53 protein-coding genes, 1 tRNA gene and 1 pseudogene (2 of these 55 running past the window's edge) are annotated in these 55,536 nt (G+C 71.5%); 20 read left to right on the top strand and 35 right to left on the bottom strand.

Annotated elements, in window-relative coordinates:
* From OHV05_RS05315 to OHV05_RS05390, 16 genes and pseudogenes are all read right to left on the bottom strand, one after another.
* Nucleotides 1-896: the 5' portion of an aspartate aminotransferase family protein gene (locus OHV05_RS05315; RefSeq protein WP_405016581.1), read on the bottom strand. 493 nt of this gene lie to the left of the window's left edge; only the first 896 of its 1,389 coding nucleotides appear in the window; the start codon lies at nt 894-896; its stop codon lies off the left edge, out of view.
* A complete protein-coding gene (gene dxs / locus OHV05_RS05320) occupies nt 886-2,796 on the bottom strand; it encodes a 1-deoxy-D-xylulose-5-phosphate synthase (protein ID WP_405016582.1) in 1,911 nt (636 codons plus the stop codon). Before dxs ends, OHV05_RS05315 begins: the two co-directional genes overlap by 11 nt.
* A 107-nt stretch (nt 2,797-2,903) precedes the next feature.
* The gene (gene hpnH, locus OHV05_RS05325; protein ID WP_403042268.1) at nt 2,904-3,926 is read right to left on the bottom strand and encodes an adenosyl-hopene transferase HpnH; all 1,023 of its coding nucleotides are present in this window, start codon (nt 3,924-3,926) and stop codon (nt 2,904-2,906) included.
* Nucleotides 3,927-3,928: 2 nt separating this feature from the next.
* Nucleotides 3,929-4,651: a 1-hydroxy-2-methyl-2-butenyl 4-diphosphate reductase gene (locus OHV05_RS05330; RefSeq protein WP_405016583.1), complete on the bottom strand. Its 723-nt coding sequence runs from the start codon at nt 4,649-4,651 to the stop codon at nt 3,929-3,931.
* A gap of 113 nt (nt 4,652-4,764) precedes the next feature.
* The gene (shc, locus tag OHV05_RS05335; RefSeq protein WP_405021394.1) at nt 4,765-6,687 is read right to left on the bottom strand and encodes a squalene--hopene cyclase; all 1,923 of its coding nucleotides are present in this window, start codon (nt 6,685-6,687) and stop codon (nt 4,765-4,767) included.
* A 175-nt stretch (nt 6,688-6,862) separates the two neighbouring features.
* Entirely contained in the window at nt 6,863-7,957 is a 1,095-nt protein-coding gene (locus tag OHV05_RS05340; protein WP_405016584.1) for a polyprenyl synthetase family protein, read from the bottom strand.
* An 83-nt stretch (nt 7,958-8,040) separates the two neighbouring features.
* On the bottom strand, nt 8,041-9,435 hold the full coding sequence (gene hpnE / locus OHV05_RS05345) for a hydroxysqualene dehydroxylase HpnE (protein WP_405016585.1): 1,395 nt from the start codon (nt 9,433-9,435) through the stop codon (nt 8,041-8,043).
* 103 nt (nt 9,436-9,538) lie between these two features.
* On the bottom strand, nt 9,539-10,396 hold the full coding sequence (hpnD, locus tag OHV05_RS05350; protein ID WP_405021395.1) for a presqualene diphosphate synthase HpnD: 858 nt from the start codon (nt 10,394-10,396) through the stop codon (nt 9,539-9,541).
* A 41-nt stretch (nt 10,397-10,437) separates the two neighbouring features.
* Nucleotides 10,438-11,373, bottom strand: coding sequence for a squalene synthase HpnC (gene hpnC, locus OHV05_RS05355; protein WP_405016586.1), 936 nt, complete (start codon nt 11,371-11,373; stop codon nt 10,438-10,440).
* Between the two features lie 114 nt (nt 11,374-11,487).
* Complete coding sequence (locus OHV05_RS05360) at nt 11,488-12,261, bottom strand: ABC transporter ATP-binding protein (RefSeq protein WP_405021396.1); 774 nt, start codon at nt 12,259-12,261, stop codon at nt 11,488-11,490.
* A gap of 31 nt (nt 12,262-12,292) precedes the next feature.
* Nucleotides 12,293-13,210, bottom strand: a complete 918-nt coding sequence (locus OHV05_RS05365) for an ABC transporter permease (RefSeq protein ID WP_405016587.1) — start codon at nt 13,208-13,210, stop codon at nt 12,293-12,295.
* Between the two features lie 132 nt (nt 13,211-13,342).
* Nucleotides 13,343-14,227, bottom strand: a complete 885-nt coding sequence (locus tag OHV05_RS05370) for a glycosyltransferase family 2 protein (RefSeq protein WP_405016588.1) — start codon at nt 14,225-14,227, stop codon at nt 13,343-13,345.
* Nucleotides 14,224-14,961 carry a CDP-alcohol phosphatidyltransferase family protein gene (locus OHV05_RS05375; protein ID WP_403042316.1) on the bottom strand — a complete coding sequence of 246 codons (738 nt, stop codon included), beginning with the start codon at nt 14,959-14,961 and terminating at the stop codon, nt 14,224-14,226. Before OHV05_RS05375 ends, OHV05_RS05370 begins: the two co-directional genes overlap by 4 nt.
* 70 nt (nt 14,962-15,031) lie before the next feature.
* Entirely contained in the window at nt 15,032-16,093 is a 1,062-nt protein-coding gene (locus OHV05_RS05380; protein WP_403042284.1) for an iron-containing alcohol dehydrogenase family protein, read from the bottom strand.
* On the bottom strand, nt 16,081-16,836 hold the full coding sequence (locus OHV05_RS05385; protein ID WP_405016589.1) for a sugar phosphate nucleotidyltransferase: 756 nt from the start codon (nt 16,834-16,836) through the stop codon (nt 16,081-16,083). Before OHV05_RS05385 ends, OHV05_RS05380 begins: the two co-directional genes overlap by 13 nt.
* Before the next feature lie 71 nt (nt 16,837-16,907).
* Nucleotides 16,908-17,039 (bottom strand): annotated as a pseudogene (locus OHV05_RS05390) (DUF5941 domain-containing protein); the annotation flags it as partial.
* A gap of 282 nt (nt 17,040-17,321) precedes the next feature.
* Between OHV05_RS05390 and idi the strand changes: the two are divergent.
* Nucleotides 17,322-17,933 carry an isopentenyl-diphosphate Delta-isomerase gene (gene idi / locus OHV05_RS05395; protein ID WP_405016590.1) on the top strand — a complete coding sequence of 204 codons (612 nt, stop codon included), beginning with the start codon at nt 17,322-17,324 and terminating at the stop codon, nt 17,931-17,933.
* Between the two features lie 85 nt (nt 17,934-18,018).
* Here idi and OHV05_RS05400 read toward each other — a convergent pair whose 3' ends face one another.
* Nucleotides 18,019-18,537, bottom strand: coding sequence for an ATP-binding protein (locus OHV05_RS05400; RefSeq protein ID WP_405016591.1), 519 nt, complete (start codon nt 18,535-18,537; stop codon nt 18,019-18,021).
* Nucleotides 18,538-18,956: 419 nt separating this feature from the next.
* Here OHV05_RS05400 and OHV05_RS05405 point away from each other — a divergent pair.
* Nucleotides 18,957-19,044, top strand: a tRNA-Leu gene (locus OHV05_RS05405).
* Nucleotides 19,045-19,232: 188 nt separating this feature from the next.
* Here the strand turns inward: OHV05_RS05405 and OHV05_RS05410 are convergent.
* Nucleotides 19,233-20,417, bottom strand: coding sequence for a protein-L-isoaspartate(D-aspartate) O-methyltransferase (locus OHV05_RS05410; protein WP_405016592.1), 1,185 nt, complete (start codon nt 20,415-20,417; stop codon nt 19,233-19,235).
* A 987-nt stretch (nt 20,418-21,404) separates the two neighbouring features.
* Between OHV05_RS05410 and OHV05_RS05415 the strand changes: the two genes are divergently transcribed.
* The 3 genes from OHV05_RS05415 to OHV05_RS05425 all read left to right on the top strand — a co-directional run bounded on the left by OHV05_RS05415 (nt 21,405) and on the right by OHV05_RS05425 (nt 23,894).
* Nucleotides 21,405-22,250, top strand: coding sequence for a Scr1 family TA system antitoxin-like transcriptional regulator (locus tag OHV05_RS05415; protein WP_405016593.1), 846 nt, complete (start codon nt 21,405-21,407; stop codon nt 22,248-22,250).
* Complete coding sequence (locus OHV05_RS05420; protein WP_405016594.1) at nt 22,237-22,443, top strand: DUF397 domain-containing protein; 207 nt, start codon at nt 22,237-22,239, stop codon at nt 22,441-22,443. Before OHV05_RS05415 ends, OHV05_RS05420 begins: the two co-directional genes overlap by 14 nt.
* A gap of 1,040 nt (nt 22,444-23,483) precedes the next feature.
* Nucleotides 23,484-23,894 carry a hypothetical protein gene (locus tag OHV05_RS05425; protein WP_405016595.1) on the top strand — a complete coding sequence of 137 codons (411 nt, stop codon included), beginning with the start codon at nt 23,484-23,486 and terminating at the stop codon, nt 23,892-23,894.
* A 351-nt stretch (nt 23,895-24,245) separates the two neighbouring features.
* Here OHV05_RS05425 and OHV05_RS05430 read toward each other — a convergent pair whose 3' ends face one another.
* Nucleotides 24,246-25,937, bottom strand: coding sequence for an amidohydrolase (locus OHV05_RS05430; RefSeq protein ID WP_405016596.1), 1,692 nt, complete (start codon nt 25,935-25,937; stop codon nt 24,246-24,248).
* Between the two features lie 16 nt (nt 25,938-25,953).
* Nucleotides 25,954-26,388, bottom strand: coding sequence for a RidA family protein (locus OHV05_RS05435; protein ID WP_405016597.1), 435 nt, complete (start codon nt 26,386-26,388; stop codon nt 25,954-25,956).
* Between the two features lie 120 nt (nt 26,389-26,508).
* Between OHV05_RS05435 and OHV05_RS05440 the strand changes: the two genes are divergently transcribed.
* The 7 genes from OHV05_RS05440 to OHV05_RS05470 all read left to right on the top strand — a co-directional run bounded on the left by OHV05_RS05440 (nt 26,509) and on the right by OHV05_RS05470 (nt 34,236).
* Nucleotides 26,509-27,324 (top strand): fumarylacetoacetate hydrolase family protein, encoded by an 816-nt coding sequence (locus OHV05_RS05440; protein ID WP_405016598.1) that lies wholly within the window; start codon nt 26,509-26,511, stop codon nt 27,322-27,324.
* A 100-nt stretch (nt 27,325-27,424) separates the two neighbouring features.
* Nucleotides 27,425-27,910: a cupin domain-containing protein gene (locus OHV05_RS05445; protein WP_405016599.1), complete on the top strand. Its 486-nt coding sequence runs from the start codon at nt 27,425-27,427 to the stop codon at nt 27,908-27,910.
* A complete protein-coding gene (locus OHV05_RS05450) occupies nt 27,910-28,851 on the top strand; it encodes an acyl-CoA thioesterase (protein WP_405016600.1) in 942 nt (313 codons plus the stop codon). The genes OHV05_RS05445 and OHV05_RS05450 overlap by 1 nt, the downstream gene beginning before the upstream one ends.
* Nucleotides 28,848-30,515, top strand: a complete 1,668-nt coding sequence (locus tag OHV05_RS05455; RefSeq protein ID WP_405016601.1) for an AMP-binding protein — start codon at nt 28,848-28,850, stop codon at nt 30,513-30,515. Before OHV05_RS05450 ends, OHV05_RS05455 begins: the two co-directional genes overlap by 4 nt.
* Entirely contained in the window at nt 30,512-32,881 is a 2,370-nt protein-coding gene (locus tag OHV05_RS05460; RefSeq protein WP_405016602.1) for a bifunctional salicylyl-CoA 5-hydroxylase/oxidoreductase, read from the top strand. Before OHV05_RS05455 ends, OHV05_RS05460 begins: the two co-directional genes overlap by 4 nt.
* The gene (locus OHV05_RS05465; RefSeq protein ID WP_405016603.1) at nt 32,878-33,318 is read left to right on the top strand and encodes an acyl-CoA thioesterase; all 441 of its coding nucleotides are present in this window, start codon (nt 32,878-32,880) and stop codon (nt 33,316-33,318) included. The genes OHV05_RS05460 and OHV05_RS05465 overlap by 4 nt, the downstream gene beginning before the upstream one ends.
* Before the next feature lie 27 nt (nt 33,319-33,345).
* Nucleotides 33,346-34,236, top strand: coding sequence for a PaaX family transcriptional regulator C-terminal domain-containing protein (locus OHV05_RS05470; protein WP_405016604.1), 891 nt, complete (start codon nt 33,346-33,348; stop codon nt 34,234-34,236).
* 17 nt (nt 34,237-34,253) lie between these two features.
* Here OHV05_RS05470 and OHV05_RS05475 read toward each other — a convergent pair whose 3' ends face one another.
* Together OHV05_RS05475 and OHV05_RS05480 are read right to left on the bottom strand one after the other, a co-directional pair.
* Complete coding sequence (locus tag OHV05_RS05475; RefSeq protein WP_405016605.1) at nt 34,254-34,871, bottom strand: HAD family hydrolase; 618 nt, start codon at nt 34,869-34,871, stop codon at nt 34,254-34,256.
* Between the two features lie 28 nt (nt 34,872-34,899).
* Nucleotides 34,900-36,135: an MFS transporter gene (locus OHV05_RS05480; protein WP_405016606.1), complete on the bottom strand. Its 1,236-nt coding sequence runs from the start codon at nt 36,133-36,135 to the stop codon at nt 34,900-34,902.
* A 90-nt stretch (nt 36,136-36,225) separates the two neighbouring features.
* Between OHV05_RS05480 and OHV05_RS05485 the strand changes: the two genes are divergently transcribed.
* Nucleotides 36,226-36,987: a DeoR/GlpR family DNA-binding transcription regulator gene (locus tag OHV05_RS05485; protein ID WP_405016607.1), complete on the top strand. Its 762-nt coding sequence runs from the start codon at nt 36,226-36,228 to the stop codon at nt 36,985-36,987.
* An 11-nt stretch (nt 36,988-36,998) separates the two neighbouring features.
* On the opposite strand, the gene OHV05_RS05490 is transcribed toward OHV05_RS05485, so the two are convergent.
* The 3 genes from OHV05_RS05490 to OHV05_RS05500 all read right to left on the bottom strand — a co-directional run bounded on the left by OHV05_RS05490 (nt 36,999) and on the right by OHV05_RS05500 (nt 38,929).
* Entirely contained in the window at nt 36,999-37,397 is a 399-nt protein-coding gene (locus tag OHV05_RS05490) for an ATP-binding protein (RefSeq protein WP_405016608.1), read from the bottom strand.
* Nucleotides 37,398-37,433: 36 nt separating this feature from the next.
* Complete coding sequence (locus OHV05_RS05495) at nt 37,434-38,300, bottom strand: SigB/SigF/SigG family RNA polymerase sigma factor (RefSeq protein ID WP_405016609.1); 867 nt, start codon at nt 38,298-38,300, stop codon at nt 37,434-37,436.
* Between the two features lie 299 nt (nt 38,301-38,599).
* Nucleotides 38,600-38,929 (bottom strand): hypothetical protein, encoded by a 330-nt coding sequence (locus tag OHV05_RS05500; protein WP_405016610.1) that lies wholly within the window; start codon nt 38,927-38,929, stop codon nt 38,600-38,602.
* Nucleotides 38,930-39,111: 182 nt separating this feature from the next.
* Here OHV05_RS05500 and OHV05_RS05505 point away from each other — a divergent pair, with 182 nt between their 5' ends.
* Nucleotides 39,112-39,618: a DUF6328 family protein gene (locus OHV05_RS05505; protein ID WP_405016611.1), complete on the top strand. Its 507-nt coding sequence runs from the start codon at nt 39,112-39,114 to the stop codon at nt 39,616-39,618.
* A 38-nt stretch (nt 39,619-39,656) separates the two neighbouring features.
* Here OHV05_RS05505 and OHV05_RS05510 read toward each other — a convergent pair whose 3' ends face one another.
* The 4 genes from OHV05_RS05510 to OHV05_RS05525 all read right to left on the bottom strand — a co-directional run bounded on the left by OHV05_RS05510 (nt 39,657) and on the right by OHV05_RS05525 (nt 41,466).
* A complete protein-coding gene (locus tag OHV05_RS05510) occupies nt 39,657-39,830 on the bottom strand; it encodes a DUF6479 family protein (protein ID WP_405016612.1) in 174 nt (57 codons plus the stop codon).
* Between the two features lie 37 nt (nt 39,831-39,867).
* Nucleotides 39,868-40,098 carry a hypothetical protein gene (locus OHV05_RS05515; RefSeq protein ID WP_405016613.1) on the bottom strand — a complete coding sequence of 77 codons (231 nt, stop codon included), beginning with the start codon at nt 40,096-40,098 and terminating at the stop codon, nt 39,868-39,870.
* Nucleotides 40,099-40,169: 71 nt separating this feature from the next.
* Nucleotides 40,170-41,039 (bottom strand): SDR family NAD(P)-dependent oxidoreductase, encoded by an 870-nt coding sequence (locus OHV05_RS05520; protein WP_405016614.1) that lies wholly within the window; start codon nt 41,037-41,039, stop codon nt 40,170-40,172.
* A 112-nt stretch (nt 41,040-41,151) separates the two neighbouring features.
* A complete protein-coding gene (locus OHV05_RS05525; RefSeq protein ID WP_405016615.1) occupies nt 41,152-41,466 on the bottom strand; it encodes a hypothetical protein in 315 nt (104 codons plus the stop codon).
* 181 nt (nt 41,467-41,647) lie between these two features.
* On the opposite strand from OHV05_RS05525, the gene OHV05_RS05530 reads away from it, so the two are divergent.
* From OHV05_RS05530 to OHV05_RS05540, 3 genes are all read left to right on the top strand, one after another.
* Nucleotides 41,648-43,249: an alpha/beta fold hydrolase gene (locus OHV05_RS05530; RefSeq protein ID WP_405016616.1), complete on the top strand. Its 1,602-nt coding sequence runs from the start codon at nt 41,648-41,650 to the stop codon at nt 43,247-43,249.
* Between the two features lie 191 nt (nt 43,250-43,440).
* The gene (locus OHV05_RS05535; protein ID WP_405016617.1) at nt 43,441-44,973 is read left to right on the top strand and encodes a CehA/McbA family metallohydrolase; all 1,533 of its coding nucleotides are present in this window, start codon (nt 43,441-43,443) and stop codon (nt 44,971-44,973) included.
* 67 nt (nt 44,974-45,040) lie between these two features.
* Nucleotides 45,041-45,883: a hypothetical protein gene (locus OHV05_RS05540; RefSeq protein ID WP_405016618.1), complete on the top strand. Its 843-nt coding sequence runs from the start codon at nt 45,041-45,043 to the stop codon at nt 45,881-45,883.
* Between the two features lie 13 nt (nt 45,884-45,896).
* Here OHV05_RS05540 and OHV05_RS05545 read toward each other — a convergent pair whose 3' ends face one another.
* Both OHV05_RS05545 and OHV05_RS05550 read right to left on the bottom strand, forming a co-directional pair.
* Nucleotides 45,897-46,754: an immunity 49 family protein gene (locus OHV05_RS05545; RefSeq protein WP_405016619.1), complete on the bottom strand. Its 858-nt coding sequence runs from the start codon at nt 46,752-46,754 to the stop codon at nt 45,897-45,899.
* A gap of 13 nt (nt 46,755-46,767) precedes the next feature.
* Nucleotides 46,768-49,386 (bottom strand): toxin glutamine deamidase domain-containing protein, encoded by a 2,619-nt coding sequence (locus OHV05_RS05550; protein ID WP_405016620.1) that lies wholly within the window; start codon nt 49,384-49,386, stop codon nt 46,768-46,770.
* A 118-nt stretch (nt 49,387-49,504) separates the two neighbouring features.
* Here OHV05_RS05550 and OHV05_RS05555 point away from each other — a divergent pair, with 118 nt between their 5' ends.
* Complete coding sequence (locus OHV05_RS05555; protein WP_405016621.1) at nt 49,505-50,335, top strand: hypothetical protein; 831 nt, start codon at nt 49,505-49,507, stop codon at nt 50,333-50,335.
* Between the two features lie 345 nt (nt 50,336-50,680).
* Nucleotides 50,681-50,914, top strand: coding sequence for a hypothetical protein (locus OHV05_RS05560; protein WP_405016622.1), 234 nt, complete (start codon nt 50,681-50,683; stop codon nt 50,912-50,914).
* Between the two features lie 233 nt (nt 50,915-51,147).
* On the opposite strand, the gene OHV05_RS05565 is transcribed toward OHV05_RS05560, so the two are convergent.
* From OHV05_RS05565 to OHV05_RS05580, 4 genes are all read right to left on the bottom strand, one after another.
* Nucleotides 51,148-51,531, bottom strand: a complete 384-nt coding sequence (locus OHV05_RS05565; protein ID WP_405016623.1) for a hypothetical protein — start codon at nt 51,529-51,531, stop codon at nt 51,148-51,150.
* 66 nt (nt 51,532-51,597) lie between these two features.
* Nucleotides 51,598-52,414, bottom strand: a protein-coding gene (locus tag OHV05_RS05570; protein WP_405016624.1) for an IS5 family transposase whose coding sequence is annotated in 2 segments (ribosomal slippage) — nt 51,598-52,059 and nt 52,061-52,414 — 816 coding nt in all. Because the reading frame shifts where the segments join, the coding sequence is not laid out codon by codon here.
* A 150-nt stretch (nt 52,415-52,564) separates the two neighbouring features.
* Nucleotides 52,565-53,221 carry a dienelactone hydrolase family protein gene (locus tag OHV05_RS05575; protein WP_405021397.1) on the bottom strand — a complete coding sequence of 219 codons (657 nt, stop codon included), beginning with the start codon at nt 53,219-53,221 and terminating at the stop codon, nt 52,565-52,567.
* 360 nt (nt 53,222-53,581) lie between these two features.
* On the bottom strand, nt 53,582-54,925 hold the full coding sequence (locus OHV05_RS05580) for a glycosyltransferase family 39 protein (RefSeq protein WP_405016625.1): 1,344 nt from the start codon (nt 54,923-54,925) through the stop codon (nt 53,582-53,584).
* Between the two features lie 173 nt (nt 54,926-55,098).
* On the opposite strand from OHV05_RS05580, the gene OHV05_RS05585 reads away from it, so the two are divergent.
* Nucleotides 55,099-55,536, top strand: the 5' portion of a protein-coding gene (locus OHV05_RS05585) for a glycosyltransferase family 2 protein (RefSeq protein WP_405016626.1). It continues 552 nt past the right edge of the window; the window shows 438 of its 990 coding nt (coding positions 1-438); its start codon is at nt 55,099-55,101; its stop codon lies off the right edge, out of view.

Here is a 55,536-nt window from a genome sequence, read left to right on the forward strand (position 1 = left end):
TGCACCAGCACCCGGTCCATCGAGGAGTACACCTTCTCGAAGATCCAGCCCTTGCCGAGGGTGGCCCCGACCGGGACGTACCCGCCGGAGAGCGCCTTCGCCGCGCAGACCAGGTCGGGCCGGACGCCCTCCTCCTGCTGGTAGGCGAAGAACGAACCGGTCCGGCCGATACCGGTCTGCACCTCGTCGCAGATCAGCAGCGCCTTGTGCTCGTGCAGCAGTTGCTGCGCTGCCAGCAGCCAGCCCGGCGGCGGGGCGTGCACGCCCTTGCCCTGGATCGGCTCCACGATCAGGGCCGCCACGTCGCCCTTCCGCAGCTCCCTGGCCAGCGCACCGAGGTCACCGAGCGGGACCGCGGTGTCCGGCAGCAGCGGGTCGAAGCCCTTCCGGAAGCCGTTCTCGCCGTTCACCGAGAGCGCGCCGGTGGTCAGGCCGTGGAAGGCGTGGTCGCAGTACAGCACCCGCTTGCGCCCGGTGGCGTACCGGGCGAACTTCAGCGCCGTCTCGACCGCCTCGGTACCGCTGTTGCCGAAGAAGACCCGGTCCAACCCCGGTGTGTACGACAGCAGTTGCTCGGCGAGCAGGCCGGGTAGCGGGGCGCAGTCGAACCGGGTCAGGTCCGGCAGCCCGAGATCCAGCACCTGGTGCAGGGCGTCCCGGACCACCGGGTGGTGCCGCCCCAGCGCGAAGATGCCGAACCCGGCCAGCATGTCCAGGTAGTCGTTACCCTCGGCGTCGAAGAAGTGGGCCCCCTCCGCGCGCTCGTAGAACTTGTCGAACCCGATGGTGTGCAGCATCCGGGCCAGCTGCGGGTTCAGGTACTTGGCCTGCAACTCGTAGCGCTCGGCGCCGCGTTCGGCGAGCAGTGCGGAGAGGTCGAGACGGTCAGCCGGCATGGTGCTGGTTCGCTCCTCGGGTCGGTAGCAGGTGCTTGGCGAAGACGGCGGTCTGGGCGGCCACACCGGTGCCGGTGAGGCCGATCTCCTCCATCAGCTCTCCCCGGCCGGCGTGGTCGAGGAACTCCTGCGGGATGCCGAGATCGCGCAGCGGCACGTCCACTCCGGCGTCCCGCATCGCCTGGGCGATCGCCGAACCGACGCCGCCGGCCCGGCCGTTGTCCTCGACGGTGACCACCAGGCGGTGGGCGGCGGCCAGTTCGGGCAGGGCGGGGTCGACCGGCTTGACCCAGCGCGGGTCGACCACGGTGCAGCTGAACCCCTCGGCGAGCAGCAGGGCGGCGGCGTCCAGGCAGGCGGGGGCCATCGCGCCGACCGCGACCAGCAGGATCTCCGGGGTCGGGCCGGTCCGCTGCAGCACGTCCACGCCGCCGATCCGCTCCAGCGCGGGGACGGCGGGGCCCAGGTCGCCCTTGGGGAACCGGACCACGGTCGGGCCGTCGGCGACCTCCACCGCCTCCCGGAGCTGGGCGCGGAGCTGGTCGGCGTCGCGCGGGGCGGCCAGCCGCAGGCCGGGCACCACCTGGAGGATCGACATGTCCCACATGCCGTTGTGCGAGGCGCCGTCGTTGCCGGTGACGCCCGCGCGGTCGAGCACGAAGGTGACGCCCAGCCTGTGCAGCGCGACGTCCATCAGGACCTGGTCGAAGGCCCGGTTGAGGAAGGTCGCGTAGACCGCCACCACCGGGTGCAGCCCGCCGGTGGCCAGGCCGGCCGCGCTGGCCACCGCGTGCTGCTCGGCGATGCCGACGTCGAAGGTCCGCTCGGGGTACGCGGCGGCGAACTCGGCGAGGCCGACCGGCTGGAGCATCGCGGCGGTGATCGCCACCAGGTCGGGCCGCTCGGCGCCCAGGGCCCGCAGCTCACCGCCGAACACCGAGGTCCAGGACACCCCGGCGGAGGGCGAGACCGGCAGGCAGGTGTACGGGTCCATCGCGCCGACCGCGTGGAACCGGTCCGCCTCGTCCTGCTCGGCCGGCCGGTAGCCGCGGCCCTTGACGGTCAGGCAGTGCACGATCACCGGGCCGCCGAAACCCCGGGCCTGCCGGAGCGCCTGCTCCATCGCGCCGAGGTCGTGGCCGTCGATCGGGCCGAGGTACTTGAGGCCGAGGTCCTCGAACATGCCCTGCGGGGTGAACGCGTCCTTGAAGCCCTTCTTCGCCCCGTGCAGCGCGTCGAACAGCGGCTGGCCGACCAGCGGGGTGCGCTGCAGCGCCTCCTTGCCGAGCGCCAGGAAGCGTTCGTAGCCCTGGGTGGTGCGCAGGGTGGCGAGGTGGTGGGCCAGGCCGCCGATGGTTCTCGCGTAGGAGCGCTCGTTGTCGTTCACCACGATCACCAGCGGGCGGTCGCTCGCCTCGGCGATGTTGTTCAGCGCCTCCCAGGCCATCCCGCCGGTGAGCGCCCCGTCGCCGATCACCGCGACGGTGTGCCGGCCGGGGGTGCCGAGCAGCTGGTGCGCCTTGGCCAGGCCGTCGGCGTAGCCCAGGGCGGTGGAGGCGTGCGAGTTCTCGATCACGTCGTGCTCGGACTCGGCGCGGGACGGGTAGCCGGACAGGCCGCCCTGCATCCGCAGCCGGGAGAAGTCCTGACGGCCCGTGAGCAGCTTGTGCACGTAGCTCTGGTGCCCGGTGTCCCAGAGGATCCGGTCGTACGGGGAGTCGAAGACCCGGTGCAGCGCGATGGTCAGCTCGACCACCCCGAGGTTGGGGCCGAGGTGGCCACCGGTCCGGGTCACCGCGTCCACCAGGAACTCGCGGATCTCGTCGGCCAGCTGCCCGAGCTCGGCCGGCGAGAGGCGGCGGAGATCGGCGGGCCCCTGGACGGTGGACAGAAGTGACATGGCTTCACCTCGTGGCTCGGGTCTGGATGATGACGGTCTGTACCAGCCTGCGGTCATCACCGGTGGCGCGCCTGTTGTGGGGCCCGCCGGAGCGGGCCCCACGGGGGTCAGGACCTGCTGCCGAGGGTCTCCTTGGCGGCCCGGATGGTCTCCTTGAGCGAGCCCATGGTGGCCAGTACGGCGGTTGGTTCGTACCCGCAGTGCGCCATGCAGTTCTCGCAGCGCGGGTCCTTGCCGCGGCCGTACTTGGCCCAGTCGGTCTTCTCGATCAGCTCCCGGTAGGTCGGCACGTAGCCGTCCGACATCAGGTAGCAGGGGCGCTGCCAGCCGAACAGCGAGTAGTTCGGGATGCCCCAGGCGGTGCACTCGAAGTCCACCTTGCCCTCCAGGAAGTCCAGGAAGAGCGGGCTGTGGTTGAGGCGCCAGCGGCGCCGGTTGCCACCGGCGAAGGTCTTCCGGAACAGCTCCCTGGTCTGCTCGACGCCGAGGAAGTGCTCCTGGTCCGGGGCCTTCTCGTAGGCGAACGCCGGGGAGATCATCATCTCGTCGACGTGCAGCTCGTCGTTCAGGTAGTCGAGCACCTCGATGATGGTCTGCGGGGTGTCGGTGTTGAAGAAGGTCGAGTTGGTGGTGACCCGGAAGCCCTGCCGCTTGGCCTCCTTGATCGCCGCCACCGCCTCGTCGAAGGTGCCCTCCTTGGCCACCGAGGCGTCGTGCCGCTCGCGCAGCCCGTCGATGTGCACGGTGAAGGTGAGGTACGGCGAGGGGGTGAACTTCTCCAGCTTCTTGCGCAGCAGCAGCGCGTTGGTGCAGAGGAAGACGTACTTGCGGCGGGCCACCAGCTGGCGGACGATCTCGTCGATCTGCGGGTGCATCAGCGGTTCGCCGCCCGCGATCGACACCATCGGGGCACCGGACTCCAGGACCGCGCCGACCGCCTGGGCGACCGGCATCCGCTGCTTGAGCACCCCGGCCGGGTGCTGGATCTTCCCGCAGCCCTCACAGGCGAGGTTGCAGGCGAACAGCGGCTCGAGCTCCACGATCAGCGGGAACTTGTCCCGCCGCTTGATCAGTTTCTGCTGCATGAGATAGGTGCTGACCCGCACGGTCTGGCGCAGCGGCATTGCCATGACTAGCTCGCCTCCTGAGGGAGCGTCGAGGACTGTGGAGCATGGATCGGGTCGGTGACGGCCTGTCGGTACCAGGCGGTGAGCGCCGGGACGGCGTCCCGCAGGGTGCGCCAGGCGTGCAGTCCGGCCGGCAGGGTGCCGGGGCGGAGCAGTTCGCGGGTGGGGGTGTCGACCACCACCCGCAGCACGGCGGTGGGGAGGGCGGGCCGCAGCCTGGTCCGGGCCGCCAGGACGGCGGCTGCCTCCATGTCGACGGCCAGCGCACCGGTGGCGTACAGGGCGCGGCGCTCCGCACCCCGCACCACGCGGTCGGCGGTGTGGTGCGTGCCGATGTGGACGGTCAGGCCCCGGGCGACCAGTTCGGCGGCCATCGCCTCGGCGGAGGTCAGTGGCCACTCCTCGCCCTCGCCGCTGCGGACGGCGTCGGCCACGATGACGTCGCCGGGCTGGACGCCCGGCCCCACCGCCGCACCGAAGCCGGCCACCACCAGCGCCCCGTAGCCGTCCCGGGAGAGCAGGTTGCCGACCACCCGCCGGGCCCTGACCCGCCCGACCCCGGTCCGGACCAGCACGGGGGGCGCGGCCCAGTCGCCCCCGCGCAGCGCCCAGACCTCGGGGCCGAGCGCGCAGACCACCAGCAGGGGAGCGGCCGCGCCTGCGGCGGGCTCGGGGGTACGGAAGGAGAGTTCGCCTGCGGCGGGCTTCCGGGGGTCGACAGCGGCCATGCCTTCGGTGGGCTGCTTCGACGCGACGGGCCCTTCGTCCACGGGGTGTTCCGATGAGCCGGAACGTGACCCGCCCGCGGCGGGCTCCGGCCCCTGGCCGTGCGGAGCTGCGGTCACTTGCGGCCTCCGGTCAGCGGGCTGCCGTGCAGGTAGCGGCCGAGGGCGGTGACCGGGAAGACCAGGCGGTACAGGTGGTAGTTGATCGAGAAGTCCCACGGGAAGCCCGTCCCGGTGAACTGCGGCTCGTCCCAGCTGCCGCTGGGCAGCTGGGTGCGGCAGAGCCACCGTACGCCGCGCTCGACCGCCTCGCCGCCCGCCCCGTCCGGGCCCTCGCCCGCCGCCAGCAGGGCCATCAGGGCCCAGGCGGTCTGCGAGGCGGTGGAGTCGCCGCGCCCGGACCACCGCTCCGGGTCCTCGTACGAGCGCATGTCCTCGCCCCAGCCGCCGTCCGGGTTCTGCCGGTCCTCCAGCCAGCTGACGGCGCGTCGGATCGCCGGGTGCCCGGTCGGCAGGCCGGCGGCGACCAGGGCGGGCAGCACCGAGCCGGTGCCGTAGATGTAGTTGGTGCCCCAGCGGCCGAACCAGGAGCCGTCCGCCTCCTGGTTCTTCAGCAGCCAGTCGACCCCGCGCCTGGTCCGCCGGTCGTCGGCCCGGCCGGTCTCCGCGAGCATCTCCACCACGTGCGCGGTGACGTCGGCCGACGGCGGGTCGACCACCTCGCCGAAGTCGCAGAACGGCAGCTTGTTCGGCAGCGTGCTGGTGTTGTCGACGTCGAAGGCGCCCCAGGCGCCGTTCTTGGACTGCATGCCGAGGTTCCACTCGACGCCGCGCTCGACCGCGCCCGCGAGCTTCTCCCGGTCCGGGTGGTCGACCCGCTGGAGCGCGAGCACCACCTCGGCGGTGTCGTCGATGTCGGGGTAGTTGTCGTTCTCGAACTCGAACGCCCAGCCGCCGGGCGCCAGCCGGGGCCGCTGGACGGACCAGTCACCGGGCCTGGTGATCTCCTCGGCGAGCATCCAGTCCACCGCCGAGACCAGCGCGGGGTGGTCGGCGGGCAGGCCCGCGTCGCGCAGCGCGATGGTGGCCAGGCAGGTGTCCCAGACCGGGGACTGACAGGCCTCCAGCCAGCGCGCGCCGTCCTCGGTGTGCACGGTGAAGCGGTCGAAGGCGGCCAGCCCGGCCCGCATCACCGGGTGGTCGAGGTCGTAACCGAGCAGGTGCAGGGCGATCAGCGAGTAGACCGCGGGGGGCTGGATGCCGCCCCAGCAGCCGTCCGCCTCCTGGCGTTCGACGATCCACCGGCCTGCCTGGGCGAGCGCCACCCGGCGGAGCGGTTTGACCGCGTGCCGGTGGTAGGCGTGCAGGGCCAGGTCGAGCCGCTCGAAGACGCCGTCCCAGCCGTTCAGCGGCGGCAGCGGGCGGGCCGGGTACGGGTCCGCCGGGTCGGTGTGCAGCTCGTCCAGGTCGAACGGCGCGGGGCGGACCGGGCGGTGGGCCGAGACCACGGTGAGCGGGACGATGGTCTGCCGGGCCCAGCAGCCGAAGGCGTAGATGTTCAGCGGCACCCAGCGCGGCAGGAAGATGATCTCCGGCGGCATCTCCGGCAGCCGGTCCCAGGGCCACCAGCCGAACAGCGCCAGCCAGATCCGGGTGAACACCCGGCTGGCCGCGATGCCGCCCGCCGCCCGGACGTGCCGGGCCGCCGCCTGCATGTGCGGGGCGGCCGGGTCGTCGCCCGCGAGCTTGAGCGCGACGTACGCCTCGACCGTGGTGGAGAGCTCGGCGGGGCCGCCGTAGAAGGTGGACCAGGTGCCGTCCTCGCGCTGCTGGGAGCGGATCCAGACGGCGGTGGCCTCGGTGTGCTCGGCCGTCCTGATGCCGAGGAACTGACGCAGTAACAAGTCCTCGGCGTCCATGGTGACGTTGGTCTCCAGGTCGCCCTTCCACCAGCCGTCCGGGCTCTGGCGTGACAACAGCTCGGCGGTGGCGCGGGCCAGCGCCTCCGTCGCAGTGGGATCGTCGGACGGTACTACCACCACCGGTCCGTCGGGTTCCCACCGTCTCGACCCGAGCGGCACCGCTGCCGCCTGGGCCACCGTCACCTGACGGCCGTTCAGCCGTTCGGGCACCGGCGGGCGTTCGCCCACCGCGGCCGGCTCGGGATCGTACTCAGGGTCGAGCCGGCCGTCCGCGGTTGCTGTCACCTCAACGTCACCTCTCTCGTACCACCACGAATTCGGCGAGTGCGACGAAGCGCTGGCGCACCTCGTCGGCCATCGGCACCTCGTCCAGAGCGGCGAGGGCGGTCTTGTGCTGGCGGCGGGCCTCGTCCTGGGTCCAGGACCGGCCGCCGGCCTGCTCGATCAGCGCGGCGCGGGCGGCGAGCTGCTGCTCGCTCTCCTCGCCCCGGCCGGCCGGGTCGGCCAGCTCGGCGGCCAGCCGACGGGAGGCCGGGCCGCCCTCGGCCAGCGCGGCGGCCACCGGCAGCGACTTCTTGCGCTGCCGCAGGTCGCCCCAGTGCGGCTTGCCGGTCACCTCGGTGGCGCCCCAGATGCCGAGCAGGTCGTCGACGGCCTGGAAGGCCAGGCCGAGGTGGTGGCCGTAGCGCTGGAGCGCGTCGGAGGTGCGGTCGTCCGCCCCGGCCAGCACCGCGCCGATCGCGGCGGCGGCGGCCAGCAGGGCGCCGGTCTTGCCGCCCTCCATCTCCAGGCACTCCTCGACCGTGACCAGGTCGCGGTGCTCGAACGAGAGGTCCTGGGCCTGACCGTCGATCAGCTTGCGGGTCGCGGTGGTGATCAACCGGACGGCGCGGGCCGCGTCGACGGCGGAGGCGCCACCGGTCAGCCCGGCGTCGAGCAGCACCTCGGTACCCAGGGCGGCCAGGCCGTCGCCGACCAGGATCGCCTGGGCCGGGCCGAAGACCGTCCAGGCCGTGGCCCGGTGCCGACGCGTCTCGTCACCGTCCATCAGATCATCATGGAGGAGCGAGAAGTTGTGCACCAGTTCTACCGAGACCCCGCCGGGCACGCCCACCGAGGCGGGCGCGCCGACCGCCTCGGCCGACAGCAGCGCCAGGGCGGGACGGACGGCCTTGCCGCCGTCCCCCGCCGTCGGCGTGCCGTCCCGGTCGATCCAGCCGAAGTGGTACGCGGCCACCGTGTCCATCGGCGCGGCCAGCCGGGCCACCGCCGCCCGGAGCGGCGGGGTGCAGAGCGTCCGGCCGCGGGCCAGCAGCTCCGGCACCGAGAGCGCGTCCGGCACAGGTGCCTCCTGGACGGAGGCGGCGGCTCCGGTGCGATGCTCCACGTACGTTCCCTCTCCGTGCTGGGGTGATGAGGCCGCGGCGGGCGGCCCGTCTGATGCGCTGTCGGTTCTGGCGGGGGCCGAGGTCATCGGGGCCACCGTCCGTCGCCCCGGTCCACCGGGCGGCGGCCGGCCCCGAGGGCGGCGTCGGCGGCCGCGTGGCCGCTGCGCACGGCGCTCTCCATGGTCGCGGGCCAGCCGGTGGCGGTCCACGAACCGGCCAGCAGCAGGCCGGGCAGGTGCGTCCGGGCGGCCGGGCGGAGCGGGGCGGTGCCGGGGGCGGGCGCGAAGGTCGCGGTCCGCTCCCGGGTGACGAAGAAGTCCAGCACCTCGGCGCCCCGGGCGGCCGGCAGCAGCCGCTCCAGCTCGGGCAGGTAACGCGCCCTCAGCTCGGCCACCGGCAGCTCGATCTCGTCCTGCACGGCGGACTGCGACAGCGCCAGGTACTGCGCGCCGGGCACCGCCAGGCCGGAATGCGGGGTGCGGTCGAAGACCCACTGCACCGGCGAGCCGAGCGCGGCGAAGAACGGCCGGCGCAGCAGCTTGCGGTCGTAGACCACGTGCACGTTCAGGATCGGCGCGTGGCCGAGCTCGGCCAGCCGCTCCTGCCGGTCGATCGCCCCGGCCGGCAGCAGCGCGGCGGCGGACTCCTGGGCCCCGGCCAGCACCACGGTGTCGGCGGTCAGCAGCTCGTCGCCGTCCAGCCGGACGGCGTGCTGCTCGGCGCTCTTCAGCTCCACCGCGCGGGCCCGCAGCAGCACCCGCACCCCGGCCCGCTCCAGCTCGGCGCGGGCCGCGTCGTGGTGGATCGCGCCGAGCGGGACGTTGGCCATCCCGATGTCGGAGGCACCGGGCTCGGAGAGCAGACCGGTCTTGAAGACCATCGCGGCCAGCGCCAGCGAGGTCTGGTCGGCGGTGGCGTTCAGGGTGGCCACCCCGACCAGGTCCCACATCGCGGCCAGGGTGGCCGCGTTCTGGCCCTGGCGGCGCAGCCAGTCGCCGAACGAGATCTCGTCCAGCGCCGGGTCGTCCAGGTCCAGCAGCTTGAGCGCCAGCGCGGCCCGGACCACCCGGAGCCGGTCGACGGCGGACAGGTGCGGGTAGGTCGCCAGGCTGCCGGCCAGGTGCAGCGGGACGGGCAGCCCGGCCCGGCGCAGCCGGCCCAGGGTGCGCCGACCGTCGGCCGAGACGCCCAGCACCGGGACGTCCAGCCGGGGTTGCAGATCCACCAGACGGCCCGCGCCCAACCGGTCGATCAGACCCCGGTACGCGGTGCAGCAGCGGAGGAAGACGTGCTGGCCGTTGTCGACCGTCAGCTCCCCGCGCTTGAACGAGAAGGCCAGCCCGCCGAGCCGGGGGCGGGACTCCACCAGGGTGACCCGGTGGTCCGCCTCGGCCAGCCGCAGCGCGGCCGTGATCCCGGCCAGGCCACCGCCGACCACCACCGCGGCGGGGCGCTTCGAGTCGTGCCGTACCGTCATCTGCCCCTCCCCCTGATGTGATGGTCCGTGCGGTCACCGGGGAACGGCGAACCGGCACCCGGTGATTCCGCGCTGACACAGCGTGACATAAACGCCGAGAGAATCAAGAACGCCCTCCGGCGAGCCCGGAGAGAGCCACGTACGCCTTCTCCCAGCCCGGCAGCGAGACCCGGCCCTGCAGCACCGACTCCGGCTCGGCCGCGATCCGGCCGAGCAGCCGGTGGTAGATCCCGGCCATCGCGGCGGTGCAGGCGCGGCTCCGGCGGTCCAGCAGCGGCAGCAGCCGCAGGCCGTCCGCGAACGCCTCCTGGGCACGCTCGGCCTGGAAGGCGACCAGCCCGGAGAAGTCCGCCCCGACCGGCGGCCGGTCCAGTGCGAACCCCTGTTCGCAGCCGAATCGCACCAGGTCCTCGGCGGGGAGGTAGACCCGGCCGTTCAGCGCGTCCTCGCGCAGGTCGCGCAGGATGTTGGTGAGCTGCAGGGCCAGTCCGAGGGTGTCCGCGTACTCGGCGCCGAGCTTCGGGTTCTCGCAGCCGTACACCCCGAGCGAGAGCCGGCCGATGGATCCGGCCACGCAGCGGCAGTAGACCTTGAGGTCCTCGAAGGTCCGGTACTCGACCTCCTTGAGGTCCATCTCGACGCCGTCGATCAGCTCGTCGAAACCGCCCAGGTCGATCGGGAAACGCCGGGCGGTGTCCGCCAGCGCGACCTTGATCGGGTCGGTGTCCTCCTCACTGACCGTGCCGAGCCGGACCTCGTCCAGCAGCTCGCGGGTCTGCCGGAGCAGCTCGCCCTTCCGGTCGGCGGACAGCTCGCCGTCGCCGATGTCGTCCACCCGGCGGGCCAGGGCGTAGAGCGCGGACATGCCGAGCCGCTTGGGCTCGGGCAGCAGCCGGATGCCGTAGCTGAAGTTCCGGGCCTGCAGGGCGGTGACCGCCTCGCAGTACCGGTAGGCCGCCATGACCGGGGCCGAGGCCAGTGGTGATGCCGCCACGCGGGCGTTCACCTTCCCTTCGCGAAGATTGCCGCCGCCTTCACCGCGAGGCGGCGCTTGTCCGGCTTCGCCTGCACGGCGAGCACGTCGTACCCGGCGGCCTCGATGGCCGACAGGGCCGCGTACCCGCCCGCGGTGAATCCCGCGAGCAGCAGACGGAGCCTTCCCCGAACCGTACCCACCAGCGGGGCACCGTGGTCGAGCAGGGTGCGTGCCCGGTCCGCCTCGAAGGCGATCAGCTCCCGGACCCGGGCGTCGGCGCTGGGTGCGGCCAGGTCGGCCTCGGTCACGCCGAAGCGCTCCAGGTCCTCGGTGGGGAGGTAGATCCGGCCCCGGGCCAGGTCCTCGGCCACGTCCTGGAGGTGCTCGACGATCTGCAGCGCGGTGCAGACCGCGTCCGAGTAGGCGATCCGCTCCGGGGTGCCGTGGCCGGCCACCGCCAGCACCAGCCGGCCGACCGGGTCGGCGGAGAGCGTGCAGTAGTCCAGCAGGTCCTGGTAGGTCGGGTAGCGGGTGGCGGTCTGGTCCACCCGGTTGGCCTCGATCAGCCGGCGGAACGGCTCCGGCGTGACCGGGTGACGGTCGATCAGCGGGACCAGGGCCCGCATCAGCGGGTGCCGGGGGCTGTCGGCCTTCGGGTCCAGCGCGGCACCGAAGGCCCGGTCGAGGTCCGCCTCCAGACCGTCCAGCAGCGCGAGCCGGAAGCCCTGCTCCGCCGGCGCGCCGGCCACTCCCAGCAGCGCGGCCACCTGCTCCGGCTCGGCCAGGTCACCGTCCCCGGCGTCGTCCACCAACCGGGCGAACCCGTAGATCGCCATCAGGTCGGCCCGCCAGGCCGCCGGCAGGAACCCGGGGGCGACCGGGAAGTTCTCCAGGTCCGCCTTGCCGAGCGTGCCACCGTCCGTCGGACTGTCAGATTGCCTTGAAGTCACCACTGCCGTCACTCCCCCGTTCTACACCGCACTCGGGCACCCGGCCCACCCGGACACGGCCAAGGGGCCGGTTCCGGGTTCGCCCCGGGCACCGGCCCCCGCCGTTCGGCCCACCACTTCGTAGCCTCAGTGGTTGAACTTCTCGTACTCCTTCATGACGTCGTCGGTCGAGCCGTCCATCACCAGCTCGCCCTTCTCGATCCAGATGGTCCGCTCGCAGGTGTCCCGGATCGAGTTGTTGTTGTGGCTCACCAGGAAGACCGTGCCGGCCTCCTTGCGCAGCTCACGGATCCGGTCCTCGGAGCGGCGCTGGAACTTCTGGTCGCCGGTGGCCAGGGCCTCGTCGATCAGCAGCACGTCGTGGGTCTTGGCCGCCGCGATCGAGAACCGCAGGCGGGCGGCCATGCCCGAGGAGTAGGTGCGCATCGGGAGCGAGATGAAGTCGCCCTTCTCGTTGATCCCCGAGAAGTCCACGATGTCCTGGTAGCGGCTCTTCACCTCGGCCGGGGACATGCCCATCGCCAGGCAGCCCAGGATGACGTTGCGGTCACCGGTCAGGTCGTTCATCAGCGCGGCGTTCACGCCCAGCAGCGAGGGCTGGCCGTTGGTGTAGATGGCGCCGCGCTCGGTCGGCAGCAGACCGGCGATGGCCGCCAGCATGGTCGACTTGCCGGAGCCGTTCGAGCCGATCAGGCCGACCGCCTCGCCCCGGTACGAGGTGAAGCTGATCCCCCGGACGGCGTGCACCTCGCGGATCGCGGGCGAGCGCTTCTTGGAGATGATCCGGCTGAGCGCCGAGGTGGCGCTGCCCCTTCCGGAGCCGGCCCCGTGCACCTTGTAGACGATGTGCACGTCGTCCACGACCACGGTGGGGACGCGGGCGTCCTGGGCGTTCGTCATGGCGGCCTCTCGGGTCTCGGTGGTAGCGGTGTCAGCCACGGCCGTACTCCTCCTCTGCCTTCCAGAAGAAGATGAAGCCGGCCACACCGGCGACCAGGGCCCAGGCCAACGCGATCAGCCAGACGTGGTCCGGCAGCGCGTGCTTGTTGTACTCGTTCGGCATGAAGGCGTACCGGATCAGGTCCATGTAGATCGAGGCCGGGTTCATCCGGAACAGCACCCGGAAAACCGCGGGGAACTTGTCCACCGCGCCCTGCACGCTGTACATCACGCCGGAGGTGTACATCCAGGTGCGCAGCAGGAACGGCATCAACTGGGCCATGTCACTGGTCTTGGCACCGATCCGGGCCATCGCCAGCGCGAGGCCGGTGTTGAAGACGCACTGCAGCAGCAGCGCCGGGACGACCAACAGCCAGGTGATCGTGGGCAGCTGGAAGAACAGCACGATGAAGACGAGCACGACCATCGAGATCAGCAGCTGCTGGAGCTGGATGATCGTGAAGGCGATCGGCAGTGCCGCCCGGGGGAAGTGCAGTGCCCGGATCAGCCCGAGGTTGTCGGAGATCGCCCGGGTGCCGGAGAGCACCGCGCTCTGGCTGAACTGGAAGACGAAGACCCCGATGCACAGCCAGGCGATGTAGTCCGGGATGCCCTTGTTGCCCTCCATCATCACGCCGAACACCAGGTAGAACACCACGCAGTTGAGCAACGGTGTCAGTACCTGCCACACCTGGCCGAGCTTGGCCGTGGTGTACTGCGCGACCAGTCGCGCGGTGGCGAACGCGACGATGAAATGTCGCCTGGCCCACAACTCCCGCACGTACTGGGAGAAGCCGGGCCGCTTGCCGCTCACCGAAAGGCCGTACTTGGCCGCGAGCTGCTTCGGGGTCAGACCCGCGTCAGCGCCGCTGGGTGCGGAAAAGCTGAGCGAGTCACTCACTGTCGACACATTCGTCCTTCACGGGATCGGATGACCAGGCTTCCGCCGAGGGGGAGACGGCGGAGGTCCGGGCTGATCCACCGGGATCACGGGTGGATGTTCCGGTCCGGTGGCACGGGGGGCCACCGGAAGATTCTGCGATCAGATGATTGGTGGTCGGCCCATCCTGGTCAACCGCCACACCGTACGCCATTGCATCGGCTTGCGCGGACCACACTGTTCGCGCCAGCCGGCCCGGAATCCGCCCAGCCAGGCCCTGAGTGCGGCGCCCGAAGGACGCCGGGCCACGGTGAGCAGGAACCAGACTCCGAGGTATAGAGGCACCAAGGGGGCCGGAAGGTTCCGTCGGGCCAGCCACACCCGGTTCCGGGCCACGTTGTGGAAGTACGTGGCGTGCCGGGCCGGCGAGGTGGTGGGGTGGAACAGCACCACGTCCGCGCGGTAGTCGATCAGCCAGCCGGCGTCCAGGGCGCGCCAGGCGAGGTCGGTCTCCTCGTGCGCGTAGAAGAACTCCCCGGGCAGCTGGCCGGCCTCGGTGAAGACCTTGCTCCGGACGGCACTGGCGCCGCCCAGGAAGGTGGTCACCCGGGACGAGCGCAGCGGGTCGCTGGCCCGCAGCCGGGGAACGTGCCGCCGGGCCGTCACCCCGGTCTCCGGGTCGGCGATCCGGAACGAGACGATGCCCAGCCGCGGGTCCTCCTCGAAGGCCCGGCGGAGCAGCTCGGCCGAGTCGGTGTTCGGCAGCAGGCCGTCGTCGTCCAGGAAGAGCACCGCGTCGACCTCGCAGCCGTCCTTGCCGAACAGCTCGATGCCGACGTTGCGCCCGCCGGGGATGCCGAGGTTCTCCGGCAGCTCGACGGAGCGGACGTCCGCCGGGAGCACCGGCAGCGGGGCGCCGTTGCCGACCACGGCCAGCTCGACGGCCGGGCCGCGCTGGTTGCGGACCGACTCGATCAGCGCGTTCAGCTCGTCCGGGCGGTTGCCCATCGTGATGATGACGGCACCGAGCCGGACGCCGTCGCTCATCGCAGCCTGCTGGAGAGCACGATGCTCAGCAGGTGCAGCACGGTCTGCAGCATCGCGATCGCGGCCAGCACCACCACCGCGAGCCGGGTGAAGAACAGCTCGCCCGCGACCGCGTCGGCGATCCCGGCGGCCAGGATCAGCAGCGAGGCCTCCACCGCGCCGACCAGGCGGTGGAACTTCAGGAAGGCGGCGGCCTTGCGGGCCTTGGCCACCCCGGCGGAGCGCGGCACGGCGGCCGCGTCCTCGACGGCGGTCAGGCCGCTGCGGGCCCGGGCCACGTCCACCAGGTCGGTCTCCGACTTGATCAGGATGGCGCCGAGCGCGGCCAGCGTGCCGAGGAAGGCCCACTCCCAGTGCGAGGCGCCGCCCTGACGGTGGAACAGGTCGGTGGCCCGCAGGCCGAGGCCGGTGAGCAGCGCCGCCTCGGACATGTAGTGGCCGACCCGGTCCAGGTAGACCCCGGTCAGCGAGGTCTGCCGGCGCCAGCGCGCCACCTCGCCGTCGACGCAGTCGAGGAGCAGGTAGACCTGGATCAGGACCGCGCCGAGGATCGCACCGGCGAGGCCGGGGATCACCAGCGCGGCACCGGCGAGGATGCCGGTGAACATCATCAGGTAGGTCAGGCCGTTGGGCGTGATCGCCGTGACGGTGGAGAGCACCCGGGTGATCCGCAGTGAGATCTTCCGCATGTAGAGGCGCCCGGCCCAGTGCTCCGCGCTACGGCGCTGGAGCATGCCCTCGGGGTGGATGACGGCGCGCAGCTCCTCGATCGAGGGGCGGCGGGTCAGGTCGACCTCGGGGCGGTCAGCTGTTGACGGCTTGGACATAGTCGGCGTACGAGTCCCTGATGTCAGAGGGGGGGAGGTCCAGGTGTTCCAGGATGGTGAACCGTCCTGGACGGGTGTTCGGAGCGTAGTGCACCGCCTCGGTGAACTCCTCCTCGGTGAAGCCGATCTGATCCGCGGTCACCGGCAGCCCGTGGAACCGGAGTCGGTCCACGATCAGTCCGGTGAGCTCGCGCTCGCCCCGCAGGAAACTGGCGAAGGCCGCGCCGAGGCCGACCTGTTCGCCATGCTGGGCCGATCGCTTGGGGAAGAGCACGTCCAGGGCGTGCGAGATCTCGTGACAGGCACCCGAGGAAGGACGGGTGCTGCCAGCGATGTTCATCGCGATGCCGGACAGTACCAGGGCCTCCGCGAGCGTGGTGAGGAGGTCCCGGTCCTCCAGCGACCCGGGGTGCCGGAGCAGGTTCTCCCCCGCCGACCGGGCCATCGCCACGGCCAGTCCGTCGACCGGCTCGCCGGTGACGGAGTGTGAGAGTTCCCAGTCCGCGCAGGCCGAGAGGTTGGAGACCACGTCCCCGATCCCGGCCGCCACGAAGCGCGGTGGCGCCTGCCTGATCACGTCCAGGTCGACCACGATGCCGATCGGGCTGGGCACCCCGTAGGAGCCCCGCCCGGCGTCGTTGTCGAGGATCGAGACCGGCGAGCAGATGCCGTCGTGGGCCAGGTTGGTGGCCACCGCGACCAGCGGCAGTCCGACCCGGGCGGCGGCGTACTTGCCGACGTCGATGATCTTGCCACCACCGAGCGCGACCATCGCGTCGTAGTGCCCGGCCCGCATCTGCTCGGCCAGCAGCACGGCGCTGTCCAGGCTGCCGTCGGCCACCTCGTACCAGTCGGCGCTGGGCAGCGCCGGCTCCAGCCGCTCGCGCAGCCGGGCCCCGGAGCCGTTGCTGATCGCCACCGCGATCCGGCCGGCGGCCGACAGCCGCTGGTCGGCCAGGATGCCGGCCAGCGCGTCCAGGGCACCCGGGCGGATCTCGACGAAGACCGGCGAGGGCACCAGCCGGGTCAGTACTGGCACGCGATCTCCCGCGCCTTGGCCAGGTCGGCGTGGTTGTCGACCTCGACCCAGGAGACCTCGCCGATCGGCTGCACGTCGATCCGCAGGCCCCGGTTCACCATCTCCTGGTAGCCGTCCTCGTAGTACAGCTGCGGGTCGCGCTCGAAGGTGGCCTGCAGGGCACTGCTCAGGTCGGCGGCGGCCGAGGGGTTGATCACCGTGACGCCGATGTACTCGCCGGTGGCCTCCTCGGGCTCCATCAGCTTGGTGATCCGGCGCATCCCGGTGACCGGGTCGACGATCACCTTCATCTCCTCGTCGGCGAGCTTCTTCACCGTGTCGAGGGCGAGCAGGATGCCGGGGTCGCGGCCCTCGGTGAGCAGCCGGTCGTTGCCGTCCAGCATGGTGCGCTGCACCGAGGCCGGGTGCACGGTGTCGCCGTTGGCGAGCAGCAGGCCCTCGCCGAACAGGTCCCGGGCGCACCAGAGGGAGTAGGCGTTGTTCCACTCCTCGGCCTTGTCGTTCTCGACCAGGGTGAGCTTGACGCCGTACTTCTGCTCCAGGGCGTCCTTGCGGTCGTACACCGCCTCCTTGCGGTAGCCCACCACGATGGCGGCCTCCCGCAGGCCGACCTCGGCGAAGTTGCCGAGGGTCAGGTCCAGGACGGTCCGCTCCCCGTCCACCGGCACCAGAGCCTTCGGCAGGGTGTCGGTGTACGGGCGCAGCCGGCGGCCGGCGCCGGCTGCCAGAACGAGGCCGATCATGCGGTGTCTCCTGACTCGTCGTGTTCTGCTGTGGCGCGTTGCTGTGACGCCGCCGAAGACCCGGGAGCCGGTCGCTCCCGGTGACCGTTCCCAGCGCGAGCACGGCCGCCGCGCAGGCGGCGGGCCGTGTCGTAGTGATGGTAGGCGACGGCGGCGACCAGCCCGAAAGCGGCGGGTGACGGCTCGGGGTCGGTACTCACCGCAGTGCTCGCCGCAGCGTCGACTCCGGCTTCGGTTCCGAGTTCGGTTCCGGCTCCGGTCGACGCGGTGCGGGGATTTTCAGAAAACGGCGGGAGCGGACCTCAACCGATCACATGTCGAACAGGCTGTCTGATCATCCGGCCCTTCCAGGTCCGCGTGTGCGTCGCGCCCATTCGGGTAGCAAGCCATACGGCAGACTGGCTTCCGGGCGCCCGCGCGGCGCCCCGGTGGGGCCGGCCCAGCCCTCGCCTTCTCCCCTGGTCCCCGTTTCCGAAAGAGGCCCCATGCCCGAGACCCGACCGACCGGTCAGACCCTGCTCGCCGAGGACGGCGGCGTCGCCTCGACTCCGGCGGCCGCCGGGGAGATCCTGCTGGAGCTCGTCGACGACGAGGGCGTGACCATCGGCACCGCCGAGAAGCTCTCCGCCCACCAGCAGCCGGGCCGGCTGCACCGGGCGTTCTCGGTCTTCCTGTTCGACCGCCAGGGCCGGATGCTGCTCCAGCGCCGCGCCCTGACGAAGTACCACTCCCCCGGGGTCTGGTCCAACACCTGCTGCGGCCACCCGTACCCCGACGAGCAGCCCTTCGTCGCCGCCGCCCGCCGTACCGCCGAGGAGCTGGGCGTCGCCCCTGCGCTGCTCTGCGAGGCCGGCACCGTCCGCTACGACCTGCCCGACGAGGCCAGTGGCCTGATCGAGCGCGAGTGGAACCACCTCTTCGTCGGCCTGGTCACCGGCGACCTGGCCCCCGACCCGGACGAGGTCGACGACACCGTCTTCGTCACGGCGGAGGAGCTCAAGGCCCTGGAGGCCGCGAAGCCGACCTCGGTCTGGTTCCGGACGGTCTTCGAGGCCGCCCTCCCCGGCATCCGCGAGATCGCCGGACGCGACTGGTAGTCACCCGCCCCGGGTGCTTCCCGGACTCGTCTCGGGACACTCCGGCCGGGCCTGCTCTCCCCCGCTCTTCCGCTCGTCCCGGGACCTAACGCCGGGGGCGCCAGTCGCCCCCGGCGCCCTCGTCCAGGCGCTGCCGGGGCACCGGCAGCGGCAGCGACGCCCAGATCACCTTGCCGCCCTCGCCGGTCCGCTCCACGTCGCACACCCCGCCGGCCTGCAGCGTCACGCTCTTCACCAGCAGCAGCCCCCGCCCGCCGAGCTGCCCGAGGTCGCTCTCCAACGCCTTCGGCCGGTACGGATGCCCGTCCTCCACCGAGACCCGGACCCAGCCCTCGTCGATCACCAGCTCGGTGGTCAGCTGCGGGGAGAGCACCGCGGCGTGCGTGACCGCGTTGCTGACCAGCTCGGAGACGATCAGCAGCAGGTCGTCGATCAGTTCCTGGTAGTCCTGACCCGCCATCCCCTGCTCCAGCAGCCGGTCCCGCACCGCATGCCGGGTCTGCGGGACGGAGGCCTCGTGCGCCACCGCCGAGAACCGCCAGATCCCCTGCCCCGGACCCGCACTCGACCCCCTGCTCGGCACCGCCGTCAGCCGTCTCGTCACTGGCTCGGCCGGTCCTCTGGTCTGCTCCACGTCAAGCCGCCCTTCGCACTGGACCACCGAGGCTAGGAGAACGAAAGTCAGCAGCGGCTCAGCGACTGCAACTTGACGCGTCGTGGCGTGTCCCGACCGTTCCCTGCCCGCTCCTGATCGATCCCGCACACCTTCAGGCCAACCCCCGACGGAACATTCACGACCGCGACGGCTCCTCCACACCCACCGGAGGCTCCGTCTCCACCTCTCCCTGCCTCCACCGCCCCACCCCTGTCCGTTCTGCACCGATCCGTCCCACTCCACCGCCCCACACCCCCACGGCCACCCCGGACCGGGAAGAAACGCAGGTGAGAAGCACTCCCACGGCCTGGTAGTGTTCTCTCTGTCGCCAAGGGGAACAGCACAAAAGCCCCCAAGGCACACACCCTGTCCGGGTGGCGGAATGGCAGACGCGCTAGCTTGAGGTGCTAGTGCCCTTTATCGGGCGTGGGGGTTCAAGTCCCCCCTCGGACACCAGCTAAGACCCCACTTCACGTGGGGTTTTTTGCTTTCCCAGCTGCGGCGTGACCAACAGCCGGAAGACAGCCCCATACGCCGCGCACCGCCGGCGGCCAGCTTCACGGCTCCGGCCTTACCGCGCCCCGTGAACCGAAGAAGGCCCCTGCCGGTGGCAAGGGTCTTCTTCGTTGGGTAGGTCCGATTGGTCAGACCGGTCCCAGACTTGGCACCGTGTTACCAGGTCGGTCCAGCCAGGCTGACTGCCCGTCAGCGGTGACGGTGAGCCCGAACCTTTCGAACCCGGGCCGACGGCTGCCCATCCACCATTCGTAGGCAGTGCTGAGCTGATCCCAGAGCCTCCGGGGACCGGACTGCACCACCTCGTAGTCCTCCTGGTCCGGCTCCCAGTCAACCGTGGCCCAGGACGTGACCGCCGTGTCGTGCACCCACAGCGTGTAGGACCCATCCTCGTAGCGCTCCACCAGCGGGAAAACCCCCGGCAGCTGGACACCGATGGCGAACATCGCCAGCCAGCCACTCACCGACTCGGGCGAGAGCGGGGTACGTGAACACTCACCTTCGGCAGGCCACGGCTGCCCACCGAGGTACTCAAGGCTTCCCGGCCGCTGCACCCGCTGCTGACGCAGCCGCATGAAAGCGGACGAACCAAGAAACGGCCCACTGGCCGTTCCGTCACCGTGGACCGTGAGGCGGACGATCGCCTCACCGCCGTACTCCGGCCCCCACGGGGCCACGATCACCCCACCCTCGGTGGACTGTTCCACCCACGCATACGGCAGATCACCAACGGAACAGGTAGCGATCACCCGGTCGTACGGAGCGAGCAGGTCGCTGCCCCTGGCCCCGTCACCGACCACGACCATCGGGTCGAATCCGGCCTCGTGCAGCCGCGCCACGGCAGCACTGGCGGTGTGCTCATCCACCTCGATGGTGACCACGTTGCCCGAGCCGACCCGGGCCGACATGAGGGCACTGCTCCATCCCGTACCCGTACCGATCTCCTGGACCCTGTGGCCCGGTTGAAGGGCGAGCGCATCGAGCATCGAAAACACCATCGTGGGCATCGAGTTGGACGACGTCGGCATGGTCCCGCGCTGGTCCCCGTCGTGTTCTCCGCCGTCCCACTGAGTAGTGAGCGGGATGTCCGAGTGAACCGCCCGCCACCAAGCATCCGAGTCGGTCATCCGGTTGACGGCCTCGCCCTGGCGGACCCCGTCGGCCACACCCGGCCAGATCGTATCGGGGAGGAACTTGTACCTCGGTGCGGCCTCGTAGGCCGGAAGCCAGTCCGAAGTCAGTGACCCGTTCTCCATGAGCGCGGCTGCCAACCGCGTCGGGCCGGCAGCCGCTTCTTCGTTCTCGGTGCTCATGGGCTACTTGCTACCGTCCGCCGGACCCTGGCCGTCCGAGGTGTTACCGCCCTCGGAGGACCCACCGCCACCGTGCTTGTTACCGGAGTTGCTGTCGTCCTGCCGGCTCCCGCCATTGCCGGAGCCGGAGCCCCCGCCGTGCTTACCGTCACCCATGGTCGTTTCCTTCCAATCGAGTTGGCTGCTCCGGTGAAGGGCACCGGAGCCTTCTTACCGCGTGGGCCCGATTACGGGCCACGGGAGTCTTTGGGTGCCCCGACCGGCGACCCAGCCAGACCCGGTCGGGGCTGGTCCGGCTGCTGATGAGGGTTCAATTTCAAACCAGCGGCCGGATTTCGTGAGGATCAGCCAGCCTGCAATTCGGCCGGCCACCGGGCCCCGGAAACCGCACGGTGCAGCGGACACTCGCAAGCGGGCCACAGGCTTGAGGCCGGGTAGCTGGAGCCGTCCGACTCCGCGCGGGACACCTCCACCCGGGTGCCGTCAGGCAGCACGCGGTAGACCACCAGTGTCAGCCTGGCCGTGCCACTGCCGTACGTCCCCAACGGAACCTCCCCTGATCTGAGTTGGATAGCCGAACAGCTCCCGGTCGTTGTGCCGGTACGGCTCAACCTCCTCGAACGACCGAACGAGTTCCCGGTACCCGGAGCCGGACCACAGCTCCAAGTTGCAGCCGTACAAGCCAACTTCGACCACCAGGAGCGGCGTACGAAATGGCGTGTGACCCCGAAGGTCCGCCACCAGGTCCCCCACCACCGGCCGCCGCGCCACGGTGTCGGTCTCGGGGACCGAACCCCGGAAAGCGATCGGAACAGCAGGTGCTATCAGCCGGGCGAGGGCAGCACTAGACATTGGTGGCCTCCGAGGGGATGGCTAGCCGGGTAGCGGGCGAACCAGGGTTGTTCGTTCTGGGTAACAGCATCGGCACCCACCGCTACGCTCGCCAGGGAAGTCGGTCCAACAGCATTGGTCAGAACCGGGGGCACCGTGCCGAGTCCGAGAGAACTCGATCCGTCCGAGTCGTTTGCGGCCTTCTTCGGCAACGAGGTCAGACAGTGGCGCACCAGGGCAAAGCTCTCCCAGGAGCGACTTGGGGATCTGATCGGTTACACAGGATCGCTTGTTGGACAGGTTGAGACCGGCAAGCGCAGAGCCACTCTGGAGTTCGCTCAGGAGGTGGACAGGCACCTTGAGGCCGACGGTCTGTTCGTGCGACTCTGGCCGCACCTCGGAGCGAGGCGGCAGTTCCCGGACTATTTCGAGTCCTACGCGAAGTTGGAGCCCATCGCGTCTGAGATCCGAGACTACGGCGGCCCGTTCATCCCAGGCTTGGGCCAGACAGACCGGTACGCTCGGCACCTGTTCCTGACTGCAAATCGGTTCACTTCAGATGAAGAGATCGAGGAGAAGGTCTCCGCTCGGATCGAGCGTCAGGCGATCCTCCTGGGTCCAACATGCCCCATGTTGTGGTGGCTTGTTGATGAGGATGCGCTACGAAGGCCGATGGGCGGACATGGCGTGATGGCTGAGCAACTTAGGCACCTGTCGAGCCTTATTCGATCAAGAACCGCCGTCGTGCAGGTGATTCCGGTCAAGCACGGCTCGCACTCTCTGCTCGGTGGGGCCATGGCTCTAATGTCCTTCCACGACAGCCGCCCTGACGTCCTGTACACCGAGGGGCCTCACTCTGGGTTGATGCAGGACGATCCGGACACCGTCAGGAAGCATGCTGTGTCCTACGATCTAGCGCGGGCGACTGCTCTCACCTCTGAGGCATCGCTGAGCCTCATTGAACAGGTAGCAGAGGAGCACGGGCACCATGATCGAGCTTGAGTCCGCCCAGTGGCAGAAGTCGTCTTACAGCAACGGTGACGGCGGGAACTGCATCGAGCCTGCTCTCAACCTTGCGGCCGAGCACGGCATCGTCCCTGTCCGCGACTCCAAGGACCCGGAGGGCCCGGTTCTGGTCTTCGAGGCGAGCCAATGGACTGCCTTCGCCAGCTTCGCCGCCACCTTCACGGTCTAACCAACCCTCGGACCACGGCTGCTATGGCGGCTGTGGTCCCGCCCTGGTAAACCCACCGATTGGCCGACGGGTCACGTGACCCACGCGTGACCCACAGCAGTCCGGAACGGCCAGAAATGGACAAGGCCAACAGGTAGGACGGACCGTCAACCCAATGGTGCGTCAGAAGCATTGCCGCAGGTCAGAGATCTAGAAGCGACGGCCAACCCACCGCTTGCACTGCTCTGATCCTCGAACAACGAATCACCCCGGCGCGTACCCTGCGAGCCGGGGCTTCTTCGTCGGGTGGATCCGGATTGCCACCCTGTCGTGGTTACTTCGCCTGGATCGGCCGTGCTCGCTCCGGCCGGCGTCCCGTGCCGTCGCACGCGTCGCATGCGTGCTTGAGCTCGTCATTGCTGTTGGCGATCTTCACAGACACGAACCCGGTCCCCTGGCAGGCATTGCAGTACATGGCGACTCCCAAGAGACCGTGACGCGGCCAGTTCCCCCGCAGGAGCTGCACTGGTACCGCATGCCGTTTTGAGTGGTGTACCCCTGCCCCCGCACGTGCTGCACGGGATGGTCCCCAGTTCCGCCGGACTCGGGGTTGGGGCCGCGATCGGGATCGGGGTCGGGGTCGGTCGGTCTAGCGCGTTCAATGATGCCATCAGTGGGCCCTCCCAGGACTTGACAGTGAGCTTGAGCGCACCTGCTCGGCGCTGCGTCACTGAACTTGTTCCCCGATCAGCAGGACGAGGCCCACGAGACCGAGCACGATGCAGTAGCAAGCCTCACGTCGGCGCCCGGAAATCCACCGGCCTTGGTCATCCATCAGAAGCCCTACTGACGTTTCCCATGATCTCGGACACCTTGCCCCTCCCCACCCGGGGAGGAGGCCGTCCCTGTTCTCTGCCCGGAACTCTCCGAGAAGTCGGTCAAGATGCACGTCTCCGACATCCTGACCAGGCTCGGCCCCAACCGGGGCGGCGTCCGTGATGCAAGGTTTCTGCAACCTCCCGAGAACAGCATGAAGGCTTGACTGTCCATGGAGGAGAACTGTGAAGACGAAGGCTCTGATCACCCTCGGTGCCGCCGCCCTGACCATCCTGGCGACGGCCGTCCCTGCCAACGCATCGGTAAGCAAGACCAACAGCAACGTGCGGATCATCATCAGCGGGAGCACCCAGTGTGACGGCTGGGTCGAAGCCTCCGACGATGGCGTCAACGCGATCGGAACCTTCTCCGGCGTGGACTACAGCGCCAGTTGTATCGGTTGGCTCGAGCGGAAGCGCTACAACGACAACGGCACGGTCATGTACAACTGGACCAAGATCACCGACTACTACTACCTCAACGGCATTCAGACCTCGCTGAGCGGCTGGCACTGGAACGGCACCAACGCAGGCACCCGGGTCTGTATGAAGTTCACCCCGACCGGCGAAACCGGCTGCTCAAACGGCATCTGGTAGCCCTCCCCCACGCCGGCCCGCGCTCACCTGGGCGCGGGCCGCTACGGCTACCGTTTGCCCTGGCTGCCCGCCCACTCGTCATCGCTGATGCGCGACACCTTCGCGTCGGGCAGCTCCAGGACCGGCAGAATCCAGATGTCCACCTGGAGATGGGTCCTCAGCTGGTGGTCGCGGTCCGCGCGGCCATGATCCAGCAACCACACAGTCAACTGTGCAACCTCCCACCGCTGTCGGCGGTCGAACGAGAACGTGACCAGTGTCTTCCCCGGGTCCGACTTTCGGCCTGGATGGACGGGACCACCGTTACCCCCGCCTGCAACGCCAGGGCAGCGAGGGCGGCCCAGGCGGCACTCAGTGGCGGTCAGGTCCGGCAGGACCCGTGGTGGCGGGGCCGTGGACGAGGGAGCCGCCGAGGAGGGTGTGGCTGGGCCGGAGGGTGGCGAGGGTGTGCTCGGGGGCGGTTGTCGGGTCGTCGAGCCAGATCGTGAGGTCGGCGAGGCGGCCGGGGGTGAGCTGCCCGCGCAGGTGGCTCTCGCCGGTCAGCCGGGCGGCGGCGGCGGTGTGCAGCTCGATCGCCTCCGCGCGGTCGATGGCGTGCTCCGGGCCGAGGACCCCGGCGACCGTTGACCGGGTGGTCAGACCGTGGAGCGAGTGTGCGGCACCGTAGGCGCCGACGGGGTAGTCCGATCCGGCCGAGACGTCGGCGCCCGCGTCCAGCCACTCGCGTGCGGGGAACAGCGCGGCCACCCGCTCCTCGCCCCAGTACTCGGACTGAATGGCTGCGGCGTCGTGGAGCAGCGGCTGCTGGATGGTCACCGGGATGCCCAACTGCACTGCCCGGCACCGCTGTTCCCGGTCCGCGAGGCCGCCGTGCTCCATGACCAGCGCGCCGTACGGGAGGCCGGGGACGCGGCCCTGCACGCGTTCGTACAGGTCGAGGAGGGTGCGGACGCCGCGGTCGCCGTACGCGTGGATGCCGACCCGCCAGCCGCGTCGCACCACCCGTTCCACCGCCGTTTCCAACTCGGGAATATCCCAGGCGAGTTGGCCGGTGTAGCCGGGGGTCGGGCAGTGCGCCGGGCAGTACGGGGCCTCCAGCGCGGCGGATTCGATCCCGCCGTCCAGCCAGAACTTGACGCCCCACACCCGGAGCCAGGGGTCGTCGGCGTACCGCCAGGGCTCCATCCGGTCGAGGAGATCCTCGACCTGCTGCACCGTGGTGAACCCGAGGGTGCCGATCAACACCCGGACCCGGCAGCCGAGTTGGCCGCTCGCGCGGAGCTGCTGGAGCGCGGCGAGGTCGGCCGGGGAGGAGTTGGTGTCGCGCACGGTGCCGATGCCGGTCGCCGCGTAGGCGTGCGAGGCCAGGCGCAGGCCGTCCAGCTTGGCCGCCGGGTCGGGTGCGGGAAGTTGCGGCCGGATCAGGGCCAGGCCGCCGCGCAGACGGCCGTCGGGTCGGCCGTCGACCGTGCGGCCGATGCTGCCGCCCACCGGGTCGGGGGTGTCGGCGTCGATCCCGCACAGGCGCAGCGCGTAGCCGTTGAGGACCTGGTTGTGCACCCCGCGCAGCACGAGCACCGGGTGCCGGTCGGTCGCCCGGTCCAGCTCGGCCGCCGTCGGGAACCGGCGTTCGGCGAGGTTGAGCTCCTGCCAGTGGCCGGCGGTCCGGATCCACTCACCCGGTGGCGTCCGGTCGGCCCGGGCGCGGATCAGGTCGAGGAGCTCGGGAATGGAACGGGCGCCGTCCACGGCCACGTCATGGGCGCTGTCGGCGGCCGCGATCAGGTGCGTGTGCGTGTCGTCGAAGGCCGGCAGCACGGTGGAGCCGGGCAGGTCGAGCAGTGTGGTGGCCGGTCCGGCGAGGTGGTCGAGCCCGTCCGGCTCCGCCGACACCGCGAACACCCGCTCGCCGCGCACCGCGAGCGCCCGCTGCGACCCCTGGCCGGGGACGAGGGTGTGGATGCGGCCCGCGCGCAGCAGCAGGTCCGCGAACGGCGGGGTGGACGACGGCACGGCGACCTCCAACGGCTTCGACCCGAACACGGTGACAGACGGTTGTTCAGGCCCCTGCGGGCCGGACCAAGCGCTCGTCCGGAATGACCGCGACACCAAGGATCTCGATCATGGCTTCGGGCTGCCACAGCCCCGTCGTGCCGAGGCCGGCCATCGCGGGGTAGACCGGGCCGGCCAGCTCGCGCCACACCTGCCCGATCTCCTTGCCGTGCGCCTGGTAGTCGGCGATGTCGGTCAGGAAGAGCGTCACGCTCACCAGGTCCTGCGGGAGGCCGCCGGCCTCGGCCAGCGTCGCGAGGACGTTTCCGAACGCCTGCCGGAACTGCTCGACGATGCCGCCCGGAACGATCCGCATGTCCCGGTCGAGGGCCGTCTGGCCGCCCAGGTGGAGCGTGTTGCCGCTGAGCGTCCCGTGCGAGTAGCCGCTGGGCGCGGGCAGGGACGCGGGGTTGACCGGAACCGGGGTCAGGTCGGTCGCCATGGAGAGCTCCTGCGGGACGGGAACTGGGTTCCGTCACCGTAACATCTATTGACAGTCTCGTGACGGTCGTAGAAATAATGAAATACAAGATGCCGGGCAGTACGAAGGAGAGGAACGGTCATGCGCCTCGCGACCGTCGCCCATGCGGCCGGTACCAGCGCCGCGGTGCTCGACGGGGACACCTGGCGAGCGCTGCCGGGCACCGACTTGTCGGAGTTCCTGGCAACGAACTCGCAGGTGCCGGCCGCCGCCCTCGCAGGTGAGCCGATCGGCGGCGCCGTTCCGGTACTTCCGCTGCCCGCGCCCCGCAAGGTGATCTGCTGCGGTCTGAACTACGCCGACCACATCCGGGAGACCGGGCGCGACCTGCCGACCCACCCCACGCTCTTCACCAAGTACGCCGACAGCCTCACCGGTCCCGACGCCGACGTCGTCCTGCCGCCGGGCCTGCAGGTCGACTGGGAGGCCGAGCTCGCCGTCGTGGTGGGCACCACCCTGCGCCGCGCCGACCGGTCGACCGCTCTCGCCGGGATCGCCGGCTACACCGTGGCGAACGACATCTCGGTGCGCGACTGGCAGTACCGGACGGCGGAGTGGTTCCAGGGGAAGGCCTGGGACGCCTCCACTCCGGTCGGTCCCGTGGTCGTGACGCCGGACGAGATCGACCCCACCGAGGGGGTGGAGGTGATCTGCCGGGTCAACGGCGAGCAGGTCCAGCGCGGCAACACCCGGACGCTGGTGTTCGACCCGGCCGACCTGCTCGCGTACATCTCGACCTTCACCGTGCTGCGCCCGGGCGACCTCGTACTGACCGGCACGCCCGGCGGCGTCGGGGTGGCCCGGGACCCCCAGCGCTTCCTCGCCGACGGCGATGTCGTCGAGACCGAGATCTCCGGCATCGGCAGGCTGCGCAACACCGTGCGGTTCACGAGCTGACACCGCACGAGCTGGCACCACACGAGCTGACACCGCACCAACTGACACCGCCCGAACTGACGCCTCTCCGCACCAACTCCCGCACTGGCAAGGAGCTTCGATGGACCCCCAGCCACGTGACCCCGTCCTTGAGGGCGACAACTCGATGTACGCCACGGCGAGCGGCCTGGTGGTGCCGGTCGTGACCCGGGCCGGTACGGAGCCCGGGGACACCGGGCAGTCCGACGGCGCCTCCCGGATCTCGGGGGTCAGCATCCAGCACACCCCGGCCACCAGGATCTGGTTCGGCAAGGTCCACAACGAGGGCGGCTACCGCTCGGTGCCGCATCACCACGGCGAGGCCGAGACCGGCGGCTACGTGCTCTCCGGCCGGGGCCGGATCTACTTCGGCCGGAACTTCGAGGACTACGTCGACATGGCGGAGGGGGACTGGGTCTTCGTCCCGCCGTTCATGCCCCACGTCGAGTGCAACCTCGACCGCGACAAGCCGCTCACCTGGATGACCACCCGCACTCCCGAGAACATCGTGGTCAACCTCCCCCAGGTCCCGGACGCGGACCTGCGCGACTGGCTGGAGCGGCCCTGATGACCGACACCACCTCCGAGGCGTTCACCGCCGCGGTCACCCTGCGCCCCGCGCAGGCGGAGCACTTCGACCTCGCGTTCACGGCGGTCACCCAGCCCTGCCCGTGGCCGAAGGCCTACGGCGGCGACCTCGTCGCCCAGGCCGCGGCGGCCGCCATGAGGTCCGTCGACGACGGCAAGACGCTGCACTCCATGCACTCCTACTTCATGCGCCCCGCCGAGATCGGCAAGGACGTGCGCTACGAGGTGGAGCTGCTGCGCGACGGCCGGGGCTACGCGACCCGGCAGGTGCGCGGCTACCAGAACGGCAAGCCGCTCTACGTCTGCCTGGCCAACTTCGCGGCCGGCGAGCCCGGCGCGAGCTACGACCGCGGCCTCCCGGGTGCCGCGGACCTGCCCCGCCCCGACGAACTGCCCAGCTCCGCCGAGTACCTCGCGGACCGGACCGGCGGGACGATGACGCCGGCCTCGAAGGACTACTGGTCCAGCGGGCGGAGCTTCGACATGCGACACGTGCCGGGCCCCGTCTACCTGACCGTCGAGGGCGGGCAGGTGCCCCACCAGGCGGTCTGGGTCAAGCCGTTCGACCCCCTCCGGCCGGTCGACGGGCTCACCGACGCGCAGCGGGACACGGCGGCCCTCGCGTACGTCTGCGACTACACGATCCTGGAGCCGGTGCTGCGGGTCCTGGGCCTGCACTGGGCGCAGGAGGGTCTGGTCACCGCCAGCCTCGACCACGCGATGTGGTTCCACCGCGCCCCGCGACCGGGTGCGGCGGACGGCTGGCTGCTCTACGCCCAGCAGGCCGACGCGGCCGACGCCGGCCGCGGCCTCGCCTCCGGCCGCTTCTTCGACGCCGACGGCACCCACCTGGCCACCGTCGTCCAGGAAGGGATGCTGCGCTCATCACAGACGGGTATGTCCGAGGCAGGCCGGGGATGAGCCTGCCGCCCTCGGGCCACACCGACGCCTTCGCCCGCGACCACCTGCCCCCGGCCGGGCAGTGGCCGGTGCTGGAGTTCACCACCGAGCTGCTCCAGTACCCGGAACGCCTCAACGCCGCGGTCGAGTTGATCGACCGTCCGGTGGCCGCCTTCGGCCCTGACCGGCCCGCGCTGCGTACTCCGGACGGCGAGGTCTGGAGCTACGGCGAGCTTCAGCGGCGGGCCGACCAGATCGCCCGGGTGCTCACCGAGGACCTCGGCCTGGTCCCCGGCAACCGGGTGCTGCTGCGCTCCCCCAACAACCCCTGGGCCGTCGCCGCGTGGCTGGGCGTACTGAAGGCCGGCGGCATCGCCGTCGCCACCATGGCGGCCCTGCGAGCACGCGAGCTGGCACCGATCGTGGCGAAGACCCGGCCGGCCGTGGCGCTGGTCGACCACCGCTTCCTCGACGAGGTGTTCACCGTACGGGACACGGTCGCGCCGGAGCTGGCCGTCGTGGCGCACGGCGGCGACGCGGCCGACGACCTGGGCAACCGGGCCGCGGGGAAGCCGGGGCGGTTCCCGGCGGTCGACACCGCCGCGGCCGACGTCGCCCTGTTCGGGCCGACCTCGGGCACCACCGGCGCCCCGAAGATCACCGTGCACTTCCACCGCGACATCCTGTCGATCGACAACACCTTCGGGAAGGGCGTGCTGCGGCTGCGCCCCGACGACCTGGTCGCCTGCACCGCGCCGCTCGCCTTCACCTTCGGCCTGGGCATGCTGGTCGTCTTCACCCTCCGGGCGGGCGCCTGCGCCCTCCTCACCGAGGCCGCCACACCGGTGGAGCTCGCCCGGCTGGTCGCCGACCACGGCGTGACCGTGCTGGCCACCGCACCGACCGCGTACCAACAGATCGTCAAGTCCGGCGCGGTACGGCAGCTCTCCGGCCTGCGGTCCGCGGTCAGCGCCGGGGAGCACATCCCCCGGGCGCTGTGGGAGAAGCTGCGCGACGAGCTCGGCATCAAGGTCATCGACGGGATCGGCGCCACCGAGATGCTGCACATCTTCATCTCGGCCACCGGCGACGACATCCGCCCGGGGGCGACCGGTCGGCCGGTCCCCGGCTACCGCGCCACCGTCCTCGGCCCGGACGGCGAGGAGGCCGCCCCCGGCGTCGCCGGACGGCTCGGTGTGATCGGCCCGGTCGGCTGCCGCTACCTCGACGACGAGCGGCAGGCGAACTACGTCGTGAACGGGTGGAACGTCACCGGCGACACCTTCCTGCGCGACGAGGACGACTACTTCTGGTTCCAGGCACGCAACGACGACATGATCGTGTCCTCCGGCTACAACATCGCCGGCCCCGAGGTCGAGGCCGCGGTCGTCACCCACCCGGACGTGGCCGAGACGGCGGTGGTCGCCGCGCCCGATCCCGAGCGCGGCGCGGTCGTCTGCGCGTTCGTCGTGCTCCGGCCCGGCGTGGTCGGCGACGCGGCGAAGGCCCGGGAGATCCAGGACCACGTCAAGCAGCAGATCGCCCCGTACAAGTACCCGCGCGACGTGCGCTTCACCGACGCACTGCCGCGCAATCCCAGCGGCAAGCTCCAGCACTTCAAGCTCCGCCAGATCGTGCAGGATCGCAGTGTGGCGAACCGCAGCGTGGAAGAGGACCGGGCATGAGGATCGCCATCGCCGGCGGCGGCCCGGGGGGCCTGTACTTCGCCGCCCTGATGAAGCAACTGGACCCGACGCACGAGGTCACCGTCTGGGAGCGCAACGCGCCGGACGACACCTTCGGCTTCGGCGTCGTCTTCTCCGACGAGACCTTGAGCGGAATCGGCAACGCCGACGAGGTCGTGCACGCCGCGATGGAGAGCCGGTTCGCCCGCTGGACCGACATCGACATCGAGTTCGACGGCCACCGGTTCACCGTGGGCGGTCAGGGCTTCGCGGCGATGGGCCGCCAGGAGCTGCTCCGGATCCTGCAGCAGCGGGCCGCCGATCTCGGCGTCACCGTCCACTACCGGACGCAGGTGCCCGACGTGGACGGGCTGCGGGTCTCCCACGACCTGGTGGTCGCCGCCGACGGACTCAACTCCACCGTCCGGACGAAGTACGCCGACGTCTTCGGGCCGTCACTGGACCGGCGGTGCAACAAGTACATCTGGCTCGGCACCGACCTGGTCTTCGAGGCGTTCCAGTTCTTCGTCAAGCAGACGGAGTGGGGCACCATGCAGATCCACGGCTACCCCTTCTCCGGCACCGGCTCGACCTTCATCGTCGAGATGCACGAGGACGTCTGGCGGCGGGCCGGCTTCGACCGGACCGGGGATCTCCCGCCGGGCGTCTCGGACGAGTACGCCGTCGCGAGGATCCGGGAGCTCTTCGCCGACGAGCTGAAGGGCCGTCAGGTCCTCACCAACAACTCGAAGTGGCTCAACTTCACGACGGTCCGGAACGAGCGGTGGCACGACGGCAACGTGGTGCTGCTCGGCGACGCGGCGCACACCGCGCACTTCTCGATCGGCTCGGGCACCAAGCTCGCCATGGAGGACGCGCTCGCGCTGGCGGCGTGCCTGCACGAACACCCGGCGGTGGCCGAAGCGCTGACGGCCTACCAGACCGAGCGCAAGCCGGTGGTCGAGTCGACCCAGCGGGCCGCGCAGGCGTCGCTGGAGTGGTTCGAGAACATCGGCATGTACGCGGGCCAGGCCCCGGCCCAGTTCGCGTTCAACCTGCTGACCCGGTCCCGTCGCATCACCTTCGACAACCTCAGGGAGCGGGACGCCGGGTTCGCCGCCCTGATGGAGAGTGAGTTCGCCCGGCACGAAGGGGCCGCCGAGGTGGCCCCGGCGATGTTCCAGCCGGTGCGGATCGGTCCGCTCCGGCTGGCGAACCGCGTCATCGTCTCCCCGATGGACATGTACTCCTCGGTGAACGGGGTCCCCGGTGACTTCCACCTGGTGCACCTCGGCTCCAAGGCGCTCGGCGGGGCGGGCCTGGTGATGAGCGAGATGGTCTGCGTCTCGCCCGAGGGCCGGATCACCCCGGGCTGCCCCGGGCTGTGGACCGACGAGCAGTGCGACGCCTGGCGCCGGGTCACCGACTTCGTGCACGACCGCACGACCGGCCGGATCGGCCTCCAGCTCGGCCACTCCGGTCGCAAGGGTTCGACCAGACTCATGTGGGAGGGCATCGACCAGCCGCTCGACGACGGCAACTGGGAGGTGATCGGTCCGTCCGCGATCCCCTACGGCGCCGACTGCCACGTCCCCCGGGAGGCCACCCGGGAGGACCTGGACAAGGTGGTCGCCGACTTCGCCGCGGCCGCCGGGCGCGGCGTGCGGGCCGGCTTCGACCTGGTCGAGGTGCACGCCGCCCACGGCTACCTCCTGTCGTCCTTCCTCTCCCCCGTCGCCAACCGGCGCACCGACGAGTACGGCGGGACCCTGGAGAACCGGCTGCGGTTCCCGCTGGAGGTCTTCGACGCCGTCCGCCGGGCCGTCCCGTCCGGGGTTCCGGTCACCGTCCGCATCTCGGCGACCGACTGGGTGCCGGACGGCAACACGGACGACGACGCCGTGGAGATCGCCCGGGCGTTCATCGAGCACGGCGCCGCCGCGATCGACGTCTCCTCGGGGCAGGTCACCCAGGACGAGAAACCGGCCTACGGCCGCTCCTACCAGACCCCGTTCGCCGACAAGATCCGCCACCGGGTGGCCGGGCCCGCCGGCGTCAAGGTGATCGCGGTCGGTGCCATCTCCTCGTACGACGACGTGAACTCCATCCTGCTCGCCGGACGGGCGGACCTGTGTGCCCTCGGCCGCACCCACCTCTACAACCCGCAGTGGACCCTGCAGGCCGCCGCCGAACAGGAGTACCGCGGCGCGGGCGCCCGGTGGCCGATCCAGTGGGAGGCGGGCCGCCGCAGGCCGCCGACCTCCCGCACCGACCGGATCCCGCCGCGACTGGAGCTGCTGCGCGAGGGGGCCGCCGGCCAGGTGCACCTGCGCTGGACGCCGGGGCCGGACCCGGTGTCCGGGTGACCGGCACCCGCGTCCAGGGCCCGGTCGGCGTCCACCGGACCCGGATCGAGTGGATCGACACCGACGCGGCGGGCATCTACCACAACAGCGCGATCGTACGGTTCGTGGAGGCCGCCGAGGCCAGGCTCATGGCCGAGCGGGGCCTGCCCGGATACTTCCCCGTGGCGCCCCGGGTCCACTACGAGGTGGACTTCGAGTCACCGCTCTTCTTCGGCCAGGACGTCAGCGCGGTCGTGGAACTGGTCCGCATCGGCGCGTCCTCGATGACCTTCGCCTTCGAGGTCTGGGGCGAGCGGTTCGAGGGACGGCAGCGCCGCCGGGCCGCGCACGGCCGCTACGTCACCGCGCACATCGACCGCGACCACCGCAGCGGTGCCGCGAGCGTGCCGTGGCCCCCGGAGTGGGTCACCGCACTGCGCGGCCCGGTGCGATCATGAACAACCCCCTCGGCGATACTGAACGGGATGAGCGAGACGAAGAGCGCCCGGCCCCCGGCAGCCGCCCGCCGTTCCCGGACCCTGCTGGTGAGCTTCCTCGGCGCGGTCGTCCGCCCCATGGGCAACTGGATGCCGATCGCGGGCGCGGTGGAACTCCTGGCCCAGTCGGGCCTCGACGCCGCCGGCGTCCGGACGGCGGTGTTCCGGCTCAAGAAGCGCGGCTGGCTGGAGTCGCAGACCCGCTCCGGCCTGCGCGGCTACGCCCTGACCCCCGCCGCGCTGGAGGCGCTCGCGGCCGGTGACGAGGTGATCTGGCACGCGCGGCAGCCGGCCGATCTCGGCGACGGCTGGTGCCTGGTGAACTTCTCCGTGCCGGAGTCCGCCCGTGCGGTGCGCCACCAGCTGACCGCACACCTGACCTCGCTCGGCTTCGGCAACATCGGCTCGGCGGTGTGGATAGCCCCCGCGCGGATGCTCCCGGCCGCTCGGCGCGCCATCGACGAACTGGATCTCACCGAGCAGTGCGCCGTCTTCGTCGGCGACTATCTCGGGGGGCAGCAGCTCACCACCATGGTCCGCAACGGCTGGGACCTCGCCGGGATCGACCGGCGCTACCGCGAGTTCATCGAGGAGTACGCAGGAGAGGGCGACCGCCTCGCGGCCGACTCCGCTGTCGACGGCAAGCACGCCTTCGTCACCTACCTCTCGGTGGTCGACCACTGGCGCAAGCTGCCGTTCCGCGACCCCGGGCTCCCGCCCGAGGTACTGACCGAGGACTGGAGCGGCCCCGCCGCCGTCCGCCTCTTCGAGCGGTTGGTCGCCGAGCTGGACGGCCCGGCACTCGCCCACGCCGCCCACTACTGGTCCGCCCAGCCGAGGCCGACCGCCACCGAAGGCGGCGGCACTGCACCGAAGTGACGTGACGTCAGGCTGGGTCAGCGGGCCGGCAGCCAGGCGTGGAGGGTTGCTGCCAGTTCGTCGTGTCCGGTGAAGGCGTGTCCGTTCATGCCGACGGCCTGGGCGGCCCGCACGTTCTCCTCGCGGTCGTCGACGAAGAGGAAGTCGGCGGGGGCCGCGTGCAGGGCGGCGATGCAGTGACGGAAGGCCGCCGGGTCCGGCTTGGCGGCGTGGATCTTCCCGGAGAAGGCGACGTGGTCGAGGTGGTGCAGCCAGGGCTGGGCGGCGAGGAAGGCGTCTGCGTGGTCGGCGGGGATGTTGGAGAGCAGGGCGACCTCGGCGACCTCCCGCAGGGACCGCACGTAGGCGACCATCTGGTCGTCGACGCGTGACCAGCTGTCGATGTCGGCCAGCCGGATCTTCTCGATGAGGTCGGGGCGAGCGGGGAGGGACAGCTGGTGCAGGACGGCCGTCCAGTACTGGGCTGCGGAGAACCGTCCGGCGTCGTACGGTCGGCGGCAGGCCCAGTAGGCGGCGGCGAACGGTTCGGTGGGGGCGCCGCCCAGGGCGGCCATCTCGCCCAAGGCGCCGGGGCGTTGGTGGCGGGCGATGACGCCGAAGAGGTCGAACAGCACGATGGGGCGGTCGGTGGACATGGCGAGGGCTCCTTCTGCCGACGGCGGGTCAGGAGCGGGAGCCGGTGCCGGGCCCGGCCGGTGTCCGCTCCTTGGTGGCGGGTGACGCTGCGACCGTCTCGGTTCGATGCGTGCGGTCGGGCCCGGTGCGCAGGACGCGCGCAGCGACGGCGGTGGTCGCGCACAGCAGGGTCAGCAGGACGAAGGTGTGGTTCAGGGCGACCAGGTGGGCCAGCCAGCCGATGACGGCGGGGCCGGCGAGCATGCCGACGTAGCCGAGCCCCGCGACGCGGGAGACGTTGGCGCCGGCGGCGGCCGGGTCGGCGTGCCCGGCCGCGCTGAACAGCTGCGGGACGCAGCCCGACAGGCCCAGGCCGAACAGTGCCCAGCCGGCGAACGCCGTCAACAGCCACGGGCCGAGCGCCACGAGCGTGCTGCCGACGGCGGCCGTGGCGGCGCCGTACCGCAGGATCGCCATCGAGCCGAACCGGGAGGCGAGGCGGTCGGCGAGCAGCCGGCCGACGGTCATGGCCGCCGCGAAGGTGCCGTACGCGTAGGCGGCCGTGCCGGCCGAGGCACCGAGGACGTCCCTCAGGTGCAGGGCGCTCCAGTCGTTGGCGGCGCCCTCGCACAGCATGACCATCAGCGCCAGGACCGCGAGGAGCCGGACCTGCCCCGTGGCGCTGCGGCGCGGGGCCTCCGGTGCCGCCCCGGAGGTGTCGGCGGGGGCGGTCGGCAGGAGGGCGCGCGCCGAGGCCAGGGCGATCACGATGCCCACTGCCCCCATGGCGGCCATGCCCGCGGCCGGGTTCAGGCCGGCGCTCGCGGCACCCGCTCCGGCGAGCGCGGCCAGGACGCCGCCGACCGAGAACGTGGCATGGAAGCCCGACATCACAGGTCGGCCGTACGCCTTCTCCACGTGCACGGCGTGGGCGTTCATGCCCACGTCCAGGCAGCCGTTGCAGAAGCCGAAGAGCAGCAGGGCACCCGCCAGCGTCCACGGCTCCCGGGCGAGGCCGGGCAGCACCAGGGTCGCGCCGCACAGGACGCCGCCGGCGGGGATCACCACGCGGGCACCGAGGCGGTCGGTCAGGCGACCGGCCACCCGCATCCCGGCGAAGGCCCCGAGCCCGAGCAGCACCAGCAGGCCGCCCAGCGCCGAGTGGCTGATGCCCACACGATCCTCGACGGCGGGGATCTGGACCACCCAGGTGCCCATCAGGGTGCCGCACAGGACGAAGTAGACGTAGGTCGCCACGCGGGCGGTCCGGAGTGAGCGTTCCATGCCGCCCACCATAACGAACATGATGCGTGTTTGAAAACAGCAGTAATGAACAGAGTCAATGTTCATTTACCGATAGTGTTCAATCGCGGTATGAGCAACGCAGACCGGCACGGGACGATCGCGAAGGCCGTCAGGGACTCGGGCGGCGCCACGGTCCAAGAGCTCGCGGAGCTGACCGGCGCCTCGGAGATGACCATCCGGCGCGACCTCGACACGCTGGCCGCCCAGGGCGTCCTCGAACGCGTCCGCGGCGGCGCCCGCACCCTGCTGCTCCGGGGCGAGGAACCGCCGTTCGCACTGCGCGCGCACGAGGCGGTCGACGCCAAGCGCCGGATCGCGGCCGAGATCTCGCTGCTCATCGCCGACGGCGAGAGCGTCCTGCTGGACAGCGGCACCACCTGCCTGGAGGTCGCCCGCCTGCTGCGCGAGCGGCCCGTCACCGTGATGCCACTGTCCCTGCAGGCCATCCACCTGATCGGCGAGACACCCGGGCCGGCCACGCTGGTGGTGCCCGGCGGGCAGCCCCGCGCCACCGAGGGAGCCCTCACCGGCCCGCTCACCCTCGCCTCGCTGGCGGCCCTGCGCTTCGACACCGCCGTCATCGGCTGCTGCGGGCTGAGCGCGGCCGACGGCCTGACCGCGTACGACCTCGACGACGCCGCCGTGAAGAAGGCGGGCATCGCCGCTGCCCGCCGCACCATCGTCGCCTCGGACGGCGGCAAGCTCGGCCGCACCGCCTTCGCCTACGTCGGCCCCGCCACGCTCCTGCACACCCTCGTCACCGACACCACAGCTCCCGCCGACGAGGTCTCCGCGCTGGAGGCCGCCGGCACCGTCGTCAGAACGGCCTGAGCGGCGAGCCGTCAGCGGTCGGGCACGGTGGTGGTGACCATCTTCCCGGCGCCGGTCCGCAAGACGTGCACGCCCTGCCCGAGCGCCGTCACCACCGTCAGCCCGAGGCGCGGCGGGCCGGGCCCGGCAGGTGTCCGGTGCAGTCGGGGGCTGCTGTCCTCGACGGCCACGGCCACGGTGTCCCCGGGCGACACCACCACGGTGAGCCGGCACGGTCCCGGTGCGTGCCGGCAGGCGTTGCCGACCAGCTCGGCGACCACCAGCTCGACGTCCTCGCGGGTGTGCGCGCTCAGCCTGCCCTCGCCCCGGTCGGCGAGCTCGCGCAGAAAGCCGGCGGTCGCCGACCGCGCCGCGCGTACCGAACCTGGCCGGCCGTCCAGTTCGACCTGTAGCGAAGGGGGCTGGCGCACGCTCCCACCTCCCGGTACGCACTTCCGTCCCGGCGCCTACCCGGAACCGGCCGGCTCATTCGGTTCGTCGGCCAGCCGCTCGCGCAGGCCGGTCAGGATGCCGGACAGCAGGCGCGACACGTGCATCTGGGAGACCCCGATCCGTTCGGCGATCTCCGCCTGGGTGCAGTCGCCCCAGAACCGCAGGGCGAGCACCGTCCGCTCGCGTTCCGACAGTTCCCGGATCAGCGGCCGGACCGCCTCCTTGAACTCGGTCAGGTCGAACTCCCGGTCGTACACGCCGAGTCGGTCGACCAGGCTGCGGCCGTTCGGGTCGTCCTGGTCCTGCCGCAGCGCGTCCAGCGAGTTGGCCCGGTAGGCGCAGCCCACCGCGAGTCCGGTGACCACCTCGGCCGGGTCGAGGCCGAGCTCCTCGGCGATCTCGTCCGGCGTCGGCAGCCGGCCGAGCGTCTGCTCCAGCCGGTCCGAGCAGTGCACCACCCGGAGATAGAGCTCCTGCAGGCTGCGCGGCACCCGGAGCGGCCAACTGGTGTCCCGGAAGTACCGCTTGATCTCGCCGGTGATGGTCGGGATCGCGTAGGTGGCGAACTCCACGCCGCGCCGGTGGTCGTAGCCGTCCACGGCCTTGATCAGGCCGACCGTCCCGACCTGGAGGATGTCCTCCGGGTCGGCCGACCCGTGCCGGAAGCCGCCGGCCACGAACCGCACCAGCGGCATGTTGAGCTCGATGACGGTGCCGCGCACGTAGCTGTACGCGGCCGACTCGCGTTCCAGAGCCGCCAGCCGGGCGAACAGCGCGTCGCTGAGGGCGCGGGCCCGGGTCTTGCCCATGGCCCGCATCTCCTGGCGGCTGGGCCGCCGCAGTTCGACGGACGGCGTGGTGATGGTGTCGGAAGTGCCCATGGAGGTCATCTCCCCGGACGTCCCGCGCGCCGCCCGTCCGGTCGGGTCGGGACGACCCGCCGACCCGGCGGGCGACACGCACCGATCGGTGGGTGGGAGACCGCCGCGCCCGCTGCTCCGGGCTGCGCTGCTCCCGGCACGATGACCGTGCGTGAGGTGCCGACGGCACACCGACCGCCGGACGGAGCCGGGCCGCGCCCGAACACCCCGCTCCGTTCTCGTCCCCCGTCCGGGCCCCGTTAAACCGCACCCGGGAGACCTCACCCCCAGCTCAGCGGCACTGCACGGACCGTCCGGGCTCACTCCCCGCGCCGCCGTGCCACCAGCCGTCGGAGCGGACGGGCGACCACCAGCAGCAGCGTCACCGTCGCCACCGCCCCGACCGGCGCGAGCACCCGCACCGTCCCGAGCTGCGCGCCGATCAGGAGCAGCACGACCGAGGCCGCCGCCAACACGGTCAGCACCGAGCCGGGGATCCGGCTGACGGTCCGAAGCAGGCGGTCCGGCCAGCGCAGCCGGCCCCGGTGCATCGTGCTCAGCTCGCGGGCCAGCCGGGTGTCGGCCGCCAGCACGGTCTCGATCTCCGCCAGGATCCGCCGCTCCTGCCAGGACAGTGCAGGGCCGTCCATCCCAGTCACCTCCGCACTGCCGGGACGTGTCCGTCCGCTGTTCCCTCAGCTCACGTCTGGCGCGTGGCACGGGTCCTAAACCTGGCTCCGGCCACCGGCGGTTTACCTTCGCCACGCCCCGGGCAGCCGCATCGACGAGCCGTGTACCGGCGCCCGCCGCACCGCACCTCCCGGAGGCCCGCATGTCGGAGCAACCGAAGCCCCAGGACTCCGGCCGGGACGAGACGGCCGAGGAGCGGGCCGACCGCCGGTGGGGCGATCTGCTCCAGGAGGTGCGGATCGCCCAGACCGGGGCGCAGATCATGTTCGGTTTCCTGCTCACGGTCGCCTTCACCGAACGGTTCGCCGGGCTCGACGGTCTCGAACGGACCCTGTACGTCACGGTGGTGACGCTCGGCGCGTTCGCGGTCGGCACCCTGATCGCCCCGGTCTCTTACCACCGGCTGCTCGCCGGGGAGCACGTCAAACCCCGGATGGTCACGGCCGTCGCCCACCTGGTCGCGCTCGGGCTCGTGCTGCTCGCCCTGACCATCTCCGCGGCGCTGCTGCTGCTCCTGCGGGTCGCGGGCCTGGGCTGGGGCGCCTGGGCCGTCGCCGGGGGCGTCCTGCTCTGGTTCGGGATCTGCTGGGTGCTGTTCCCCGCCACCGTGCTGCGCCGGGGGCGGGAGGACGGACGTCCCGCCCGCTGAGCCGGGCCGGACGCGTCGTCGGGGTCGGGGTCGGGGCGTCAGAGCCGGTCACGTCGGCGGTGCATGCCGGTCGGCGGCGGCTCCCGGTCCTTGCGGCGCTGGCCGAGCACGAAGGCCAGGATGATGACCACCACCAGCACCGCCCCGGCCACCACCAGCCAGACCGCGCCGAGGCCCGCTTCGGCCAGTTGCGTCTGTACTGCGAGATCCATTGGCATCATGCCTCGCGCCTGTCCGCGCCGCCCCGTTTCAAACCCGGTGCCCACCGGGTCCACCGTCCTCGACGGGGCCGAGCACCAGGTGGCCGTCCTCGGCGGTGACCGCGACCAGGACGGTGTGGTCGTCCGGGAAGCGCAGGGTGAACACCGGGTCGACCAGCAGCAGGAAGTCGAAGCCCTCCCGGGCCCGGTCCGACCGGTCCGGGTCCGGCACCGCGACGCCCCGCCAGCCGTCGCCGGCCGCCGAGACGGTCAGGCTCACCCGGAAACTACCCAGGCAGGTCAGGGGGTTGGACCACCACTCGAGCGTCGCGGGGCCCTGGTATCTGTGCATCAGGGGCGGGCGGCGCCGGGCGTGGCCGCACCGCCACCGTCGCGGGGTTCGATCCGGAAGTCGAAGGCGAAGGTGCCCGGGTCGAGCGCGGTCACCCCGCCGTCGACCGCCAGCACGGCGCCGTTGACCAGGCTGGCGGCCGGCGAGAGCAGCCAGCCGATCGCCTCGGCGACCTCCGCCGGCTCTCCCGCCCGCCGGACCGGGCTGAGCCGGGTGGCCTCCTGGTACGCCGCGTCGAGACCGTCCGGGGCGCCGGGCCCGTCCGGGCCGCCCAGCCCGGCCCGCTCGGCCAGCCGGGTCATCGGCCGGTCGGCCATCTCGGTCCTGACCCAGCTCGGGCAGACCACGTTGGCCCGCAGCCCCCGGTGGCCGTAGTCGACGGCGAGCGAGCGGCAGAGCTGGAGCAGCGCGGCCTTCGAGGTCGCGTACGCGGCGTTGCCGGACCCGTTCCGCAGCGCGGAGACCGAGGCGACGCCGACCACCGCGCCCGCGCCGGACGCCAGCAGGTGCGGCAGGGCGGCCCGGAGCAGCAGGAACGGGCCGGTGACGTTGGTCCGCATCACCTCGTCCCAGTCCGCCGGGGAGAGGTCGCCGACGGCGCCGGGCCGCCCGATCCCGGCGTTGACCACCAGCCCGTCGAGCCGCCCGAACCGGGACACCGCCGTCTCCACCAGCGCCGCCACCTGGTCGGGGTCGGTGGTGTCCGAGGGGTGCGCCACGGCGCCGGTCCGCTCGGCGAGCAGGTGCAGCGGCTCGGGTCGCCGCCCGGAGACGATCACCTGGTGCCCGGAGGCGCGCAGCAGGCGGGCGGTGGCCGCACCGATCCCGCTGCCGCCGCCGGTGACTATGACAACTCGCTGGTCGGCCATGGGTGTTCCCTCTCCGGTGCCGGGGCTGCGCGGATGGAATGATCATAAGCGCACAGCCCGTCACCCCCGCCCTGACCAGCCGTCACGCTCCGCTCGGGTGCACCCCGGCCGGTCAGTCCGTCTCGGCGGCGATCTCCAACGCCAGCACCTGGAGGATCTGCTCGGTCGTCACCTCGGGATCGGTCTCCTCGTAGCCGTCCGCGACCGCCTCGAAGGCCAGCACGAACCCCGTGATCAGGGCGCTCAGCGGCTTCGACAGCTGCCCCAGCACGGCCCGGCCGATCTCGTTGGCGTCCGCCTCGGCGGGCACCATGAAGTAGTCCGGGACCACCTCACCGAGCAGTTCCGAGGCGTAGTCCGTGCCGACTCCGCCGCGCAGGGCGGTGAGCGCGGCAATGGCCTTGAGCTTGATCTCGTTCTCGGTCATGCAGCGAGGGTAGGAGAACTTCCCGCCGCCGGGCCGCCGGGTGCGGGCCGACCCGCCGACGGGCCGTCAACCACCGGGTCGGGCGCACCTGTTGCCCGAAATCCATAGCTCATCCGGGGTCTTCCCCTGTTGATCAGGACCTGTCAGTCTGGGCGGGTTTTGCAGCGACAGAGGAGGCCCCTTGCAACGCGTACGCATATCGACCCTCGCGGTGGCGCTCACCAGCGCGTTCGTCCTGCTCGCCGGCACCGTAGCCACGGCGACCGCGGCCCCGGCGGAGAGTTCCGCCGCGAAGGTCGCGCCGGTCACCTGGACCCCGTGCAACCCGGACCCGTCCAAACCCGATCCGCTGATCTACGACTGTGCCGTGTACCCCGTCCCGCTGGACTACGCGAAGCCGAACGGCGAGACGGTCGGCATCGCGATGATGCGGCGCCGGGCCGGTGACCCGGCCAAGCGGATCGGCTCGCTCTTCATCAACCCCGGTGGCCCCGGCGGCAGTGGCTACCTGTGGGCCACCACCACCCGGTTCGAGCCCCGGGTGATGGACAGCTTCGACCTGGTCGGCTTCGACCCCCGCGGTGTCGCCCGGAGCAACCCGCTCCGGTGCTTCGGCACCGACGAGGAGGCGAACGGGGTCTTCGACCGGATGACCGGGGTGCCGGTCACCCAGGCGGAGATCACCGGCACGCTGGCCGCCACCAAGGACTACACCGACGCCTGCGGACGCAACGCCGGCGCGCTGCTCAAGCACATGTCCACCCAGAACGTGGTGCGCGACCTGGACCGGATGCGCCAGGCCGTCGGCGACGCCAAGCTCAACTTCGTCGGGTTCTCCTACGGCACCCTGATCGGCGCCACCTACGCCAACATGTACCCGACCAAGACCCGCGCGCTGATCGTCGACGGCAACGTCGACCCCCAGCTCCGGCTGGCCGACGGCCTGGAGTACGACCGCCACCGGGCCAACGGGTTCGAGATCTCGCTGGACGCCTTCCTGTCGCACTGCAAGGCGGCCGGCACGCCCCGGTGCGCCTTCGCCGACGGTGACCCCCGGGCCAGGTTCGACGCGATCCGCGACCACCTGCGCACCGACCCGGTCACCCTGCCGGACGGCTCCACGGTCACCCTGAGCACCTTCACCAGCCAGGTCGCCAACGCCCTGTACTCGCAGAGCCGGCAGGCTCCGCTGGCGAAGTCCCTGCAGGCCCTCGACCAGGCGATCAACGCCCAGCCGTCGGTCGCCGCCCGGTCCGCCGCCCCGAACGAGGCGAGCGCGCTGGCCGTGCTCGTGCCGACCGCGCTCCGGGAGGCCCTGCCCGAGACCCCGTACAGCAGCGACGACTCGTACTACGGCGTGAACTGCCAGGACAAGCCGTACCCGTCGAACCCGAAGCTGTTCCCGCTGATCGCGCGGGCCTGGGAGCTCGGCGCGCCGACCTTCGGCCGCTACCAGGCCTTCGACGGCCCCGCCTGCTCGACCTGGCCCGCCCCGGCCCGTCAGGTGGAGCGGTACACCGGCCCGTGGAACAAGCGGACCGCGAACCCGGTGATGGTGATCGGCAACCTCTACGACCCGGCCACCCAGTACAAGTTCGCCCAGAGCATGCAGCGCGAGCTCGGCAACGCCGTGCTGGTCAGCGTCGACCTGGTGGAGCACTGCGCGATCGGCAAGAGCAAGGCGCTGAACGCCCAGGTCACCTCGTACCTGGTCGACCTGGTCGCTCCCAAGCCCGGCCAGCTCCTCAAGCCGGACGTCGACGCGTTCCCGGTCGTGGCCTGACGATCCCCCCGGTCCCGGACCGGTAGCGACACCAACGGCGGGCGTGTGGTCGGCAGTTCACCGACCGCACGCCCGCTCCGCCGTTCCCGCACCTCGGATCGTCTTCCGGTGGTGGTCCCCGGCTCACCGGGGGTTCACCCGCCCGGGTAGGGATGCCTGCGGCGGGTCTCGGGTCTACGGAGGAGTGGCTGATGGACGGCATCGGGCGACGGGATGTGCTGCGGGCGGGCGCGGTGGCGGGGGTGGCCGGCGTGGCCCTCGGCGCCGGGACGGCGGGGGTCGGGCAGGCAGCGGAGGCCGAGCGGACGGTGGTGCTGACCGGCAGGCTGGCGACCGGGGCAGCGGACTTCGTCCACCTCCCGGTCGACGTCCCGCCCGGGGTCAGGGAGTTGGCGGTCAGGTACGAGTACGACCGGCCGCCGGTGCCGGCCGGGACGCCGGGGAACTCCTGTGACATCGGTATCTTCGACGAGCGCGGCACCGAGCTCGGCGGCCCCGGCTTCCGGGGCTGGTCGGGCGGCTTCCGGACCGAGTTCGCGATCAGCCGGGAGCAGGCCACCCCCGGCTACCTGCCCGGGGCCGTCCGGCCCGGGCGCTGGCACGTGGTGCTGGGTCCGTACCAGGTGGCACCGCAGGGGCTGGCCTACCGGGTCGAGGTGACGTTCCGGTTCGGCGCGCCGGGGCCGGCCTTCGTGCCGGCCTACCCGGCGGAGCGGGCCCGTGGGCGCGGCCGGGCCTGGTATCGGGGCGACTGCCACCTGCACACCGTGCACTCGGACGGCCGCCGGCTGCCCGAGGAGGTCGCGGCGGGCGCCCGGGCTGCGGGCCTGGACTTCATCGTCTCCACCGAGCACAACACCTCCTCCGCGCACGGCGTCTGGGGCCCGCTGGCCGGCCCCGACCTGCTGGTGATCCCCGGCGAGGAGGTGACCACCCGCAACGGCCACTGGCTGGCGCTCGGCGTCGAGCCCGGCCAGTGGGTGGACTGGCGGTACCGGGCCAGGGACGAGGCGCACCAGCGGTTCACCCGTCAGGTCCGCGCCCACGGCGGGCTGGTGGTGCCCGCGCACCCGTACTGCCCGTACGTCGCCTGCCAGTGGAAGTTCGGCTATGAGGACGCCGACGCCGTGGAGGTGTGGAACGGCCCCTGGACGTACGACGACGAGTCCGCCCTCGACACCTGGGACGCCCGGCTGGCCGAGGCTGTCCGGCACGGGCGGCGCTGGCTGCCCGCGATCGGCAACAGCGACGCGCACAGCAGCCCGCAACCGATCGGCGCCCCGCACACCGTGGTGCTGGCCGAGGACCTGACCCGGGATCACATCCTGGCCGGACTGCGGGCCGGCCGCAGCTGGATCGCCGGTACGACCGCCGTCCGGCTGGAGCTCACCGCCACCGGCCACGGGCGGCAGGCCGGGATCGGCGAGCGCCTCGCCCTCCCCGCCGACGCCCCCGTGGACGTCCGGCTGACCGTGGCCGGGGTGCCGAACGGGACCGCCCGCCTGCTCACCGACGAAGGCCAGCTCCGCCAGGAGACCCTGCCCGCCTCCGGCGAGACCACCCTCACCTGGCGCACCACCGCCTCGCTGGCCGCCTACGTCCGCGCCGAGGTCCGCCTCCCGAAGGCCGACGGCACCCCGGGCAAGGGCAACAGCATGGGGCCCGACCTGCCCTGGGGTCCGATGGCCGCGCTCACCAACCCGGTCTTCCTGGAACGGAGTTGACACCCTTCCGGCCCAGCCCGCCGAAATGAGCTGGCCGGCCGCCCCCGGTGCCGGTCATCCTGTCCTCATGGGAGACCGAGCCAACATCGTCGTGGTCCGCGACCACGGCCCGCACGAGCTGTACCGGACCGGCTGGGCCGTCGGGCTCGACCTCGACCTGCTGGACGGGCCGGCCGCCGTGCTCGCGATGCTCCCCGAACTCCGCCGGGACGGCTGGTGGTTGGACGACGACACGGCCCAGGGCGGGATCCTGCTCGACCTCGGCCGGCAGGTGCTGCTGTTCTTCGCCTGGGAGGGCCCGAGCACCGAACTCCGGCACCGCACGGCCACCTTCGAGCTGATCCGGGCCGCCTGGCCGGGCTGGGAGGTCCGCTGGCTGTACGACGGCGCGGCCGAACTGCGCGGGTACGTCGGGCTGGAGCCGGAGTACGTCCGCTGTCGCGACTCCGCTCTCGCGGTGGCCCCGTTCCTGGCCCCCGGGGACGAGGACCTGGCCGGCCCGGACCCGGGCGGTGTGCTGGTCACGGTCGGCGACCGGCACTGCCACGTGGCCTCCGACTCCTTCGACCACCCGGTCCGCGAGGGCATCTCCCTGCTCGACCGGCTGGCGGACGCACCCGGGCACCAGGTGTGCCGGCTGCACGTGAACGCCGGCCTCCACCTGGACCCCGAACGCCGCCGCCTGGGCTGGTGGTCCCTGCCCAACTCCCCGCAGGCGTACGGGACACCGGAGCTGTGGCCGGGCTGGACGGTGCGGTTCTGGCAGGACGACTGGCAGCGGCACGTCCGGGCCGCCGGCGGCCGCTTCTCCCCCACGCCCTTCGACCCCGGGGCGGACGCCAGGGCCGCCGTGCTCGCCGAAGCCGGGGAACGCCGGGGTCGGCGGGCTCGCCACCGGCAGGCCCGCTGACCGATCGGACGGCTCAGGTCTGGTACTCGCCGAACCAGCTGCGGCGCAGCAGGTGCTTGGGCAGGTACCCGGACTCGACCGCCACCGGGACGTCGTTGTCGTACGCCAGGCAGGCGATGCCGAGCAGGGGCAGCGAGACGAAGCCGTCCGGATCCCCCGCGCGCTCCTCGTCCGCCGACCAGAACTCCCGGTGCAGCTCCAGCCCTTGCAGCAGCGCCGCGTCGAACTTCTCCTGGTCCCGCCGCAGGAACTGGTAGAACGCGGCCAGCGGCGGATACAGCAGCTTGAGCAGCACCTCGCGGTCCGCGACCCGGGCGACGTCCGGGTCCGTACCGTCGATCGCCGCGAGCAGTTTCTCCGTCAGGTCCGGCGTGCGGCGCCAGTACGCCTGCAACGCCTCGACCCACGCGTAGACGTACTCGTCGAACACCGCGCCCGACCCGCGCAGCACGTCCACCGGCACCGCGCTCAGCATGTCCAGCCGCGTGCGCTCCCGGCAGATGACGGCCAGCCAGAACGCATCGAGCCACGCACCGGCGTCCGTGTAGAACTTCGGCCCGGTCGCCGGGATCTGCCGCGCCTCGCGCCCGATCCGGCACTCGACCGACCCGTCGGCGGTCGCGGCCGCGAAGATGCCCGAACTCGCCTGCATCGCCCGCACGTAGGCGTTCCAGGTACCGAGCTCCTCGGCCTCCGGGTCCAGCACACCGAGCTTCCGGGCCAGGATCAGCGCGGTGTCCACCGCGCTGCTGAGGTGCCACGCCGTCAGCGGCTCCACCGCGAGCTCCTCGTCGAGGACCTCGGCGAGCACCCCGACCGCCTTCGCGAGGTTGCCGCTCTCCACTACATGGCGAGCCACAGTCGTCGTCATTCGCACTACCCCCCTAGGGCTCGATGTCGATGTCGAACTGCTTCATCTTGTAGCCATCGTACTGGCCGTCCTTGACCTTGGCCTGAACCAGGACATAGTCGAGCTTTCCGCTCGCCCAGGCCGCTTCGAGCTCCTTGGCGAGGCGCAGCTCGGTCCCGTCGTCGTCCTTGCGCTTCTTCATCTGGTTGATGATCGCCTTGAAGTACTCCGGGTGTCCCTGCATCACCTGACGCCCGTCCAGGGCCTTCCGGTCGCCCAGTCCGGCGGTCGGCGCCTTCGCCTCGACCACCACGAAGCCCCCGTCCTCCCGACGCCAGATCTGGTCGAACCGGTTGTTGCCGTCCTTCCGGTCGTCGATCCGTTCGGCATCGGGATAGGTCGCCGGAATGGCGTGGAACTCGGCCGCGCGGTCGCCCAGTTCCTCGCCCGCCTTACCCATCTCGTGGTGCGGGGCCTTGTGCTCCTGGTGCAGCCTGTCGTACTCGGCCTTCGCGTCCGGATCATTGGGGTTCTGCTCGTGCCTCTCCTTCGCCTCCTTCAGCGCGTCCTCGGCCGCCCGGTCCGCCGCCAGCGCCTGTTCACGACGCTCGATCGACCCCTCGATGCTGCGCATCCGCTCGCGATCGGCCGGCGAGGCCGAGAGGTCGACGGCGTCGCCCTTGTAGTCCTCGGCGAGCGGCGGCGGCGCGTCCTGGGCCGCGATCCACTTCCCGGGATTGTCCGCGTCGCCGTCGACCCACCGGAGTTGCGGGATCTCGTGCCCGTTCTCGTCCTTCATCCCGATCCGGATGCGGTGGCCGTCGACGTTGTAGTGCTTCTTCAGCCACTCCCCGTCCGCCTCGTTGGCCCGCTCGACCTGCTTCCGGACCCGCTCCCGATCCGCGTCGGCGGCACTCGGGTCGTCTGCTCCGGCGAGTTCTTCGGGGGCGTGGCGGTCGTGTTCGGGGTTGTGGTCGGGGTCGGTGTGGTGGGTGGGGGTGGTGGGGTTGCGGTCGGGGTCGAGGGGGATGGCGAAGACGCCGTTGTCGCCGTTGTGGAGGGGTTGGTTGCTGTGTTGGCCGGTCTGGGCGTCGATGTAGGTGATGGTGCCGTTGTGGTTGACGGCGTTCCAGGCGTGGGAGCGGCCGTCGTTGTCAGTGGTGATGATGACGGCCTGGGAGCCGTGGCCGTTGTGGCGGAGGGTGTCCTCGATGCGGTGGAACGCCTGGGGGCCGTCGCCCATGTCGTTGAATTTGGTGCCGAGGGCGTTCTCGATGCGGTCGCGGCCGTTGCGTTCGCCGCGGTCGGTGGGGTTGCCGTCGGTGTCGTGGTCGGGGGTGCGGGCGCCGGCGGGGGTGGGGTGGCCGTCGAAGGTGTCGACGGTGGCCAGGGCGGTGTCGACGCAGTTGTTGTTGCGGCCGGGGGCGGTGGGGTCGTCGCCGTTGATGGCGCCGGGCCAGTTGCCGTCGTTGGGGTCGGGGTGGCGGACGGGTGTGCCGTCGGGGTTGTGCGGGGTGGCGTCGTTGACCCGCTGGTGATCGCGTTCGGTGGGGTCGAGGATGCCGCCGGGGCTGCCGGTGGGGCGGTCGGCGGTGGCGGGGCGGTGCGGTTCCCTGCCCGGGGTGTCGTCGGGCCGTGCGTGGTCGGGGCCGTCGGGGTCCAGGCGGGAGCCGATGTCGGGACGGGTGTCGTCCGGGCGGGCCGGGTCCGGGCGGGTGGCCTCGGGGCGGTTCGGGTCCAGGCGCGTACCGATGTCGGGGCGCGTCGCGTCGGGGCGGGCCGGGTCCGGGCGGGTGCCGTCGGGGCGGTTCGGGTCCAGGCGGGAGCCGATGTCGGGGCGCGTCGCGTCGGGGCGGGCCGCGTCGGGACGGGTGGGGTTCGCTCCGGTCGGGTTCAGGCGGGAGCCGAGGTCGGGGCGGGTGGTGTCGGGGCGGGCCGCGTCCGGGCGGGTGGGGTTCGCGGTGGTGGGGTTCAGGCGGGAGCCGAGGTCGGGGCGGGTGGTGTCGGGGCGGGTGGGGTTCGCTCCGGTGGGGTTGAGGCGTGCGGGGATGTCCGACCGGGGGGTGGTGGTGTAGGCGGTGCGTGGGTCGGGTCGGTTGGTGGGGTTGCGGTCGGCGGTGGGGCGCGGGCCCAGGGTGGGGCCGTCGTGGTCGGGGCGGCGTTGTGGCTGGACCGGTCCGGTGGTGGGGGTGGGTGGTGCGGTGGGCCGGTTGGTGGTGGTGGCCGGGTTGGAGGTGGTGGGGGTGCCCGCGTGCGGGACACCACCGGGCGCCGGGGCCGGGGTGGTGGGGGTGGTGTCGGGGGTGGGTTGCGGGGTGGGTCGGTGGTCGGGGCCGGCCTGGGGCGCGGTGGCGGTGGCCCCGCCGGCGGTGTTCAGACGCGGAGCGCTGGTCGGGGTGCCGTCCGTGCCATCCGTGCCGGTGCCGGTGGGGTCGGCGTAGGCGGTACGGGGGTCGACCCGGGTGGGGGCCGGTTCCGGTGACCCGTGGTCAGGGGTCGGGGTGTGGGCGGGAGTCCGCGCCTCCGGCGTCGCGGCCGTGGCGGGCTGGGGTGCGGCGTCCGGACGGGTCGGGGTCGGGGTGTTCTCGTGCCGGGGCGCGGGAATGTCCGCCTGCGCGGGGGTGTGACTGGGCGTCGGCTCACTGGGACGCACCGGGCCGTAGCTGGGACGACTGTCGTCACCACGCGGCGGCGGCGTGTGCTCAGCCGCAACCGGACGAGACCCAGGATCGTGATCCGGGGTCCGCGACGGACCCTCCGGGGACGACGAGATGGGACGGGCACCCGTATCGCCGTCCGGCGTACGCGACGGCGTGCCGTCCGGCCGGGCACCGCTGTCGCCGTCCGGAGTACGGGAGGGCGTGCTGTCGGGGCGGGTGCTGGCGTCGTGGTCCGGTGTGCGGGAGGGCGTGCTGTCGGGGCGGGTGCCGGTGTCGTGGTCGGGCGTACGGGAGGGCGTGCTGTCCGGCCGGGTACCGCTGTCGTGGTCCGGTGTGCGGGAGGGCGTGCTGTCGGGGCGGGTGCTGGTGTCGTGGTCGGGGGTGCGGGAGGACTGCTGCGAGTCCGGTCCCGAACGGCCCTCCGGGGACGGGGTGCTGGTGCGGCCGCCGTCGTCGGTACGGCCCGGCGTCGCACCGTCGCCTGCGGGATGCCGGCCCGAACCCGTATCCCCCGACGGCGTGTTCGCCTCCGCACCCACCCGCGTCCCGAACGGGTCCAACGGCGCCGAACCCCGGTCGCTGGACGTCGGCGACGGACCCGGCTGCGTCGAACGCGGCGCCTCGCTCGAACCGGACCCATCACGGCCCGACGAACTGTCCGGCGACGAGCTGGGCGTCCGGCCCGGCGAACTGTCCGGCGACGAGCTGGGCGTATGCGAGGACGGACTGTTACCCGACGAGGGACCGCTGCCGGACGGACTGCCGTTGCTGGAGGAGGGTGTGCTGCCCGACGGGCTGCTGCTCGGGGAGGGTGTGCTGCCCGACGGTGACCTGTCGCCGCTGTTCGGCGCGTCACCACCACCACTGCTGTTGCTGTTGCCGGAGGAGTCCGCGTTGCCACCCCCGTGCCCCGCCGCACTGTCCAACCCACTACGCGCATGACCACCAGCGCGCGAACCCACCCCGTCCCGCAACGCCTCCGTGAACGTCTGACCCGAGTTCTTGACCGCCGTCTTGAACTCCTCCGCCCCCGCCTTACCGGTCCGCCCCAGATCAAAACCGTCCTGCGCACCGAAACCCTGGTTCACCGTCTGCGCGATCAGATCACTGATCATCGCCTGCACAGCCGAAACCACCGGCTCCTTCAACGTCTCCAGGATCGCCTCCACCAACGCATCCCGAAGCTCCTTCAACAACCGACGAACAATCATCTTCGTCGCCTGCACCGCCCCCGCGGCACCCAACTCCGACAACCCCAACGTGAACGGCGCAGCCGCCTGAGCAGCGATGATCTCCACCGCCAACACCACCAACTGCGCGATCACCGCGATCTTGCACGCAATCACGATCATCGCCGCAGCATCGAACGCCGCAGCGATCAACCGCGACGCCGTCGCCGCATCCGCCAAATACCCGTCACTACCACCCGCGGAAAACTTCTCCCACGCCTTACCGAACGCCTCGATCGAATCACCCGAATTCGCCGAACGCACATTGTTCGCCGCACCCGCCGCCCGATAATGCAACTCATCGACCGTATCCGCGAAATCCCGCCACACCTGCGCGGACTCCATGAGCTTGTCCTCGTCCGCCTTCGGCCAATCAAAGCCGAGCATCTCCAGAACCCACTCAACACTGTCCGGCAACATCAGCGACACTTCGCCAAACCCCCCGTAACAAAAACCACATCACAACAACACGACACGACACCCACAACAAACCCAGAACACGCCAAACAGAAAACCGACCCGGCCTCAGACCACCTGCGGCCGGAACAACGCGTCCACCCGACCCCCGACCATCCCCTGCGAACCCTCCAACGCCCGGAACGACCCATCCGCCGCCGACTCGTTCGCCTCGTGACCCGCCGCCATCCCCTGCAACTTCTGCCCGATCTCCCCGATCCGCGTCCCCAAAGAAGCCATCGACTCCTTCATCCCATCCCGCAGACCCTCATACACCACACCGAACTTCTCACCCAGATCATCATCACCCCACGGCGGAGTATCACCCTTCTCCAGGGCCTCCAACTTCGCCGACAAATCCTTCACCGCAGCCGAGAAATCATCACCGACCGCCACCAAACTCAACCCCTCAGCCCGAAGACCGACCGGATCAACCACAATCTGCTGCGACATCAACGCCCCCTGCTGCGAACCGGACTGTCTCCGCTCGGCATCCCCGGCGCCAACTGAGACCGTGTCTCATGTGGATATCTTGGCGAGCTTCTTGTAGCAGGTCAGGGCTGCCGCGAGGCCGAGGAAGGCGGCGAAGTGGGAGCCCTCTCGCTCGTATCTGACGGTCAGTCTGCGATAGCCGAAGAGCCAGGCGATGCTGCGTTCGATCTTCCATCGGTGGCGGCCGAGCCGCTCCGAGCTGTCGACTCCCGGGCGGGCGATGCGGGGTGTGATGCCGCGCTGACGCAGCCAGGCGAGGGTGTCGGCGGAGTAGTAGGCCTTGTCGCCGCGAAGCCTGTCCGGGCGTCGCCGACGAGGTCCGCGGCGTGACCTCACCGCCGGCAGGCCACGAACCAGGGGCTTGAGTGCCTGGCTGTCATGGACGTTGGCACCGGAGACGCCGACGGCCAGCGGCAGGCCCCGGGCGTCGGTGAGGACATGGAGTTTGCTGCCCTTCTTGCCCCGATCGACCGGATTGCGCCCGGTCAGCGTGCCCCTTTTTCGCGCGGACCGAGGCGGCATCGATGATCGTCGACGTCCAGTCCACCTCACCACGCACCCCTAGCTCGTCCAACACCGCACGGTGCAGCCGTACCCACACCCCGGCCTTCGACCATGCGGCGAACCGCCTGTGCGCGGTGGCCGGCGAAACGCCGAACGTCGGCGGCAGATGCCGCCAGGCACACCCGGACGTCAGAACGTAGACCACGGCCGTGAACACCGCCCGGTCCTCCAGCCCCGCCGTCCCACCACCTTGACGGCGGGACGCGAACGACGGGATCAACGGCGCCGCCAGCCTCCACAGGCCATCCGGCACCAGCCGATGAGACAGATCAACCACCATGAGCCCCATCATGCCGCAGATCGTCCAACCCCCACATGAGACACGCTCTGAATGAGCAGCAACAGCATTGCCCATCAGATCATAGGAGTTTGCGGGTCGGCAGCCCCTGGAGCGTATCGACCTTGCAACAGGTGCAGGGACAGGGCCCGTTCACCTCACCGGCTCTCCCCCCGGCGGCGGGTCGAGGAACCAGGCCCGCGCGGCGTCCGCCGCCGCCTCCAGGGTGCCCGGCTCCTCGAACAGGTGGGTGGCACCGGGGATCACCTGCACCCGGTGAGGCACCGTCAACTGCGCGGCGGCGGCCCGGTTCAACCGCAGCACGTCCCGGTCGTGGCCACCGACCAGCAGCAGCACCGGCGCCCGGACCAGCCCGATTGCGTCGCCGGCCAGGTCCGGGCGTCCGCCGCGCGAGACCACGGTCCGGACCTGGCGGGGCCGTTCGGCCGCCGCCCGCAGGGCCGCTGCGGCGCCTGTGCTGGCGCCGAAGAGTCCGAGGGGCAGGCCGGTGGTGCCGGGCCGGGCGGTCAGCCAGTCGACGGCTGCGACCAGACGGGCGGTCAGCAGGTCGATGTCGAAGCGGTGTTCGCGGGTGCGGGCGTCCACCGCCTCTTCCGGCGCGGTGAGCAGATCCAGCAGGAGGGTGCCCAGGCCCGCCTCCTGGAGGGTGGCCGCGACCGCCCGGTTGCGCGGGCTGTGCCGCGAGCTCCCGCTCCCGTGCGCGAACAGCACCATCCCTCGGGCCGCGACGGGCACCGCCAGGTCACCGGCCAACGCCGACCGGCCTACGGGGACGTGCACCCGCTGCACCTGCACGGCAGCCTCCACCGGCCCAACCCCGCTCAGACCCGGTTCAGGTCACCGGCTCGGGGGTGGGCCCCGGCAGCGGTCCCGGTCGCGGGCCGGGCTCCGGTGTGGGCCACGGCGGCCGGGGTTCCGGTCCGGGCGGTATCGGGGGCACCGGGTCCGGCTCCGGCGCGGGTACGGGGCCGGGGAGCGGCCCGGGCTCCGGGCCGGGTCCCGGGCCCGGCGGTGGGGTGGGGACCGGTGGCACGGGGTCGTTCGGCGGGATCGTCATGACGGACCCTCCGTTCGTCGTCTCCCCCGCGCCTACCCCACCCGCCTCCGTTCACACGGCAGCCGGGACGCGCGGCAGGGCCCCGGGTCGGCTTACGGAATGCCCAGCTCGAACAGCACATACCCTGCGTACCACCCGCTGGCCACCGCCGTGACGCCGAAGACCGCGATCAGCGAGGGCAGCGACACCCGCCGTAGCGCGACAGCGATCGGCAGGAAGAGCGGGAAGCAGGGCAGCAGGTAGCGGGAGGTGTTGCCGAAGATCTGGGCGCTGCCGAGCACCAGCACGATCGTGATCAGGGTGAAGACCAGCAGGAACACCGGCACCCGCAGGCGGATCAGCAGGAAGATCAGGATCGGCAGCAGCACCACCAGCACCAGCCCGATCATGTCCTCGGTCGGGTACGTGAAGGCGTACCCGCCGCGACCGAGCAGGATGGTGCGCACCACGTTGAAGGTGTGCTCGCCGTAGTCGAAGAAGTGCAGCCAGCCGCCCTTCTGGAGCTTGAAGTAACCGCTCCAGTCACCCAGTCGCCAGTTCGCCCAGGCCAGGTAGCCGAAGATGCCGAGCGGGGCGATCAGGACGGCGGAGACCGGGCCGATCCAGCCGTCCCGGCGGCGGACCAGGGCGACCACGGCGGCCACCCCGAGGGCGATCACCAGGGCGGCGGCGGTGGGGCGGTTGAGGCCGGCCATGAAGACCGTGACGCCTGCCGCCAGCCAGCGGCGTTCCAGCACGAACCAGCAGGACCAGGCGGCCAGCGCGACGAACAGCGAGTCGGAGTAGACCGCCCACTCGACGCCGGAGCCGGGGAAGACCGCCCAGACCGCGGCCGCGATCAGACCCGCCCGACGGTCGAACAGCCTGGCCGCCACGGCGTAGATCCCGGCTGCGGCCACGAACGAGGCGACCACCGACACCACCATGCCCGCCCCGTAGGAACCGAGGCCGGTGACGGCGGAGACCAGCTTCATCATGCCGGGGTAGAGCGGGAAGAAGGCGACCGAGTTCTGGTCGTACTCGAAGGGGGGCGGCCCGATCTTCACCAGCCGGGGGTCGTACCCGTTCTCGGCCACCTGCCGGTACCACCAGCCGTCCCAGCCGGCCACCACGTCCCAGGGCCGGGCGCCGCCGCCGAACCGGGGGGTCTTGGTCAGGTACTCACCGGACCAGGTGAGCAGCCACATGAAGACGGTGAACCCGGTCAGCTTCAGCAGGCCGAACACCGCCAGCGCGGGGCCGTACTCCTCGGAGACCCGGCGGAACCAGTCGCCGAGCGACTCGCGGGGGCGCTCCGCAGAACCGGCGTCACCTCCAGCCGACTCCCACCCCCCGTCCCGCTGCTCCGAGTCGGACGACACGTTCGACTCGGACGGCACGTCCGGCTCAGCCGATTCGGTCGGCTCGGCCGACTCGGTACCGGGGATCGCGGTCAAGGGTCCTGGTCTCCTGACTGGCTGTGCGGCCGGGCGGGTGTGGCGTCGTGACGGGCGGATCGGGCGGCCGATATTTTCGGAAGCGTACGCCATCGACCAGAGGTCCAGACCAGCCCCGGGCGGGCCTGTGTAGGATCCGACCACCGTCCCGACCAACCCCAAGGGGGCACCCGATGAGTCCAGTGGTCGGTCCGGCCGTCACCCTCTCCGTGGTGGTGCCGATGTACAACGAGGAGGACGCCCTCCCCGCCCTGGCCGCCCGGCTGCGGCCCGCGCTGGACGGGATCGGCGTCCCGTACGAGGTGGTCGCGGTGGACGACGGCAGCGCGGACAAGACCGCCGACCTGCTGACCGACCTGCAGACCGACTGGCCGGAGCTGCGGGTGGTCGGTCTGCGCCGCAACTACGGCCACCAGGCCGCCCTCACCGCCGGTCTGCACCGTGCGGCCGGGGCGTACGTCGCGAGTATCGACGCCGACCTCCAGGACCCGCCGGAGAAGATCGCCGAGATGCTGGCGCTGGCCCACCGGGACCGGCTGGACGTGGTGTACGGCATCCGCGAGGACCGCAGCACCGACTCCGGCTTCAAGCGCCGCACCGCCGGGGCCTAC

Origin of the sequence: Kitasatospora sp. NBC_00070, assembly GCF_045041205.1 — a bacterium.
Lineage (GTDB): Bacteria > Actinomycetota > Actinomycetes > Streptomycetales > Streptomycetaceae > Kitasatospora.

What these genes read in the sequence shown, in the direction of transcription:
- dxs (WP_405016582.1), bottom strand. Translation starts at nt 2,796, where the DNA reads ATGTCACTTCTGTCCACCGTCCAGGGGCCCGCCGATCTCCGCCGCCTC.
- hpnH (WP_403042268.1), bottom strand. Translation starts at nt 3,926, where the DNA reads ATGGCAATGCCGCTGCGCCAGACCGTGCGGGTCAGCACCTATCTCATG.
- OHV05_RS05330 (WP_405016583.1), bottom strand. Translation starts at nt 4,651, where the DNA reads ATGGCCGCTGTCGACCCCCGGAAGCCCGCCGCAGGCGAACTCTCCTTC.
- hpnE (WP_405016585.1), bottom strand. Translation starts at nt 9,435, where the DNA reads ATGACGGTACGGCACGACTCGAAGCGCCCCGCCGCGGTGGTGGTCGGC.
- hpnD (WP_405021395.1), bottom strand. Translation starts at nt 10,396, where the DNA reads ATGGCGGCCTACCGGTACTGCGAGGCGGTCACCGCCCTGCAGGCCCGG.
- OHV05_RS05360 (WP_405021396.1), bottom strand. Translation starts at nt 12,261, where the DNA reads ATGACGAACGCCCAGGACGCCCGCGTCCCCACCGTGGTCGTGGACGAC.
- OHV05_RS05370 (WP_405016588.1), bottom strand. Translation starts at nt 14,227, where the DNA reads ATGAGCGACGGCGTCCGGCTCGGTGCCGTCATCATCACGATGGGCAAC.
- OHV05_RS05375 (WP_403042316.1), bottom strand. Translation starts at nt 14,961, where the DNA reads ATGCTCCAGCGCCGTAGCGCGGAGCACTGGGCCGGGCGCCTCTACATG.
- OHV05_RS05385 (WP_405016589.1), bottom strand. Translation starts at nt 16,836, where the DNA reads ATGATCGGCCTCGTTCTGGCAGCCGGCGCCGGCCGCCGGCTGCGCCCG.
- idi (WP_405016590.1), top strand. Translation starts at nt 17,322, where the DNA reads ATGCCCGAGACCCGACCGACCGGTCAGACCCTGCTCGCCGAGGACGGC.
- OHV05_RS05410 (WP_405016592.1), bottom strand. Translation starts at nt 20,417, where the DNA reads ATGAGCACCGAGAACGAAGAAGCGGCTGCCGGCCCGACGCGGTTGGCA.
- OHV05_RS05420 (WP_405016594.1), top strand. Translation starts at nt 22,237, where the DNA reads ATGATCGAGCTTGAGTCCGCCCAGTGGCAGAAGTCGTCTTACAGCAAC.
- OHV05_RS05435 (WP_405016597.1), bottom strand. Translation starts at nt 26,388, where the DNA reads ATGGCGACCGACCTGACCCCGGTTCCGGTCAACCCCGCGTCCCTGCCC.
- OHV05_RS05440 (WP_405016598.1), top strand. Translation starts at nt 26,509, where the DNA reads ATGCGCCTCGCGACCGTCGCCCATGCGGCCGGTACCAGCGCCGCGGTG.
- OHV05_RS05445 (WP_405016599.1), top strand. Translation starts at nt 27,425, where the DNA reads ATGGACCCCCAGCCACGTGACCCCGTCCTTGAGGGCGACAACTCGATG.
- OHV05_RS05450 (WP_405016600.1), top strand. Translation starts at nt 27,910, where the DNA reads ATGACCGACACCACCTCCGAGGCGTTCACCGCCGCGGTCACCCTGCGC.
- OHV05_RS05455 (WP_405016601.1), top strand. Translation starts at nt 28,848, where the DNA reads ATGAGCCTGCCGCCCTCGGGCCACACCGACGCCTTCGCCCGCGACCAC.
- OHV05_RS05460 (WP_405016602.1), top strand. Translation starts at nt 30,512, where the DNA reads ATGAGGATCGCCATCGCCGGCGGCGGCCCGGGGGGCCTGTACTTCGCC.
- OHV05_RS05470 (WP_405016604.1), top strand. Translation starts at nt 33,346, where the DNA reads ATGAGCGAGACGAAGAGCGCCCGGCCCCCGGCAGCCGCCCGCCGTTCC.
- OHV05_RS05475 (WP_405016605.1), bottom strand. Translation starts at nt 34,871, where the DNA reads ATGTCCACCGACCGCCCCATCGTGCTGTTCGACCTCTTCGGCGTCATC.
- OHV05_RS05480 (WP_405016606.1), bottom strand. Translation starts at nt 36,135, where the DNA reads ATGGAACGCTCACTCCGGACCGCCCGCGTGGCGACCTACGTCTACTTC.
- OHV05_RS05485 (WP_405016607.1), top strand. Translation starts at nt 36,226, where the DNA reads ATGAGCAACGCAGACCGGCACGGGACGATCGCGAAGGCCGTCAGGGAC.
- OHV05_RS05495 (WP_405016609.1), bottom strand. Translation starts at nt 38,300, where the DNA reads ATGGGCACTTCCGACACCATCACCACGCCGTCCGTCGAACTGCGGCGG.
- OHV05_RS05500 (WP_405016610.1), bottom strand. Translation starts at nt 38,929, where the DNA reads ATGGACGGCCCTGCACTGTCCTGGCAGGAGCGGCGGATCCTGGCGGAG.
- OHV05_RS05505 (WP_405016611.1), top strand. Translation starts at nt 39,112, where the DNA reads ATGTCGGAGCAACCGAAGCCCCAGGACTCCGGCCGGGACGAGACGGCC.
- OHV05_RS05510 (WP_405016612.1), bottom strand. Translation starts at nt 39,830, where the DNA reads ATGGATCTCGCAGTACAGACGCAACTGGCCGAAGCGGGCCTCGGCGCG.
- OHV05_RS05520 (WP_405016614.1), bottom strand. Translation starts at nt 41,039, where the DNA reads ATGGCCGACCAGCGAGTTGTCATAGTCACCGGCGGCGGCAGCGGGATC.
- OHV05_RS05525 (WP_405016615.1), bottom strand. Translation starts at nt 41,466, where the DNA reads ATGACCGAGAACGAGATCAAGCTCAAGGCCATTGCCGCGCTCACCGCC.
- OHV05_RS05535 (WP_405016617.1), top strand. Translation starts at nt 43,441, where the DNA reads ATGGACGGCATCGGGCGACGGGATGTGCTGCGGGCGGGCGCGGTGGCG.
- OHV05_RS05540 (WP_405016618.1), top strand. Translation starts at nt 45,041, where the DNA reads ATGGGAGACCGAGCCAACATCGTCGTGGTCCGCGACCACGGCCCGCAC.
- OHV05_RS05545 (WP_405016619.1), bottom strand. Translation starts at nt 46,754, where the DNA reads ATGACGACGACTGTGGCTCGCCATGTAGTGGAGAGCGGCAACCTCGCG.
- OHV05_RS05555 (WP_405016621.1), top strand. Translation starts at nt 49,505, where the DNA reads ATGGGACGGGCACCCGTATCGCCGTCCGGCGTACGCGACGGCGTGCCG.
- OHV05_RS05560 (WP_405016622.1), top strand. Translation starts at nt 50,681, where the DNA reads ATGATCTCCACCGCCAACACCACCAACTGCGCGATCACCGCGATCTTG.
- OHV05_RS05565 (WP_405016623.1), bottom strand. Translation starts at nt 51,531, where the DNA reads ATGTCGCAGCAGATTGTGGTTGATCCGGTCGGTCTTCGGGCTGAGGGG.